Genomic DNA, 43,971 nt, shown 5'->3' with positions numbered 1-43,971 from the left:
TTATCCGAAGAGCCACCTGCTTGCAGCGAGCGGTATAGCCGCACTGCTTAGCCTGGCTCTCCTCGTATTCCCATCCAGCGACGTCGAAGCCAAACGAACAAACCTTGCTCTTGAACTGGACACACCCTCTGATCAGATCGAGCAAGAACAAGACGCTCAAGAACAGACTCAAGCCACAGAGGCGCCCGTAGATTCTCCTTTCGCCCAGATCGAAGGTGATGTGGCTGAGCCAGTTGAAACGGCGAAGACCGTCAACGACACCAAGCCACCGTCGAAAGAGGTTGCCACTGCCAAAGGCCCAACGCACCGGGAAATAGTCGTGTCGAAAGGCGATACGCTGTCGACGTTGTTCGAAAAAGTAGGGTTGCCTGCCACGGCAGTGCACGACGTTATCGCCAGCGACAAACAAGCCAAGCAGTTCAGCCAGTTGAAAAACGGCCAGGTTCTGCAGTTCGAGCTGTCGCCTGAAGGCAACCTCAAGCAGCTGCACAGCAAGCTTAGCGAGACAGAAAGTATCAGCCTGTCCCGGACAGACAAGGGCTACACGTTTACCCGTGACGTGAGCAAACCTAATGTTCGCACTGCCTATGTGCATGGCATGATCAACAACTCGCTGTCGCAATCCGCCCAGCGTGCAGGTCTTAGCCATACCATGACCATGGAGATGGCAAACATCTTCGGCTACGACGTCGACTTCACCCAGGATATTCGCAAGGGCGACGAATTCGATGTGATTTACGAGCAGAAGGTCGTCAACGGCAAGACGGTCAGTACCGGCAATATTCTTTCTGCGCGCTTCGTAAACCGCGGCAAGACTTACACCGCAGTGCGTTACACGAACAAGCAGGGCAACACCAACTATTACACCGCAGACGGCAACAGCATGCGTAAGGCATTCATCCGTACGCCGGTCGAATTCGCACGCATAAGCTCGCTGTTCTCATCCGGTCGCAAGCACCCGATCCTGAACAAGATTCGCGCCCATCAAGGCATCGACTACGCTGCACCTCGTGGCACGCCAATCAAGGCAACCGGTGATGGCAAAGTTATTCTTGCCGGTCGGCGCGGCGGTTACGGCAATACCGTGATCATTCAGCACGGCGAAACCTACCGGACGCTGTACGGCCACATGCAAGGGTTTGCCAAGGGCATTCAGTCCGGATCCAGCGTCAAGCAAGGTCAAGTCATTGGCTATATTGGAACCACTGGCCTGTCCACGGGTCCTCATGTTCATTACGAGTTCCAGGTAAATGGCGTTCATGTCGACCCGTTGGGGCAGAAGCTGCCGATGGCTGATCCGATCGCCAAGTCCGAAAAACAGCGGTTCATGCAGGAGAGCCAACCTTTGATGGCTCGCATGGACCAGGAAAAGGCCACCATGCTGGCCTCGAGTAAGCGCTGACCCATGACTTTATATGTAGGTGTAATGTCCGGAAGCAGTCTGGATGGACTCGACTTCGCGCTGGTAGAACAGGATGACCGACCACGTTTGCTCGGCACCTACTACATTCCCATGCCCGACGATCTTCGCGCCGAACTGCTGGGGCTCTGCGCCAGCGGCCCGGATGAGCTGGCACGTGCCGGCATCGCCGAGCAGAAATGGGTTCACCTCGCGGCTCAAGGCGTACTGGCCTTGCTGGATCAGCAGAAAGTCTCTGCCGGTGAAATCCGCGCAATCGGCAGTCATGGCCAGACAATCCGTCATGAACCGGCCCGAGGCTTTACCATTCAGATTGGCAACCCTGCCCTGCTCGCCGAGCTGACGGGCATCACCGTGGTCAGCGACTTCCGCAAGCGCGATATTGCTGCAGGTGGCCAGGGCGCACCGCTGGTTCCGGCATTTCACGAAGCGTTGTTCGACGATAACAAGGACTACCGCGCCGTGCTCAACGTCGGTGGTTTCAGCAACCTCAGCCTGATCGAGATCGACAAACCGGTTTCCGGCTTTGACTCGGGTCCAGGCAATGTACTGCTCGACGCCTGGATTCAGGCACAGCGCGGCGTGAGCTATGACCGCGATGGCGCATGGGGCGCGAGCGGAACAGTCAATGATGCGCTGCTCAAGTCAATGCTCAGTGATCAGTTCTTTCAGACAAAGGGTCCCAAGAGTACCGGCCGTGAGGTGTTCAACCTTGGCTGGGTTCACCACCATTTGTTCCAGATGCCAACGCTGAGGCCCGAAGATGTGCAGGCGACACTGCTGGAAGTCACCGCGCTGAGCATTACCGAGTCGCTGCAATCGGCACAGGCGCAGACCAAAGAACTGCTGGTCTGCGGCGGCGGCGCTCACAACAAGGCGTTAATGGATCGACTGGCGGCGCTGCTGCCGGCAACAAAGGTCACGAGCACGGCGGAATTCGGCGTTGATCCTGATTGGGTCGAAGCAATGGCGTTCGCCTGGCTTGCGCACTGTGCGCTGGAAAGCGTGCCCGCCAACCGTCCGAGCGTGACTGGGGCCAGAGGCTTGCGAGTTCTGGGCGCAATCTACCCGGCCTGATCGCAACGCTCGCCATGCAAAACGCCGCGCAAATGCGCGGCGTTTTTGTGTGTAGCGTTGGATCAGATCGAGAAGGAAGAGCCGCAGCCACAGGTAGTCGAGGCGTTAGGATTCTTGATCACGAAGCGAGAGCCTTCCAGACCCTCCTGATAATCCACTTCGGCACCTGCCAGGTATTGGAAGCTCATGGGGTCAACCACCAGGCTGACGCCCTCGCGCTCGACGATGGTGTCATCTTCGGCGACGTCTTCATCAAAGGTGAAGCCGTACTGGAAACCGGAACAACCGCCCCCGGTCACGAAGACGCGGAGCTTCAGGCGATCATTGCCCTCTTCATCGACCAGAGTTTTCACCTTGTGCGCGGCACCGTGGGTGAATTCCAAAGCCACAGGGGTAAAGGATTCAACGCTCATGCTCAAAATCTCCCGGCGCTAAGCCGTCATAATGCGTAATGACGCGCATTATCCGCTTCTCCTAGAAAAATGGTCAACTATTCTCACGCCAGCCAGAAGTCGCAGCGACAAGCTGCAAGAAACAGCCCGCTATCAGCAATCGAGTCACGACTTGCAGCTTGAAGCTTGAAGCTGCTGCTACGGCAACATCCCCGCATGGGACAGGCCCAGTCGTTCATCGAGGCCAAACATGATGTTCATGTTCTGGACAGCCTGGCCCGAAGCGCCTTTGACCAGGTTGTCGATGACCGATAGCACCACCACCAGATCGCCATCCTGCGGACGATGCACCGCCATGCGGCATACGTTAGCTCCGCGCACGCTGCGTGTTTCCGGATGGCTGCCTGCGGGCATTACGTCGACGAAAGGCTCGTTGGCATAGCGTTTCTCGAACAACGCCTGCAAATCCACCGACCTGTCGACGACGGTTGCGTACAACGTGGCGTGAATGCCACGAATCATCGGTGTCAGGTGCGGCACGAACGTCAGCCCGACATCGCCGCCTGCAGCACGACGCAGCCCTTGGCTGATTTCGGGAAGATGGCGATGCCCTTTCACGGCGTAGGCCTTGAAGCTCTCGCTGGTTTCGGAATACAGCGAGCCCACACTGGCGCCGCGACCTGCACCACTGACACCCGATTTGCAGTCGGCGATCAGGCGCGAGGAGTCAGCCAGGCCCGCTTCGAGCAGCGGAAGAAAACCCAACTGGGTCGCGGTTGGATAGCAACCCGGCACCGCAATCAGGCGTGCGCCCTTGATGTGCTCGCGATTGACTTCCGGCAGGCCGTAGACCGCTTCGTCGAGCAATTCCGGCGCGCCGTGGGGCTGGTTGTACCACTTTGCCCACTCAACCGGGTCTTGCAGACGGAAGTCAGCGGAGAGGTCGATAACCTTGGTGCCCGCGGCGAGTAACTCGCCCGCCAGCGCATGTGCAACACCGTGAGGCGTGGCGAAGAACACCACATCGCAGGCGCCGAGCACTTTGACGTCCGGCACGCTGAACGCCAGGCCGTCATAGTGACCGCGCAGGTTTGGATACATGTCAGCGACAGGCAGACCTGCCTCGGAGCGCGAGGTGATCGCAACCACTTCAGCCTCCGGGTGTTGCGCCAGCAGACGCAGCAACTCGACGCCGGTGTAACCCGTGCCGCCGACGATACCGACCTTGACCATAACCTGCCCCTTAACGAAACCAGTGGAAAGCCGCTGATCATATGGGTCGATTGCGTGAGGGACAACCGCGAACGTGACGTACGGGCGCCGAAGCCACTACTATTTGGCACCGTGTTCCTGGAAATAAACCAAAATGCTCTATCTCTGGATTAAAGCGCTGCATATCGTTGCGATGGTGTGCTGGTTCGCTGCCCTGTTCTATTTGCCGCGATTGTTCGTTTACCACGCCATGAGCGAAGACGCCGTAAGCCGCGAGCGTTTCTGCACCATGGAGCGCAAGTTGTACCGGGGCATCATGGTGCCCGCGATGATCGCCACACTGGTATTCGGTATCTGGCTGATCGTCCTCGCACCGGGCTTCCTGCAGCAAGGCTGGTTGCACGCCAAGCTCACATTGGTCGTATTGCTGATTGGTTACCATCATGTGTGCGGCGCGCAGGTCAAACGCTTCGCGCGGGGAGAACCAGGCCGCAGCCATGTGTTCTATCGCTGGTTCAACGAGGTACCCGTGTTGATCTTGCTGGCCGTGGTCATTCTGGTCGTCGTCAAACCGTTCTGACGCGCATTGCTCACATCGTATGAATTCAAGACAAGGAAGCCAACATGGCGGAGCACTTCAAGATCGTTTTCGAGGGACAGTTGCGAACAGGCGTAGCGCTGGAAACAGCACGCCTGAACCTGGCACAGCTGTTCAAGACCGACGTGTCCGGCGTTGACCGTCTCTTCACCGGTAACCCCGTGACCATCAAGCGCAGCCTGACGCGGGACGACGCGCAGCGTTATCTCGCGGCGTTGAACGAGGCAGGCGTCGAAGGCCGCATCGAGCCTGAAGAGCCAGTGTCACTGAGCCTTGATGAAGTGGTTGAGGTGGCTCCCCAGCGTCCGGTTTTCGATCCTGCGACATCCCCTTACGCACCTCCGCGAACGCCCGTCGCACACGACTGGCCAGCCGTCGGCGAGTTGAAGGTGTTTTCCATCCAGGGCCGGATTGGCCGTCTGCGCTATCTGGCGTGGAGCCTGGCGCTGGTGGGAGTCGCGATGCTGGTCGCCGTGCTGTGTGTCGGCATTCTCAGCGTTTCGCTAGTGGCGGGCGGACTGTTAGGGACCGTCGCGTTCGTCGCGTTTGTCGTCGTCAGTGTCCAGATCGGCGCCCAGCGCCTGCATGACGCCGGCATGTCTGCCTGGTTGCTGCTGCTGAATCTGGTGCCAGTGGTGGGCAGTTTCTTTCCGATCGTGATGATGGCCGTCCCCGGCAGCACGGGTCCTAACGAGTATGGTCCGCCGCCGCCCAGCAACACGCCGCGCGTCAAAGTCCTCGCGGTGACCTGGCTTGTCGTACTTGTGCTGGCGTTAGTGGCTGGGGTGATGGGTGGACTGAAAACCATCCAGGAAGAAGTTGAAGCCACCACCAGCGCATACGAGCAAGCGCTGCCTTACGACGATGACTCCAGTGACACGGAACAACCGACCGTTCCCGTTGATCCTGTCGATATTGGTGACTCGTCGGACAGCCGCGACGACCAATAACTATCTGGCAGCAAGGACGCTGTCTCAATACAAGCTGCAAACACCGGAGAATTGCATGACCCGTTACGCCATGGTCACAGGTGCATCCAGCGGTATTGGCCTGGCGATGGCAGAAGCCCTCGCCCGCAGGGGTCGCAACCTTATTCTGGTGGCCAGGCACCGGGAGATGCTCGAAAGCATCGCAATCGAGTTCACCCGACGCTTCGGTGTCGAGGTGCTGTTCCGCGCCTGCGATCTGGGTGAACCGCTGCGCCTCTCGGGCTTTCTGCTCGAACTCGAAGAAGGCTCGCGAAGCATCGATTTACTGGTCAACTGCGCCGGCATCGGCAACAGCGGGCCGTTTCTCGCTCAAGAGTGGGCGCAAGAGCAGGACCTGCTCGACCTTAATGTGCTCGCGTTGACGCGCCTCTGTCACACGGTTGGCAACCTGATGGCGGTGCAAGGCGGCGGCCAGATCCTCAACGTTGCGTCGATCATGGGCTTTCAGCCCGGTCCATGGATGAGCACCTACGCCGCGAGCAAAGCGTACGTACTGCAATTTTCCGAAGGGCTGCGCGAGGAGCTGCACAAAACCGGCGTGAAGATTTCGGTGTTGTGCCCCGGGCCGACGCGCACAGCGTTTTTCCGCACCGCACAGCTGGACGTCGGCAAGTTCACCCACGACAACCACATGACCGCCGAAGAGGTCGCGCTGTACACGGTTCGCGCGCTGGAAAAGAACCGTGCGGTGATCATCCCGGGTTGGCGTAACAGGCTACTGACGCGCCTGCCGCGCTTTGCCAGTCGCTGGATGACCCGAAAGCTCTGGGGCTCGATTCTCAAATCTCGTACGTCAGCCTGACGCGGCGCATCGCAACAAACGTCTGGGCGTGACCCAGGACGCTTAGTACACTGCCTTCATCCCCCTCGAAACGGAGCAAGAAGGCTGTGGATACTTTGTTCACCAAGATCATCAACCGGGAAATCCCGGCGAAGATCATCTACGAAGATGATCAAGTGCTGGCCTTTCACGACATCGCCCCACAGGCGCCTGTGCATTTTCTGGTTATCCCGAAGAAGCCGATCGCCACCCTTAACGACGTGACTGAAGACGATAAGGGCCTGCTGGGCCATATCCTGTTCACGGCTCAGCGGCTGGCGAAAGAGCTGGGTTGCGAGGACGGCTTCCGCGTGGTCATGAACACCAACGAGAAAGGCGGACAGACCGTCTATCACATCCACATGCACGTGCTGGGTCAACGCCAGATGAACTGGCCGCCGGGCTGAGTCAGCCCTGTAAAGCATGGTCTACCCGCCGGTCGTGCGCCTTTCGCCTCGGCGGGCTGACGCCGGACAAGCCCGGTTACACCGTTTGGGGTAGACTGACCGCCGTGGATTTACCCGGAGGCGCCCATGGCTACCGAACGTCACTACTCCCCTATCGACCGTTTTCTGCTTCAGGCCGACGCTGCGATGAAGACGCTGCTGCCCGTCAGCGCGCACGCACACCGTCCCTCGCCTGCCATTGTTCAACCCGATATCAAGATGAACGAGTCCGACACCCGACACGTCGCTGGTCTCATGCGCATCAACCACACTGGCGAAGTCTGCGCTCAGGCGTTGTATCAGGGACAGGCGCTCACCGCGAAACTGCCTCAGGTGCGCAAAGCAATGGAACATGCTGCCGAAGAAGAAATCGACCACTTGGTATGGTGCGAGCAACGCATTCATCAGTTGGGCAGCCACACGAGCGTGCTCAACCCGCTGTTCTACGGTGCTTCATTTGGTATCGGCGCAGTGGCTGGCTTAATCAGCGATCGAATCAGCCTGGGCTTCGTTGCCGCGACGGAAGATCAGGTGTGCAAACACTTGAATGAGCATCTGGAGCAATTGCCGGTCGAGGACGAGAAATCCCGGGCGATTCTCAAACAGATGTGCGCCGACGAGGAGCATCACGCAGAAAGCGCGCTCGAGGCAGGCGGATTCCGCTTCCCTGCACCGGTGAAATTCGGCATGAGCCTGATCGCCAAAGTCATGACCAAGACCGCCTACAGGATCTGATCGGATCTGCGGTCGGCCGGCTTCCATCAAGGAGCAGGGCTGCCACTAAAGGCTGGAAACAAAGAAGGCGCCTGAAGAGGCGCCTTTTTTTGTACGGCTGAAACCTTAGACCGGCATGTTGCGGCCGTAGAAGATTTCGAGCATTTCGTGCTTAACGCGGCCAGTGACCTGCTGGCGCTGCTCAGCGGAGAGATTGCTGGTGGCGTCGCCGAACAGGTAGTTGTCCAGCTCGAACTGCTTGAGCAGCATTTTGGTGTGGAACAGGTTTTCCTGATACACGTTCACGTCAGTCATCTGGTAGCTGTCGCGGGTGTCGTCGGAAAGGTAGTTCTGGATCGAGTTGATTTCGTGGTCGATGAAGTGCTTCTTGCCTTCGACGTCACGGGTGAAGCCGCGAACGCGATAGTCGACCGTCACGATGTCGGACTCGAACTTGTGGATCAGGTAATTCAGCGCTTTCAACGGTGAGATCACGCCGCAGGTCGACACGTCGATGTCCACACGGAAGGTGGCGATGCCGTCAACGGGGTGAATTTCAGGGTAGGTGTGAACCGTGATGTGGCTCTTGTCCAGGTGCGCGAGGATGGTTTCCGGCAGCGGACCCGGCGATTCTTCGATCTGGCTGTCGGTCGGCGTGACCGGCTGCTCCGAGATCAGAATGGTCACGCTGGCGCCTTGTGGATCGTAGTCCTGACGCGCGATGTTCAGGATGTTCGCGCCAATGATATCGACGACATCGGTGAGAATCCGCGTCAGGCGTTCGGCGTCGTACACACTGTTGATGTACTCGACGTAGGCCTGCTGGTCCTGCGGGGTTTCCGCATAGCAGATGTCATAGATGTTGAAGCTCAAGGTCTTGGTCAGGTTATTGAACCCGTGGAGCTTGAGTTTGCTTTTCACCGTTAAAAACTCTCTATATGGGTGCGGCGCTGGCCGCGTGATCAAGCATGCCCGTCAACTGAGCCCGGCTCAGCTGCGTAGGACGGTTAACACCTCTTCGCGTTGGCGATTTTGGTTGTCTGGTCGGAGGCGAGCCGGCTATCCGGCGGTCGCGCCCTGAAAAAGGGGCGCATTATGCAGACGTCAGAAGTCGCATGCCATAGCCTGCACCGCTTTTGTGAAAATTGAGCGTTGCTCAGCCCAGTTCGATGATCTCGTAATCGTGGGTGATTTCGACGCCCGCATTACCCAGCATAATCGACGCCGAGCAGTACTTCTCGGCCGACAGCTCGATCGCACGTTTGACCTGGGTCTCTTTCAGACCGCGTCCTTTGACCACGAAGTGCAGGTGGATCTTGGTGAACACCTTGGGGTCTTCGTTGGCGCGCTCGGCTTCCAGAAACGCCTCGCAGCTTTCGATAGGCTGACGGGCTTTCTTGAGGATGCTGACCACGTCGTAGTTGCTGCAGCCACCCAGGCCGATCAGCACCATTTCCATCGGGCGAACACCCAGGTTGCGACCGCCGCTTTCGGGCGGGCCATCCATCACGACCACATGGCCGCTGCCGGACTCACCGAGGAACATCGCCTCACCCGCCCATTGAATACGCGCCTTCATCACCGACTCCAATGCTTGAAAAATGGCAGCCAGCTTAGCACAGGGCCCTGGCGTCGCTGAGTGGACTGGACATGCCCGAAAACGACCGAAATGTAGGAAGTGTCTGAAAAAATGGCTAAATGCCCCTGTTGAACTGCGTCAAATCGGAAATACTGCCGATACCTCTAGGAATGCCTCAGGGCGCAGTTTTTTACGGGATATAGCCATGCTCGCGGTGCCGCCTCCGAACAAGATGAAAATCGCCGACAAACTGCTTCCCCATGCACAACGACGACGATGCCCGGCGAAGAGCAACATCCTCTGCGCAGGCGAAGAGTCGGACTCGCTGTACCTGATCATCAAGGGCTCGGTGACGATCCTGATCGAAGACAACGAAGGCCGCGAGATGATCGTGGCCTACCTCAATACCGGGGATTTCTTTGGCGAACTGGGGCTTTTTCAGCAGACGGCCGCCGGTTCCCAGCGCAGCGCCTGGGTGCGCGCCAAAACCGAATGTGAAGTGGCCGAGATCAGTTACGCCAAGTTCCGCGAACTCAGTCAGCATGATCCCGAGTTGATGTACGCCATCGGCGCGCAGATCGCCGAGCGGCTGCGCAATACCACGCGCAAAGTCGGCGATCTGGCCTTTCTGGACGTCACTGGCCGCGTGGCTCGCAGCCTGCTCGATCTGTGCAAGCAGCCTGACGCGATGACCCACCCCGACGGCATGCAGATCAAGATCACCCGCCAGGAGATTGGCCGTATCGTGGGGTGTTCGCGGGAGATGGTCGGGCGCGTGCTCAAGGCGCTGGAAGAGCAGAACCTGGTGCATGTCCGAGGCAAAACCATGGTTGTGTTCGGCACCCGGTAACGGCGTGACCAATGCCCGTAGCTGAATCAGATCCGGGCGAGCAGCCGTGTGTAGCGTTCGCTCAAGCGGCCCAGGAAATCCGGCGCCTCAAATAACTCATGCAAAGCGATGTGGCTCTCTGCTTTGCAGCGTTGATCCAGTTCGCATGTCTCATTGAAGCGATTGACCGCATTCACCATTTCGACGCGCTCGTCCTCCAGCAGCATCGCGGCATGGGCCAACACCACCGGCCGCTTGCCACCCTGACTCTGCCGCCAGCGCTGCGCGGTACCGACCATCTTGCGCCCGTTGAGGTTGACGTTGAAGCGGCCATCGCAGAAGGCACCTTCGACTTCTCCCAGGGATACAGCGCCGCCCAGCTCACCCAGCGCATCGAGAATCGGCTGACACAGGCGCATGTAAGCGTTTTCGATACGGTCGCGATCCAGATCGGTGTCCGGCTGGACATACACAAGCGCCACATTGACCGTCGAGGGCGATTGCGGCACGGGCTCGCCGCCACTTTCGCGCAGCAGCACAGGCCAGCCGCTGTCGGCGAGCGTCTCACTGGCTTCAGTGAAGCCGGAAAGACGGCTCAACCGGCGCGGCATGACCAACGCGCGATCGGTAGGCCGCCAGATCAGCAAGCCGCTGTCGGCGTGACCATCACACACCGACGTCAGCAGGTCTTGCTCGGCCTTCAGGCCGGCTTCAACGCAGGTTTCCAAGAGCTGAAGGGTCATACTGCCTCCTGACGCGAATGGCGATGGCTTTCTGGCCTACAACGGTAGATCAGTCCAAGCCGCCGGATTTGATCGCGGTGCCTTTCTCCGGGAAGAACAGTCGCTGCAATTCCACGCCCGGCTTCTCGGCGCGCATGAACGCCTCGCCTACCAGGAAGGAATAGACGTCGCTGATTTCCATGAGCTCAACGTCGGCACGGTGGAAAATGCCGCTTTCGGTGATAACCAGCCGATCACGCGGAATACGTGGCAGTAAGTCGAGGGTGGTTTCCAGGCTGACGTCAAACGTGTGCAGGTTGCGGTTGTTGACGCCCACCAGCGGAGTGTCGAGGGTCTTCAATGCCCGCTCCAGCTCGTCGCCATCGTGGACTTCAACCAGCACGTCGAGGCCGACTCCTTTAGCGACCGAAGCCAGCTCGGCCATCTTCACGTCGTCCAGCGCCGACACGATCAGCAGAATGCAATCGGCGCCCAATGCCCGCGCTTCGACAATCTGATACGGGTCGATCATGAAGTCTTTGCGGATCACTGGCAGCGAGCATGCGGCCCGGGCTTGCTTCAAGTACTCGTCAGCGCCTTGAAAGAAATCGACGTCGGTCAGCACAGAAAGACAGGTCGCCCCGCCCGTTTCGTAGCTCTTGGCGATGTCCGCCGGGTGGAAGTTTTCGCGGATCACGCCTTTGCTCGGCGAAGCCTTTTTGATTTCTGCAATGACGGCCGGCTGCTTGCGCTTGGCCTGGGCAATCATCGCTTTGGCGAACCCGCGCGGCGCATCGGCTGCTGCAGCCAGAGTCTCCAGTTCGGCCAGGCTGATACTGGCTCGACGCGCAGCAACTTCCTCAACCTTTCGGGCCAGAATCTTTTCCAAAACCGTCGGCACGCTCATTCTTCATTCTCCTGCTTGAATACCGCGGTAAAGGCACCCAGTTCTTCCAGCTTTTCGCGGGCCAGGCCCGTGTGCAGTGCATCGTGAGCCAAGTCCACACCTTCTTTCAATGATGAAGCATGGTCAGCCGCGTACAGCGCGGCGCCTGCGTTGAGGACGATCATTTCGGCGGCTTTCTGGCCGTGCTCGGATTTGCGCCGACCCAGCGCATCACGAATCAATTCCAGCGACTGCGCCGGACTGTCAACCACCAGTCCAAACAGGCTTTGGCTTTTCATGCCCAGATCTTCCGGTTGCACCCAGTATTCGGTCACTTCGCCGTTCTTGAGTTCCGCGACAAACGTCGGCGCGGCGATGCTGAATTCGTCCAGGCCATCCTGGGAGTGCACCACCAGCACGTGTTTGCTGCCCATGCGCAGCAGCACCTCGGCCAATGGCCGGCACAGCGCCTGGCTGAACACACCGACCACTTGATGCTTGACGCCCGCCGGGTTAGTCAGTGGGCCGAGCATGTTGAACAGGGTCCGCAGCCCCAGCTCCTTGCGTGGCCCGGCGGCGTGTTTCATCGCGCCATGATGGGTCTGCGCGAACATGAAGCCGATGCCGACGCTGTCAATGCAGCGCGCCACTTGCACCGGGGTCAGGCTCAGGTAAACCCCTGCCGCTTCCAGCAAATCGGCACTGCCACTCTTGCCGGAGACCGCGCGATTGCCGTGCTTGGCGACCGTGCACCCGGCCGCCGCAATCACGAAGGAGGCGGCAGTCGAGACGTTGAAGATGTTCGCGCCATCGCCACCGGTGCCGACGATGTCGACCACGCCGTCGAGGGTTTTGAGTTGGACCTGATCCGCCAGCTCGCGCATGACCGACACCGCGCCGACGATTTCGTCGATGCTTTCGCTCTTCATGCGCATGCCCATCAGGAAGGCGCCGATCTGCGCCTCCGTGCATTGGCCGGTCATGACCTCGCGCATGACGTCGCGCATTTCGTCGGTGCTCAGGTCCAGTTGGTTAACAACCCGGCCCAGCGCGGTTTTGATATCCATTGCCATGTTGAAGTGCCCTTAACCCTGACGGGTGCCGCCGGTCTGCTTGAGGAAGTTGGCGAACAGCTCGTGCCCCTGCTCGGAAAGAATCGACTCAGGGTGAAACTGCACACCTTCGACGTTCAGGGTCTTGTGGCGCAGGCCCATGATTTCATCGACCGCGCCGTCTTCGCTTTGGGTCCAGGCGGTCATTTCCAGGCAGTCCGGAAGTGTCTCGCGCTTGACCACCAGCGAGTGATAGCGGGTCACGGTCAGCGGATGCTTGAGGCCTTCGAACACGCCTTTGTCTTCGTGAATCAGCTCGCTGGTCTTGCCGTGCATGACCTGGCGCGCGCGCACCACATCACCGCCGAACGCCTGGCCAATCGACTGATGGCCCAGGCAGACGCCGAGCACGGGTAGCTTGCCGGCAAAATGCTTGATCACGTCAATGGACACGCCCGCTTCGTTCGGCGTGCAGGGGCCTGGGGAAACGACGATGCGCTCGGGGTTCAGGGCTTCGATTTCGGCGACGGTCATTTCGTCGTTGCGAATCACTTTGACGTCGGCACCCAGCTCGCCCAGGTACTGCACGACGTTGTAGGTGAAGGAGTCGTAGTTATCGATCATCAGCAGCATGGTGCTTAACCTTTTGAATTACTGACTTCTATGGTGGCCTTCCGTTTTCTGACCTCAGTTCCACGCAGAGGGGTCGCAGGAGGGTGTCCGGCGAGGCGCTGCAAAACCGAGGCATCAGAAGGCATATCAATAAAGATCCGGCGGGGCCGGCGGGGGATATAGTCAGGCGCGCCAACGCCAGCGGGCGTGGCCCTTGATAACGCGCATCAAGAAGCTGCTGACAATCGACACAGGAAAGGTCTCGTTCATACGTTGCCGCACAGTAGCGTACCGCCGCAGGGCGCGCAATATCGCAGTGCCCGGATGGCGCGGGCCAGCGGCCGATAGGCAGGATTTGAACCCGCAAGGTGCAGATCGCAGCAGGGAAGCCGGTACAGAATATTTGCCGTGAATGCCACAGCATCGTGGGTGATTTGTGTCGCGGCTGCTACCTTCTCGTACAGCACTGAAAACAATAAGGGATGCCCCCATGCTCAAAGCCACACTGCGCTGGCCGTTCGCGGCCTGCCTGCTCTCACTCGCCTGTTCCTCGGCCCTGGCCGCCTCTTTCCCCTATTCAACGATGATCGTGTTCGGCGACAGCCTCGCCGACGCCGGGCAGTTTCCCGATGCGGGTGGACCTCCAGGCGCCACCTTGCGCTTCACCAACCGCACCGGCCCGACGTACCTGAACGGCAACGGAGAGGCATTCGGCCTGAACTCGTCGACCTTGCTGGGCGGAAAGCTGGGCGTGGCGCCCGGGGATTTGCAGGCATCGACCTCCCCCGTTCGCGCCGCGCAAGGGTTGGCAGACGGCAACAATTGGGCCGTAGGCGGCGACCGGACAGATCAGATCCTCGCGGCGATCACCACCCAATCACAGATTGCCAACACCGACGCGTCGACGGGCGTCACGACGGTGTTCCGGACGCGGCCGGGCTATCTCGTTGAAAACAGCTCGCGGGCTGACCCGAACGCCCTTTACTACCTGACCGGGGGCGGCAATGACTTCCTTCAGGGCCGGGTGCTGAGTGCGGGACAGGCCGTCAACGCAGCGAACAACCTGGCCAACGGCGCACAAATCCTGTCCCAGGCCGGGGCGCGTTACATCATGGTCTGGCTGCTGCCGGACATCGGCAGCACACCTGCTGTATTCGGCACGCCATTGCAGGTGCCTTCGACGTTGCTGAGCGGGGTGTTCAACCAGCAGCTGGTCAATCGCCTGGGGCAAATCGATGCCGAGGTCATTCCGCTCAATGTGCCGGGACTCATACGTGACGTCCTGACCGATCCGGCGCGCTACGGGCTGGCGGCCGATCAAAACCTGGTCGGCACCTGTTTCAACGGCAACAACTGCACCGCCAACAGTGTTTACGGGATTGGCGGCCTGACGCCTGATCCGACCAAACTGCTGTTCAACGACGGCGTGCACCCGACCGTTGCGGGTCAGCGATTGATCGCCGATTACGGGTATTCGATTCTGTCCGCACCATGGGAAATTACCCTGCTGCCGGAAATGGCCAACGGTACTTTGCGCGCGCAGCAGGATGAACTGCGCAGTCAGTGGCTGGCGGACTGGGGCAACTGGCAGAACGTCGGTGAATGGCGCGCCATCGTCGCCGGTGGCGGTCAGAAAATGGATTTCGACGCGCAAAGCAATTCCGCCAGCGGCGACGGTCACGGCTACAACCTTACGGTGGGCGGCAGCTATCGCTTTGCTGAAGACTGGAGAGCCGGCCTGGTTGCGGGCGCTTACCGGCAAACCCTCGAAGCCGGGGCCAAGGATTCGGACTACACGCTCAACAGCTATATCGCCACCGCGTTCGTTCAATATCAGGCGCAACACTGGTGGGCAGACTTGGCAGCCTCGGGCGGAAAACTCGACTACGACAACCTCAAGCGCAAGTTCGCGCTGGGCATCAGCGAAGGCGCGGAGAAAGGCGACACTAACGGCGATCTGTGGGCGATCAGTGGCCGCGTGGGCTTCGATCTGGCCGAACAGAGCAGTCGCTGGCACTTCTCGCCGTTCATCAGCGCCGACTATTCTCACGTCAACGTCGATGGCTATTCGGAGGACAGTGCTCGCGCGACCGCGCTCGATTACGACGACCAGACGCGCAAGTCGAAGCGGTTAGGCGCGGGGCTGCAAGGCAAGTTCGACGTCACGCCGCAGACCCAGCTGTTTGGCGAAGTGGCCCATGAGCGTGAGTTCGATACCGATCAGCAGGATGTGACCATTGCGCTGAACAGTGTGCCAGGGGTGGACTTTGATCTGAAAGGCTATGACCCGCAGCGCAGTTTGAATCGCGCCAGTGTGGGCCTGAGCCAGAAGCTGGCGCCCGACATGACACTCCGTGCCGGCTATAACTGGCGCAAGAATGATGACGTGACGCAGCAAGGGGTGAATCTGGCGGTGAGTCTGGATTTCTGACGCGATAACCCAGTGGGATTTGTGGTCAGCATAAAAAACGGCGCCTAAGGCGCCGTTTTCATGTGCAGACCAACCATCAAGCCTCGGGTGTCTGCTGCGCCAGCGCCACGGCGCGGAACATCGCGCGGCGCTTGTTGAGGGTTTCTTCCCACTCCAGCGCTGGCACAGAATCCGCGACAATGCCGCCACCGGCCTGAACGTGCAGCTCGCCGTTTTTGATCACGGCGGTGCGGATGGCGATCGCGGTGTCCATGTTGCCGTTCCAGGCAAAATAGCCCACTGCGCCGCCGTACACACCACGCTTGACCGGCTCCAGTTCGTCGATGATTTCCATCGCACGAATCTTCGGCGCGCCCGACAACGTGCCCGCCGGCAAGATGGCCCGCAGCGCATCCATCGCCGTCAGGCCACTTTTCAGCTGGCCGGTGACGTTGGACACAATGTGCATGACGTTCGAATAACGCTCGATGACCATCTTCTCGGTCAGTTTCACCGAACCGATTTCCGAGACACGCCCGGTGTCATTGCGCCCCAGATCGATGAGCATCAGGTGCTCGGCAATCTCTTTGTCGTCTGACAGCAGGTCGACTTCCAGCGCGTAATCTTCTTCTTCGGTGGCGCCACGGGGACGCGTACCGGCAATCGGGCGCACGGTGATCAAGTTGTCTTCGACCCGCACCAGCACTTCCGGCGAACTGCCGACGACGTGGAAGTCGCCGAAGTTGAAGAAGTACATGTAAGGCGTCGGGTTGAAGCACCGCAGCGCGCGATACAGGTCGATCGGCGCGGCCTTGAAGTCGATGGACATGCGCTGGGACGGCACGACCTGCATGCAGTCGCCCGCCAGGATGTATTCCTTGATCGTGTCGACGGCTTTTTCATAATCCGCTTGGGTGAAGCTCGAACGGAACACCGGGTCCGCCGCCTGCGGACGGGTCAGGTCCAGACCACGACGCGGCGTGATCGGCTGACGCAGTTTCTCCATCAGCGCTTCGAGTCGCGCCAGGCCTCCTTCATAGGCTTCAGGCTGAGCCGGATCGACCAGCACGATCGCGTGCATCTTGCCGGCAAGGTTATCGAATACCACGACGGCATCGGACACCATCAGCAGAATGTCCGGCACGCCGAGCGGGTCAGGATTCGGGCATGCACCCAGACGCTGTTCGACGTAACGCACGCAGTCGTAACCGAAGTAGCCCACCAGGCCGCCGTTGAAGCGTGGCAGACCGGCGATGGTCGGAACGTTATAGCGGGCCTTGAAGGTCTCGACGAAATCCAGCGGGTCTTCCGCTTCCAGGCGTTCGATCTCGACACCGTCGTGGGTCACGCTGACGGTATGGTCATGGACGCGCATAACGGTGCGGCATGGCAGACCAATGATCGAATAACGCCCCCACTTCTCCCCGCCTTGAACCGACTCGAGCAGATAGGAATTGGGCTCGTCAGCGAGCTTCAGATAGATCGACAGCGGCGTATCGAAGTCGGCCAGGGTTTCGTAGGCAAGGGGAATGCGGTTGTAGCCTTCAGCGGCCAAACGCAGGAATTCTTCGCGGGTCATGATCAGCCTCGTGGTCTGAGGGAAAACGGTCAGGGATGCAAACGCGCCGGGGCTCCGGCCAGATTCAAGTCAGGCGCGCCAACGCCAGCGGGCCAGGGCCTTGATGACTTTCATCCAGAGTTTGCGAGTGACCACCACGATGGATTCTCTAAAGGAGGGGGACTTGATGTCGGGCAACGTTATCTCAGCGCCCTGCGCTAAGCAACCGGCAGAACTGCCCGGAATCAGCATACGCAAATCGTCGATGACCAATGCCGGTGACTCTTCCGCAATCGGGCGTCCGTGGTTATAGCCGTAACTCAATGCCACACAGGCGATACCCGCCGCCTTCGCTGCCAGCACGTCGTTGCGCGAGTCACCCACGAACAGCGACTGCGAACCCGGTACGCCGGCCATTTTCATCACAAAAAACAACGCCGCCGGGTCGGGTTTCTGCTGGGGCAGCGTGTCGCCACCCACGATCCAGCGGAAGAAACGGCCGAGCTTCAGGTCATCCAGCAACGGCGCAACGAAGCGCTCCGGCTTGTTGGTGATCAGCGCCATCTCAACGCCCATCTTCTGCAGCCATTTCAGGGTTTCGCGCACACCGGGGTAGACCTTGGTCAGCGCGTGGCTGCCGCTGTAGGCCTCCATGAAAATAGCCAGCGCAGCCTCCGTGGATTCTTCATCCACGGCGGTGTGGTCCATGCCGTTCGCCAGCGCGCGGCGCACCAGCACCCGGACGCCGTTGCCTATCCAGTCACGCACCCGCTCGATTCCCGCCGGCGGGCGGCCGAGCTGGATCAGGGTTTTGTCCACCGCAGCTGCCAGGTCCGGCACCGAGTCGACCAGTGTGCCGTCGAGGTCGAACATGATCAGCTTGGGCAGGCAGCCCGGAAACAGATGCTCGAAACCGCTCATCAGCGGGCCAACGCCAGTTCTGCGTGCATCTTCGCAATGACTTCCTGGTAATCAGGCGCATTGAAAATAGCCGAGCCCGCGACGAAGGTGTCGGCGCCGGCTGCCGCGATCTCACGGATGTTATTGACGTTGACGCCGCCATCTATTTCCAGACGGATTTCGCGACCGGACGCGTCAATGAGCGCACGGGCCTCACGCAGTTTGTTGATCGTGCCGGGGATGAATTTCTGACCGCCGAAGCCCGGGTTGACGCTCATGAGCAGGATCATGTCGACCTTGTCCATGACGTATTCGAGCAGGTTCAGCGGGGTCGCCGGGTTGAACACCAGACCCGCCTTGCAGCCGCCTTCGCGGATCAGTTGCAGGGAGCGGTCGATGTGCTGGGTCGCTTCCGGGTGGAAGGTGATGTAGGTGGCGCCGGCTTCGATGAAGTCGCCGATGATGCGATCCACCGGGCTGACCATCAGGTGAACATCGATGGGCGCGGTGATGCCGTATTTGCGCAATGCCGCGCAGACCATCGGTCCGATCGTCAGGTTGGGGACGTAGTGATTGTCCATGACGTCGAAGTGGACAATGTCAGCGCCAGCGGCCAGGACGTTGTCGACTTCCTGTCCCAGACGGGCGAAATCGGCGGACAGAATCGAAGGAGCAATAGCGAAGGGCTGCATGACGCACCTTTTATGAGCGAAATCACGGTGGCGCGCATTGTACTCCAAGAGTTGAAACGTGCGTTGGGTCGCACGTAAGACAGCCCAGAGGTTTGATTCAGGCGGCGTGAACGGCGCCGTTAAAGGCATAAGGCCCGGTGACACACAATTGCGCACCGGGCCCAGCCTGGATTCAGCGATACAGAATCGCTAACACCCACCCATTGCTGAAACCCTTACACAGTCTCGACCAGCAGACGAGGACGCGAGCTCAGGGCATAACGGGCCAGACCAAAGCTCAATGCTGCGCCGATGATCAGCATGAAAAACGTGCCCCACGCCGCCTTGGCGACTTGCCTGGCCGCGACATCCGCCGCTTCTCGGGCCTGTTGCTCAGCTTGCTGCTTGAGCTCGGCCACTTTGGCCGCGGCTTGCTGGTACGCCTGCGCATAGTTATCGACGATTTGCTGCGCCTCAGCTTTGCTTTTGCCGGTGCGGGCCGCCACGATGTTGACCAGCGCGTCTTTGTCGGCAGCGTTCAGGGCCGGTTCGCCCGCTTTCTGGATGCGATCAAACCATTGCTTCAACTGATCGCCCGCCTGGGCGGGATCGGTAGACGCCTGCTCTGCTGTCTGCTTGGCATCGGCGCCCGCCACGTCGGCCTTCTGATCCAGCTTCGAAGGATCCAGCTCTGGCTTGCCAGACTGTTTCAGGGTGGTGTCCAGTTGCGATTTCAGACTATCCCAATCCAGGCTGATGCCGTTTTTATCCAGCTGTTGCTTGATGCTCTGGCCCACACCCGGTGCGGCAGCAGCGACGCCGTCGGCCGCCAGGGAAATGCCCTTGCCGGCGATGTTGCCGGCAGTGCCAACCAGCGAGCCGGCCAGCGATGCGATGAGCCAGGTGGTCAGCAACGTGCTCACCGTCCAGCTCAGCAAACCATGCAGACCGCCACGGTCAGGCGCGGTGCGTCCCGATACCCAGGCGCCGGCGGCAATGGCCACCAGCGTGCTGATGAACAACCAGGCGCCGGCGCCCTTGCCGAAACCGCTCAGCGGGTTGCCTTGGGCCATCGGGTCCAGCGCGCCAGCGCCGATCGCCGTGCCAAGCACGCTCAGCACCAGGTACGTCACCAGCGTGATTGCCGCACCGGCAAACACCGATCCCCATGACACGCGGAACGGCGAAGCGCCGCCCAGAACAGCAGATGTTGCGTAGGTCGAAGCCATGAAAATTTCCTCTGGTGCAGGGGGTGCACATCAAGCGTGCAGCCAAGGTGTCAGTGCAAATGCACCCCCTGCGTTGATAAGGGTGAGCCTGCGGGGGCGGACTCACCGCGTCTTAAGCGACGTGAAACCATTTTGATCAGCCCGTGAGGGCCTGTGATGGCGCATTTGCACCGCTTCGTCTGGTGCATTCGCACCGACCCTCGCGAGCACGGCTGCACTAAGCTGCAGCACTAAGCTTTTGCCAGCCGGTCGGATAGCGTGGAGCGCCCGGCTGACCGAAGCCCGACCGCATTGAGACGTCAGGAGAGCAAGCATGTCAGAGGCCATCCTCGCCAGAGAAACCAACCGCCGCCAGTTGCAGCAGATCATCTCGGGTCTGTCGGACGGGGTGATGCTGGTGGAGGTCGATCAGACCATCATCTGGGCCAACGAAGCGGCGCTGCTGATGCACGGGGTCGAAGCAATCAGCGAACTGGGCGCCAACGGCGAGGCCTATCGCGAGAGGTTCTCCCTGCGCTATCGCAACAACCATCCGCTGGACGTCGATCAATATCCGATCAGCCGCGTGGCGGCAGGCGAGGTGTTCACCGACGTGCTCATCGAGGTCAGCAAGATCGGTGAAGGTGAAGAAGACGAGCGCAGTTGGGTCCATCGCGTGCGCAGCATGGTGCTGGAAGACAGCACCGGCTCCCCGGAATCATTGGTGCTGATACTCGCCGACGCAACGGAGTGGGCCGGCGCCGAGCAGCGCTTCGAAAAGACCTTCAACGCCAACCCCGCCCCGGCCGTGATCTGCCGCCTGAGCGATCTGCGCTTCATCAAGGTCAATCAGGGCTTTCTGGAAATGACCGGGCACTCGAGGGAGGACGTCATTGGCCGCTCGGTGTACGAGGTGGACGTGCTGGAGAACGCCGAGCGCAAGGACCTCGCCATTGAGCGCCTGAATCAGGGTGCGACCATTCCGCAGATGCAGGCCGAACTGAAGTTGCCGGAGGGTGGCACCAAGCTGGTCATCGTCGCCGGGCAACCGCTGGACATGAACGAAGAAGATTGCATGCTGTTTTCGTTCACCGACCTTGAGCCCAGACGCAAGGCCGAGACCGCCCTGCGCCAGAGCGAGGAACGCTTCGCCAAGGCGTTCAAGCTGACACCGGTGCCCACGCTGGTGTGCACGGCGGATCGGCAACAGATCGTCGAAGCCAACGAGGCGTTTTTCAGCACCCTGGGCTACACGCCGCAGGAGCTGATTGGCCGGACCGTCGCGGAGCTGGGCTTCATCGAAGATGGCGCGGTGATGGACGGGCTGTTCAACGTTCTGGAAACCACCGGCCGCGTCGACGGGCTCGATCTGAAAGTCCGCAAGAAAGGCAGCGAGTCGATGGATTGCGTGCTGGCCGCTGACACGGTGACGATTCAGGACAGCGCCTGCTACCTCTTCGTGCTGATGGACATCACCGAGCGCAAGCGATCCGAGCTTGAGCTGGTCGAGGCCATCGAAACGGTGATGCAGGACGCCTCGTGGTTCAGCCAGACGCTGATCGAAAAGCTGGCCAATGCCAAGCGGGTCAACACCCGGCATCTGCCGAGTGCCTCGTTCACCGACCTGACCGCCCGCGAGCGAGATGTACTGGGGCTGATCTGTGAGGGGCTGGCGGACAAGGAGATCGCGGCGCGGTTGAACCTGGCGCTCAACACCATTCGCAACCACGTCGCGACGGTGTATTCCAAGCTGGACGTGCACAGCCGGGCGGAAGCCATTGTCTGGGCGAGGGAGCGAAACCTGTTCGCCAACCCGGGCAAAAGCAAACGCTGAGTGATGCAAATGCGTCAGTGCCTCTGGTGCAAAGTCACCTTCATGGGATGAAGGCAGGCCTCTACGCTAATGACGTGGCTGACCCGTTTGGTTCAGCGACATATTCAGCACTGATACTCATCTCTGGGGGCAAGACATGAAAAGCGAACAAGTGAAAGGCGTACTGGAGCAGGCAGCCGGCAAGGCGCAAGACGTCTTCGGCAACCTGACCGGTGACGAGCGCACGCAAATGGAAGGCAAGGCGCGCCAGGTGGCCGGTGAGTTGCAGGAACGTTATGGCGATCTGCTGGACGAAGTCGCGACCTTCACCCAGCAACGGCCACGCACCACATTGATGGTACTGGCCGGCCTGACGCTGACCGTGGGCTGGTTGCTGGCCCGTCGTCGCGGTTGAAGCATGCCGTGCGGATCTGGCCGAGATGATCAGCGCTTAAGCCAACGCCATCGCGGGCAAGCGCGCTCCTACCGTTTCGGGGTGATCCGACCATCAATGGACAGCTGTGATCACGTGTAGGAGCGCGCTTGCCCGCGAACAGGCCCGTCCAGATCAAACACTCTGCGCGCCGACCTGACGAAATCAATACGCCGCGCGGTAGATTTTCTCGATGTCGGCGGCGGTCAGTTTCCGCGGGTTGTTGCGCATGAGGCGCTCGATCTTGCTGGCCTCCTCGGCCATCGCGGGAATGGCGTCTTCGGGCACATTGAAGCTGCGCAGTCCGGACGGGATTTCCACCGCTGAGCACAAGTCGGCCATGGCTTTGACTGCCAGGTCGGCGGCGTCCCTGTCGCTCAGGTGCGCGACGCGGACGCCCATCGCGTCGGCGATGTCGCGCATCCGTTCGACGCACGCCAGCTTGTTCCACTCCATCACGTACGGCAGCAACAGCGCGTTGCTGACACCGTGAGCAATATTGAAACGCCCTCCTAGTGGATAGGCCAGCGCATGCACTGCGCCGACCCCGGCATTGCCGAACGCCATGCCCGCCATAAGGCTGGCGGTGGCCATGTCTTCTCGCGCTTGCAGGTTCGACGGATTGGCGTAGGCCTTGGGCAGCGCCTTGACGATCAGCTTGATGGCGCCCAAGGCGATGGCGTCGGTGATCGGCGAGGCATTGACTGAAAGGTAGGCTTCGATGGCGTGGACCAGAGCGTCGACGCCGCTGGCTGCCGTGACACTGCGCGGACAGGTCAGGGTCATCATGGGGCTGACCAGCGCGACGTCTGGCAACAGGTAATCGCTGACGATGCCTTTTTTCAGCTGCGCCTGTTTATCTGAAAAGATCGCCACGTTGGTGACTTCAGAACCGGTGCCGGCGGTGGTCGGGATGGCGATCAGCGGCGGGCCTTTGCGCTTGACCAGATCAACCCCGAACAACTCCACCAGCGCGCCTTCGTGATGGGCAAACGCGGCGACGCCCTTGGCAATGTCGATGGCACTGCCGCCGCCCACGCCGATCAGGCCATCGTGACCGCCCTCTCGGTAGGCCCGGGTGCAGTCCTCGACGATAGAGATTTCTGGCTCGGGTTTGACCTGATCAAACACGCCATAACGAAGACCGCCCAATTGCGCCAGTGCGAGGTCGACCGTTCCGGATTTGACCAGTATCGCGTCGGTGACGATCAGCGGGTATTGAACGTTGAGCCGAGTCAGTTCGGCCGATAACTGCTCAATCGAGGCAGGGCCGGTGATCAGTTTGTTCGCGATCTTGAAAGCAGAAACACTCATCGGGCTCGTCCTTTACGTTGTTGTTGGAGACGGGGCTCTTTTACAAGGCAGGGTGGCATGCGCTGAGTGAAACATAGACCGGATCGTGCCGGGCGTCAGTTATGTGATGTGGCGGAAGAAGAATGTGGGGTTCGCCCATGACTACGGACCGTATGAAGAGCCCCTTGGAGCCGGCTTGCTGGCGAACGCGGTGCACCAGTGCCGAACAAGTCGCCTGACCCATTGTGTTCGCCAGCAAGCCGGCTCCTACGGATGCTGCATTCGCCGATCTTTACCAGTGTTACCGAGATCCACTTTCACCGGTGATCACTCCACCGCCGTGCGCAGTTTCTCGCTGCGGCCGCGCAACCATTCCAGCACCAGCAACAGCACCACCGAGAAACCGATGAGCAAGGTGGCGGCGGCGGCAATCGTCGGGCTGAGGTTTTCGCGGATGCCGCTGAACATCTGCCGGGGCAACGTTGCCTGACCGGGACCTGCGAGGAACAGCGTGACCACTACTTCATCGAACGAGGTGGCGAAAGCAAACAACGCCCCCGAGATCACCCCCGGCGCAATCAGCGGCAAGGTCACACGCCGAAAGGCGGTCGTCGGCGAAGCACCCAGGCTGGCCGCTGCACGCACCAGGTTGTAATTGAAGCCCTGCAAGGTGGCCGACACGGTGATGATCACGAACGGCACACCCAACACGGCGTGCACCAGTATCAGCGAGATATAGCTGTTGCCCAGACCCAGCGGCGCAAAAAACAGGTAGCTCGCCACCCCGACAATCACCACCGGCACCACCATCGGCGAAATCACCAGCGCCATCACCAGCGCCTTGCCAGGGAAGTTGCTGCGGGTCAGCCCGATGGCCGCCAACGTCCCGAACCCCATCGCCAGCACCGTGGCAGCCGGCGCGACGATCAGGCTGTTTTTCAGCGCGCGCATCCACTCGGCCGAGCCGAAAAAGTCCTGATACCAGTGCAGTGAAAAGCCCTGCAGCGGGTAGACCAGAAAACTCCCGGAGTTGAACGACAGCGGCACGATCACCAGCACCGGCAGCACCAGGAACAACAGAATCAACCCGCACAGCGTGCGCAGCGTGTAATGCCAGACCCGCTCGATGGGCGAGGAATAAGGGCTCAACATGGTCGTTCTCCTCAGCTCAGACGCAGGCGGCTGGCGCCGACCAGCCAGTTATAGATCAGGTACAGCACGACGGTCGCCAGCAGCAGCAGCCCGCCCAGCGCCGTCGCCATGCCCCAGTTGATGCTGGTGTTGGTGTAGAACGCCACGAAATAACTGACCATCTGATCGTTCGGGCTGCCGAGCAGCGCCGGGGTGATGTAGTAGCCGATGGCAAGGATGAACACCAACAGACAGCCCGCGCCCACACCGGCGTAGGTCTGCGGGAAGTACACGCGCCAGAAACTGGCGAACGGGTTGCAGCCCAGGGAGATCGCCGCGCGCATGTAGGTCGGCGAGATGCCTTTCATCACGCTGTAGATGGGCAGAATCATGAACGGCAACATGATGTGCACCATCGAGATGTAAACGCCGACCCGGTTGAACACCAGTTCCAGCGGTTTATCGATGATGCCCATGGCCATCAGCGCGCCATTGATCAGGCCGCTCGATTGCAGCAACACGATCCAGGCGGCGACGCGCACCAGGATCGACGTCCAGAACGGCAGCAAGACCAGAATCATCAGCAGGTTGCTCTGCCGCGCGGGCAGGTTGGCCAACAGGTACGCCAGCGGGTAGGCCAGCAGCAGACAGATCACGGTGATCACCAGGCCCATCCAGAAGGTGCGGGCGAAGATGTCGATGTAAATCGCTTGATCAGGTGTCGCCGGCGCCACTTCACCGAGGTCATCGATGCGGTGGTCGACAGCGGCCAGCAGGTAATAGGGGGTGAAACTTGAGGTATTGCGACGGATCGCCTGCCAATACGCGGGATCGCCCCAGCGCTCATCGATGGCTTCCAGCGCTTCTTTATAAGAAGCCGGTTCTTCCTTGAATGGCATGGCGCGGGCGGTTTTCGCCAACAGGCTGCGGTAGCCCGCCAACTCCTGGTTCAAGCGCTTGGACAGATCGCCCAGCGTCTGATTCTTGCGCGCTTCGGCCAGGTCCTGGCTCGCGGCTTTGTACACCGCGTCAGGCGGCAGCCCCTTGCCGTCCCATTTCGCCACTTCCACCACAGTGAGCGGCATGCCACCGACCACTTCCGGGTTGCTGACGCTTTTGTAAAGCAGCGCCGCAATGGGCACAAGAAACACTAGCAGCAAGAAGATCACCAATGGCGCGATCAACGCCTGAGCCTTCCAGCGATTGACGCGCTCGGCACGGGCCAGGCGTTGCTTCAGGGTCGGGCTGGCGCCTTCAGTCAGGGGCACGGCGGTGGCCATAGTGAACTCCGAAATCTCTCAACAAAGAGCGCGTCCCCTGCCCTGCTTTCAGACAGTTCAGACGACGCACCCGGATCTAACTCACAACAAAGCGCTTACAGGGCTGCGATCTTATTTAGCCGCCCAGGAGTTGAAGCGCTGTTCCAGCGACTCACCGAAGTCAGCCCAGAATTTCACGTCGATCTGCACCTGATCCTTGATGTTCTCAGGGGTGGTCGGCATGTTTTTCAGAGTGTCAGCGCTCAGCAACGGGACCGCGCCCGTGTTGGCCGGGCCGTAAGCGATGTTTTCGGAATAGGTCTTTTGCTGCTCTGGCTTGAGGGAGTAAGCGATGAACTTCTTCGCTTCTTCGGCGTTTTTCGCGCCCTTCGGAATGGCCCACGCGTCGAAGTCATACACGCCGCCGGTCCAGACCACTTTCAGGTTGCTCTCTTTCTGAACGGCAGCGATACGACCGTTGTAGGCCGAGCTCATCACGACGTCGCCCGATTGCAGGTACTGCGGCGGCTGTGCGCCCGCTTCCCACCACTGAATGCTTGGCTTGAGCTTGTCGAGCATCTTGAAGGCGCGGTCCTGGCCTTCCTTGGTCGCCAGCACTTTGTAGACGTCTTTCGGCGCAACGCCGTCAGCCATCAGCGCGAATTCCAGGGTGTATTTGGCGCCCTTGCGCAGGCCACGCTTGCCCGGGAATTTCTCGGTGTCCCAGAAATCAGCCCAACCGGTCGGTGCGGATTTCAACTTGTCGGCGTTGTAGGCCAGCACGGTGGACCAGACGAAGAAGCCTACGCCGCACTCAGAAATCGCGCCCTTGACGTAGTTGTCCTTGTTGCCGAGATCGACCGACGCCAGCGACTCGAACATGTCTTCGTCACAGCCGCGGGACAGCTCTGGCGATTCCACTTCCACCAGATCCCAGGTCACGCTCTTGGTGTCGACCATGGCTTTAACCTTGGCCATCTCACCGTTGTATTCGCCGGCGATGATCTTGCCGTTGCCGGCTTTTTCCCACGGCGCATAGAAGGCCTTTTCCTGGGCCGCCTTGTTCGCGCCACCGAAGGAAATGACCGTCAGGTCCGCTGCCATGGCTTGCGCCGCGCACATCATGCCGACCGATAAGGCGGTGAGCTTCAATGTCTTGAGCATCAGTTTTTCTCTCCACGAACAATGTTGGTTAAGCGATGGGGGCGATTTGGCTCGCCTCTGGGTTCTTCGGTTGACGCGTCACGCGGGTGTATCAATGTGCATCCAGCAACGGGTCCAGCGCGCGCGCGTGCTCGACCTGCCACCCAATGGGCACGACATCGCCAACGCTCAGCGCCGGATCCAGCTCGGCAATGGGCTGTTTGACGAAGAAATCGGTTTTACCGGCCACTTCCAGACGCACCCGTACGTGGTCGCCCAGGTAGATGAATTCGGCGACACGGCCGGAGAAGCGATTGACGCAACTCTCGCTGCGGCCGTTGAGGTTCACGCGTTCGGGACGAATCGACAGCGTGACCGGGCTGCCGGTGGCACCGACGTTGATCGCCAGCGCTTCGACTTTTTCGCCGCGCGCCAGGCCGACCACGCAGCGGTCACCGGTCTGGCTGAGTAAGGTGCCGTTGATGCGGTTGTTCTCGCCGATGAAGTTGGCAACGAAGGTGTTTTTCGGCTCTTCATAAAGGGTGCGCGGTGGGGCGATCTGCTGGATCTCGCCCTGATGGAACACCGCGACGCGGTCGGACATGGTCAGCGCTTCGCCCTGATCGTGGGTGACGTAGACGACAGTCACGCCCAGGCGCTGGTGCAGGTGTTTGATTTCCATCTGCATGTGTTCGCGAAGTTGTTTGTCGAGCGCACCGAGGGGTTCGTCCATCAGCACCAGCTGCGGCTCGAACACCAGCGCCCGGGCCAGGGCGACACGTTGTTGCTGACCACCCGACAACTGCGCGGGGTAGCGATGGGCGAAGGTGCCGAGCTGCACCATGTCGAGGGCGCGTTTGACCTTTTCGGCCACGTCGGTTTTGCTCATGCCGCGCACCGACAGCGGAAACGCAAGGTTTTCAGCAACGGTCATGTGCGGGAACAGCGCGTAGTTCTGGAACACCATGCCGATGTCGCGCTTGTGCGGCGGTACGTTGTTGATCGAACGGCCCGCCAGCAGGATCTCCCCAGCCGTGGGCGTTTCGAAACCGGCGAGCATCATCAGGCTGGTGGTTTTGCCGGAGCCGGACGGCCCGAGCAGGGTGAGGAATTCGCCTTTGCAAATATCCAGGTTGAGGTCTTTGACGATCAGGGCTTCGCCGTCGTAGCTCTTTTGCACACCGCGAAAGCTGACCAGAACATCACTCGCCCCAGCGCTTGAATCGACGTTGCTCATTGCCCACACCTTTGTTTGATCCACCGTAGGGATCAAGCCTAGATGAGCCTGAAGGCCCCGCAAATCGGGGCGTGAGAGAGAATGGCCTAGGCGGGATGGAAGGTTCCGGGTAGGGATTGCCCTACAGGGATGGCGGGGATAGGTATGACTTATCCGAGGGATTTATTGCCGTTACCGACGCTTTCGCGGGCAAACGCGCTCCTACAGGGGATTGCGGTCAGTCTGTAGGCGCTGGTGTGCCCGCGAAGACGTCAGCACAAGCGCCGGAGCAGGTCGTTTTCAGACCTCTGATCTCAAACCAGCTTGTGCTCCATCGCATACTTCACCAGCTCGGCCAGCGAATTGATTTTCAGCTTCTGCATCAGGCGTGCCTTGTGGGTACTGATGGTCTTGCTGCTCAGCGCCAGTTGCTGGGCGATGTCGTTGACGTTGGCGCCCTGGGCGAGGCGCTCGAACACTGAAAATTCGCGTTCGGACAACAGCGAATGCAAGGGCCGGTTGTCCGTCAGCCCGACTTCAAACACCATGCGATCGGCCAGGTCCGGGTCGATGTAGCGCCCGCCTGCGGCCACGCGCCGAATCGCCGTCAGCAACAAGGCGGGGTCGCTGTCTTTGGTTGCGTAACCGGCGGCGCCGACCTTCAACGCCCGCGCGGCCATTTGCGCCTCATCGTGCATCGACAGCACCAGAATCGCAGGCGGATTGTTCAGCGCGCGAATTCGCGGGATCGCCTCCAGGCCGTTCACGCCCGGCATGGAAATATCCAGCAGCACGACCTCGCACGGGATGTGGCGCAAAGCCTCCAGCAACTGCTCGCCATTGCCGGCCTCTCCCACCACTTGCAGATCCTTCGCCAGACCGATCAGTTGTTTGATGCCCTCGCGGACAATCGTGTGGTCTTCGGCAACCAATACGCGAATCAATGCACGTGCTCCTCAGCGACCGGGTCCAGCGGAATGTGGATGCGCAAGGTTGTGCCTTCTCCGGGCAAGGTGTCCAGATGCAATTGCCCGCCCATGATCAGAACCCGCTCGCGCATGCCCACCAGCCCGAACGACGCTGGACGTTCCGCGCGCAGATCGAAGCCCTTGCCGTCATCGGCGATGCGCATGCACAGCACGCCATCCCTCAGCGTCAGGCTTAGCTCCACGGTGTGCGCTTCGGCATGGCGCATGACGTTGGTCAGTGACTCCTGAAGGATGCGAAACAGCCCGATCGCCGTTGCGTCCGGCAGGCTGGGCAAGTTGTCCGGCACCTGCACCAGGCAGGGGATCTGGGTGCGCGCTTCGAAGCGCCGGGCCTGCCACTCAATGGCCGAGGCGATCCCTGCGTCGAGAATAGGTGGCCGCAGGGCGGTCGCCACGTCCCGCACCAGCTGGAATAGCTGCGCGATCAGGCGCTTCATGCTGTTCAACCGATCGCGCAGGCCAGGGTCGAGATCGGCGTAAGCCAGTTCACACATGGACGTTTCCAGCTTGAGCACGGTCAGCATCTGACCCAGTTCATCGTGAACTTCCCGGGCGATCCGGGCCTTTTCTTCTTCGCGCACGGTTTCAAGGTGAGCCGAAAGGTCGCGCAACTGCTCGGCGAGAACCTGCAGGCGCGCTTCACTTTCTTGCAGCGCGGCGAGGGATCGACGCCGTTCGGTCACGTCGGTGATGAACACCACCAGATACTCGGCATCACGAAAGCGCAGGAAGCTCAGCGACACATCGGCAGGGAGAATGCTGCCATCGGCACGCATGCAATTACTTTCATAGTTCTGCGGCCCCTCCTCGCTGGAGCGCGCGGTTTTCCACAGATTGAGCCAGCGATCCATATTCAGCCCCGGCTCGAACTCAATCAGCGGCCGGTCCACCACGCCACCGGGCGCATAACCCAGCATGGTCTCGGCGGCCTGATTGGCGTAGCGCACATGGCTGTCCCAATTGACCCAGAGAATGCCAACGGTGCTCTGATCAATGGAGAACTGCGCCAGCCGCAATGCCTCCTCGCCTGCCAGGCGCCTGGCGATGTCATCCCGCGCGGCAAGGAGTTGTTTCTCCAGTTGCTGCTGTTGTTTGCGCTGCCAGTAAACAATCGCCGCAGCCGCCATGAAAAGGACCAACAACAGCAGCGCGATGTTCTTCCACAAGCCGGGGGATTCGCTGACCTGTGGGTATTTGGGCTGCAGCCATTGCGTGTGCAGCTGTTCGAGATCCCGGGCCGGGATGGCGCTCAATGCCTGGCTGATAATCTCGGCGAGCTGCGGCGTATCGCGCCGGGAAGCCACGCGAAGTAACTGCGGAAAGCCGATGTCGCCGACCACGGCGAGCCCGGCAAACTCGGCCTCGCGGGACAAGCGACCCAGCTGCGCCTCATCGATCACGGCGTATCGCGCCTGCTGACTGAGCAAGAGCTGCAAAGCCTGACGCTCGAGCGGCACGCCTTGCAGATTGAGGTGGGTGTAATTGCTGCGCAGGTAGTCAGCGGTGACGCTGGGCATGCGCACGGCGACGCGCACCTGGCTGTCGAGCTTTTCCAGATCCACCGCGCCGGCGCCATCACGTTCGCCGACAATCAGTTGTGGCACGCGCATGTACGGATCGGAATACAGCCACAGGCGCAAGCCGGCGGGCGTCTGGGTCAGGCCCGGCGCGAAGTCGATCTGGCCGTCGGCAAGGGCTTTTTCGAGCTCGGCCTGATCGGCATAACTGCGCCACAGCAGCTCAACCTGAAGCGTCTTTGCCATGAGATTGATGAGGTCGACGTTCGCGCCGGACAATTGCTGCGCGCGACGATCGAGCTGGGCGTACGGTGCTTGAAGTACGAGTCCGACGCGCAATTGCCCGCGTTGGGTCAGCCATTCCCGCTGCTCGCGGCTCAACGAGTCGGCCTGCGGGGGCAAGGCGGCGGCATAGTCCGACATCGGCAGCACGATCAGCATCAGGCCAATCAAGAGCGCGCGGGTATCGCCGATAACCCGTAGGCACAGCGCACGGATTCTCACACTGTCGTCTCCATTTCCCTGAATCCCATGCCGATCATGCTCTGTGCCTGTCGCTCGCTGAGGCGCGGCGATTGCCTGGCCTGACAAACCGCCGTCAACCCATTAGTCTGCCGGAATTGTTTCCGGCCTTTGGAATATTCGATGTCCTACACCCTTCGCGCACTATTTCCTGCGCTGTGCCTGACGCTGATACTACCTTGCTCGCCGCTCGTCATGGGTGCTGACCCGGCGCCCAACAAAGACGCCAAGCCCGCTGAAGCGCCTGTCGAGCGGGCGGCACTGCCGACGCGCACGGAAGAGGACACCTTGGCGCTAGAGCGCCAGGTGCCGCAAGCGGAGCAACAGCAGTTGCAGGCGGGCGACGAGACCTTTCTGGCGTTGTGGAAACCGGCCAACGTCGACGCGCCCAAAGGCGCGGTGATCATCGTGCCCGGCGCCGATGAATCAGCGGACTGGCCAACTGCGGTAGCACCGCTGCGCCGCAAGTTGCCGGACGTCGGGTGGTCCAGCCTCAGTCTGAGCATGCCGGACGCTCACATTGACGGTGTTTTCGCCCGCGCGGTGGATGCCCCAGCGGCGGCGAGTGCCAGCGATAAAGCCAAGGACGCAGCGGTAAAAGCGCCTGATCCGGCGGCCACCGCTGAAGCGGAAGCTGCGGCGGCCGCCGAACAGGCAGCTGCTCAGGCGGAGATGGCCAAGGCCAATGCCGAGAAAATCTTCGCCCGGATCGACAGCGCCGTGGCCTTCGCCCAGCAGAACAAGGCCCGCAGCATTGTCCTCCTCGGCCACGGCAGCGGCGCGTATTGGGCAGCGCGCTACATGAGCGAGCGGCCGTCGCCGGCCATTCAACGGCTGGTGATGGTCACGGCGGTGGACACCGGCAAGGAAACGCCGTCGCTGATGGAGCTGCTGCCGACGCTGAAGGTCCCGACGGCAGACTTCGTCAACAGGGACCGTTCGGTGCCGCGTCAGCAGGCACAAGATCGCATGGACGCCAGCAAACGAAATAAAAACGCTCGATTTACCCAAGTGGCGTTGAGTGCGATTCCGGGCAATCCGGCGATGGAGCAGGATCAACTGTTTCGTCGCGTTCGGGGTTGGTTGGAGGGGGACGCAGCGAAGTAACCGTTACCGCCTTTGACGCTGCCCGCACTCCGGGCAGCCTCCAAAACCAGGGCGTCAGCGAAAACCGCGCCGATCGCGAATCACGGCGTAGGCGTGGTGCAGCTCGCGGGTTTTCTCGGTGGCATCACGAACCTGCATCTGATTGGCGCCACTGCCGGCGATTTTGTCCGGGTGGTGACGACTCAGCAATCGACGGTAGGCGCGCTTGATCTGTGCAGGTTCAGAATCGGCTTTCACGCCCAGCAAACGCAGTGCGTCCTGAAACTCGCCGCCACTGCTGGCGGGAGCGCCCCGCGAACGTTGTTCGTCTTCGGTCGATGACAACCCTTCGACTTTACCCGCCGGCCAACCCAGCCATTTGCCCCACAGCACAATCAATTCACGTTCGGTGCGCGACGCCCTGCCATCCGCCCACGCCATGCGCCAGCAGGCACGCAACAAACCCTCCGCCGCGTGGGGCTGGCTTTTCAGGCGCGTCAGGTGGACGCGTAGATTGTCGCGCCCGTCCTTGCCCCGATTGAACGCCTGAATCGCCCGACGCTGCGCCGGCTCGCTGAGGTCCAGCCGGCGCATTTCAACGCGCGCCTGCTGAATATGCCCATCGACCACGCGGCCATCGCTCTTCGCCAGACGGCCCAGCAGCATGAAAATAAGCTCGTCATCGCGCGGCACGGCGCGGCCGTTGGCACGCTCGCGCATCTCCGCCCAGCTCCGGAAATGCAGGCGCCGATCAAGCGCCTGCCCCAGAAGAGCGCCGAGCATGGCGCCTGGAATGCTGGCAATCAGATACCCGACGCCGCCGCCGACCACCGTGAATGGCCACAGCATCTAAGGCTTCACCGCAAGCATCTGCTCGACTTCGGCCAGTCGCTCATGGGTACCGACATCCACCCAACGCCCGGCAAAACGTTCGCCGGTCACCAGGCCTTTCGCCATGGCATCACGCAACAAGGGCGCCAGCTTGAACGCGCCTTCGGTGCAGCCCGCGAAGAGTTGCGGGTGCAGCACCGCAATGCCGCTGTAGGTCAGGCACGGCAACGCCGCGTCGTCATGCACCTGTCCGTCGACCAGCGCAAAATCGCCGCTGGGGTGATGCGGCGGGTTATCCACGAGCACCAGATGGGCAAGCCCCTTGAGGGGTTTCATCAGTGAGCTGAAATCGAAGTCGACCCAGATATCACCGTTGACCACCAGAAAGGGCTCGTCGCCCAGCAGCGGCAGCGCACGAAAGATCCCGCCGCCCGTCTCCAGCGGCTCGCCCTCAGGCGAGTAGCGGATATTCAGACCCCACGGGCGACCGTCGCCCAGATACTCTTCGATCCGCTGGCCCAACCACGCATGGTTGATCACAACGTCTTCAAGGCCGGCAGACTTGATCGCGCGCAGGTGATATTCAATCAGTGGAACACCGCCGGCTCGCACCAGCGGTTTGGGAGTGTGCAGGGTCAACGGGCGCAGGCGCTCGCCTTTACCCGCTGCCAGAATCATCGCTTTCATGCGGCCCTCATCAAGACAATCTTCACGTGCAGTCCCTCTTCAAGTGCAGTCCATTCCATTACACAGCAGATGCCGGTTTTGCCTGTGTCGGTTTTGTATGGCCAAGGCTGGTCAACAGATTACTCAACTCCACCAGCTCCGGGCGTCGCGCCAACACCGCTTCTATATAGGAGAAAAAGCGCGGAACGTCAGCGACGTAGCGTGGCTTGCCGTCACGGTGGCAGATGCGGGCGAAAATACCGATCACCTTCAAATGCCGCTGTACGCCCATCAAATCACTGGCACGACGGAATTCATCGAATTCGCCCTGCACCGGGATGCCCGCCGCAGCGGCCTTGTTCCAATACAGCTCGAGCCAGCCCGCTACGCGTTCCTCCGGCCAACTCAGGAATGCATCCTTGAACAGGCACGTGACGTCGTAGGTGACCGGGCCGTACACCGCGTCCTGAAAATCCAGCACGCCAGGGTTCGGTTCGCTGAGCATCAGATTGCGCGGCATGTAATCACGGTGCACCAGCACCTTCGGCTGGGCCAGCGCGCTCTCGATCAGCAGATCACTGACGGCCTGCCAACTGGCCTGCTGCGCCTGATCGAACTCAACGCCCAGATGACGTTTCACGTACCACTCGGGAAACAGCTCGAGTTCGCGGCGCAGCAGTGCCACGTCGTAACTGGGCAACGGCGCCTCCATCGGCAGCTGCTGGTAGGCGAGCAAGGCGTCGATTGCGTCAATGAACAGCTGATCGGCGTTTTGCTCGTCGATGACATCCAGGTAGGTCTGACGACCCAGGTCATTCAACAACAGGAAGCCCTGATTGAGGTCTTCGGCATAAATTTTCGGAACATTAATGCCCGACCCGCTCAATAAATGAGCGATATCCACGAAGGGTTTGCAGTTTTCCTGTGGGGGCGGCGCGTCCATGACAATAAAAGTGCGGCCCTCCCCCTCCCAGCGGAAGTAGCGTCGAAAACTGGCATCGCTGCTGGCGGCAGTCAACGTGGCCGGGGGTATCGGGCCCCAGCCCTGGGCCTCAAATAAACGCGGGAGCTGCTCATCGAGCCAAACTTTCAGGTGTTGAAGGCGTACATCTTGATCTGGCATTGCAAGGGTCTCCGACGGCGCTAGCCGTCAAGCGGGTCATGCTTTATTATCCGACATCTTTTTCAGCCCATCGAGAGGCGTGCGGCCCCCCCGCGGGCAGATGGCGCGCAGGAAGCCCGGACTAATAAGATGGCATTGAAATCCCCCGCGTTTCGTAAAAATTTTCCGTTGCTCGTAACCGGCAGTCTGCTGGCGATGCAACCCCTGGCCGTCCCGTACGTGGTAGCCGCCGAACAGTATGACTGCTCGGTGTCTGCAACAGGTGCATGGGATTGTTCTCCGAAAACCAACGCAGCCCAGTTGCCTCCGCGCCCCGTGCACGACGCCAACAGTGTTTCGTCCAACAGCAGCACGGCAGATGGCGTTCAGACGACCACCACCTCCGATGGCGAAGTCGTGCCCAAAACGATGCTGGTCACCGAGGCCAAGGGCCGTGGCCTGAAATCGCGCAGCGCCGACTACAGCCACCTGGACTGGGTTCCGCGCGAGAAGCTGACCGCAGCCCAACTGGCTGAGACCGGTCCGTACTGCTCGGGTGCCTACATCGAACCGATCCGCCCGGGCATGGACGACAAGACGCCGAAGAGCGACGCACCGACTTTCATCGGCGCCAAGGCTTCGCGTTATCAGCAGGAAGAACAGGTGGCGACCCTGGCCGGTGACGTCGTCCTGCGTCAGGGCAGCATGCAGGTCGAGGCTGACGAAGCCAGCCTCCATCAGGCCGAGAACCGTGGCGAGCTGAACGGCGATGTCCGTTTGCGCGACAACGGCGCCCTGATCGTCGGCGACCACGCTGAAGTCCAGCTCGATACCGGCGAAGCCAAAGTCGACAACGCCGAGTACGTGCTGCACAAAAACAACGTTCGCGGTAACGCCCTGTACGCGCGCCGTGCCGAGAACGCGATCATCCGCTTGAAGGACGGCACGTACACCACGTGCGAACCGAACAGCAACGCGTGGACCGTTAAGGGCAACAACATTACCCTGAACCCGGCCACCGGTTTCGGTACTGCCACCAACGCCACTCTGCGCGTTCATGACATTCCGATCCTGTACACGCCTTACATCTATTTCCCGATCGACGACCGTCGCCAGTCCGGTTTCCTGCCACCGACCATCGGCACGAACACCGACACGGGCTTCTCGTTGCTCACCCCGTACTACTTCAACCTGGCGCCGAACTACGACGCCACGTTGTACCCGACCTACATGGCCAAGCGTGGCATGTTGCTGGAAGGCGAGTTCCGTTACCTGACCAAGACCAGCGAAGGTCAGTTCGGTGCGGCTTACCTGAACGACGAAAACGACGATCGCAAGCTGCAGTCGGACTACAAAGACACCCGCTGGTTGATGAACTGGCAGGATCGCAGCGGGCTGGATTCGCGTCTGACCAGCAAGATCGACTACACCAAGGTAAGCGATCCTTATTACTTCAAAGACCTGAAAAGCGGTCAGGAAGGCGTGACCAATCACGACTACCTTAATCAGCAAGGTGCGCTCTACTACCGTGGCGACAGCTACACCGCCACGCTGAATGCCCAGCAGTATCAGCTGACCACCGTGACCCAGATCACGCCTTATGCCCGTCTGCCTCAGCTCACGCTGAACGGTACGCTGCCGTATCACCCTGAAGGCTTCAAGTTCGATTACGAGACTGAGCTGGTTCGCTTTGATCGTGATCTGCGCACTGGCCAATACAGCGATGAAGACGGCATCCTCAGCAATCGACTGGATACAAACGTCTCAGGGCTGGCTCGCGCAAACGGCGACCGCTTGAACCTCGCGCCGTCGATCAGCCTGCCGCTGACCGCCAGCTACGGTTTTGTGATGCCAAAGCTGAAATACGTTTACACCCAATACGATCTGGATCTGGACTCGCAGGGCAAGAGTACGTTGCTGGCGGATCAGACTTATCACAGCAGCGAAAACCGTAGCGTACCGATCTTCAGCGTTGACAGCGGCTTGTACTTCGATCGCAACACCAACTGGTTCGGTAAAAACTACCGCCAGACTCTAGAGCCTCGTGCTTACTACCTCTATGTTCCAGAGAAAGATCAGAGCGACATCCCGATCTTCGACAGTGGCGAAACCACGTTTAACTACAGCTCGCTGTTCCGTGACAACCGTTTCGTCGGCTCCGACCGCATCGGCGACGAAAACAAACTGTCGTTGGGCGTGACCAACCGCTGGATCGAAGACAACGGTTTCGAACGTCAGCGCTTGAGCATCGGTCAGGCGGTGTATTTCGCCGACCGCAAGGTGCAACTGCCAGGAATCTCTTTCGAAGACCGCAAGGACGCCCAGTCCGCAGTGTCGCCGTATGCGCTCGAATACGAATACCGCTACAACCGCGACTGGCGTGCCACGTCGGACTTCAACTGGGACCCGGACAGCCGCAGCACTCGCTCCGGCAGTGCAATGCTCCACTACCAGCCTGAAGACGAGCCGGGCAAAATCATCAACGCCGGTTATCGCTATCGCAATGACCAGGTCCGTTACGACCAGACGACCGGTAAATGGAGCGTTGGGGGCGGTGACTACGGTACACCGGGCACGCCTGGCTACATCAAGGACTACTACAAGATTCAACAACATGACTTCTCGGTCATCTGGCCTGTTGTTCCGCAGTGGAACGCCATCGCTCGCTGGCAGTACGACTACAACCGCGACCGCACCCTCGAAGCCTTTGGTGGTTTTGAATATGACAACTGCTGCTGGAAGCTGCGTCTGATCAACCGGTACTGGGTCGACTATGACGAGTCCACTCAAGAGATACCGCAGAACGAAAAAGGCGACCACGGCGTCTTCCTACAAATCGTGTTGAAGGGACTTGGCGGCGTCGTTGGCCAAAAAGTTGAAAGCTTCCTCGACAAAGGCATCCAAGGTTATCGTGAACGTGAAGACCAAGCTTTCTGATTGTCTGCGCCCGCTGATGCTGGGCGCGCTGCTTATCGGTACTGTTGCGCACGCTGAAGTGCGCACCATCGACAAGGTAGTTGCCATCGTCGACAACGACGTGGTCATGCAAAGCCAGCTCGACCAGCGCACCCGTGAGGTTCAGCAAACCATCGCCAAGCGCGGGCAGGGTGTTCCGCCTGCCAGCGCACTGGAGTCTCAGGTCCTGGATCGTCTGATCCTGGAAAACCTGCAGATCCAGATCGGCGAACGCTCCGGCATTCGCATCAGCGATGAAGAGCTGAACCAGGCCGTTGCCACCATCGCTCAGCGCAACAACATGAGTGTTGACCAGTTCAAGGCTGCACTGACCCACGACGGGCTGTCCTACACCAGCGCACGTGAGCAGATCCGCCGGGAGATGATCATCAGCCGTGTGCGTCAGCGCCGCGTTGCCGAGCGCATTCAGGTCTCGGAGCAGGAGGTGAAAAACTTCCTTGCTTCCGATCTGGGTAAAGCTCAGTTCTCAGAAGAATTCCACCTGGCCAACATTCTGATTCCAACGCCGGACAGCGCGACGTCGGATCAGATTCAGGCCGCTGCAGCCAAAGCCAAGGACCTCTACGGCAAGCTGCAACAGGGTGCGAACTTCGAGCAGATGGCGATCGCGTCGTCGGCCAGCGAAAGCGCACTGGACGGTGGCGACATGGGCTGGCGTAAAGCTGCTCAGCTGCCGCCTCCGTTCGGCGACATGCTTTCGTCGATGCGTCCGGGTGAGGTCACCCCCCCGGCACGCACACCTGGTGGCTTCATCATTCTCAAGCTGGTGGAAAAACGCGGCGGCGAGACTCAGACCCAGATGCGCGACGAGGTTCACGTCCGTCACATCCTGATCAAGCCAAGCGAAATCCGCAGTGCAGCCGAGACCAAGCTGCTGGCTCAACGGATTTACGACCGCATCCAGAATGGCGAAGACTTCGGCGACCTCGCGAAGGCCTTCTCCGAAGACCCGGGTTCGGCACTTAACGGCGGCGACATGAACTGGGTGGACCCGCGCTCGCTGGTTCCGGAGTTCCGCGACGTGATGAACGAGACACCTCAGGGTGTAGTGTCCAAGCCGTTCGAGACTCAATTTGGCTGGCACGTTCTGGAAGTCCTCGGCCGTCGCTCGACTGACAGCACCAGTCAGGCCCGTGAGCAACAGGCGATGACCGTACTGCGTAACCGCAAGTACGACGAAGAACTGCAAACCTGGCTGCGTCAGATCCGTGATGAAGCCTACGTCGAGATCAAGCTCCCCGGAGCTGATCAGGCGGCCAAGTGAAACCCCAGCGTTTCGCCCTGACACCCGGCGAGCCGGCCGGCATTGGTCCTGACCTTTGCCTGCTGCTCGCCGCACAGTCCCAGCCCCATCCCCTGATTGCCATTACCAGCTGCGACCTGCTCACCAAGCGGGCCGCACAGTTGGGCGTGGCTGTCAGTCTGATCCCCGTCACACCCGCCGCATGGCCTGATGTCCCCGCTCCCGCTGGCAGTCTGTATGTCTGGGACACGCCGGTTCAGGCGCCGGTCATTGCCGGGCAACTGAACAAAGCCAACGGCGGTTTCGTGCTCGAAACCCTGACCCGAGCGGGCCAGGGCTGCATGGACGGCCACTTTGCCGGCATGATCACGGCACCCGTGCACAAGGGCGTGATCAACGACAGCGGCATCGCGTTCTCCGGCCACACTGAATTCCTTGCCGAGCTGACCCACACCGAACAAGTGGTGATGATGCTGGCAACCGGTGATCTGCGCGTAGCGCTGGTGACCACTCACCTGCCCCTGCGTGACGTCGCCGATGCGATCACTGCTGAACGGCTGGAGCGCGTGACACGCATTCTGCACGCGGATCTCGTCAACAAGTTCGGCATCGCCCGCCCGCGGATTCTGGTCTGTGGCCTGAACCCGCATGCCGGCGAGAGCGGCCACCTGGGCCGCGAAGAAATCGACATCATTGAACCTACTCTGGCGCGTCTGCGCAGCGAGGGCCTGGATTTATATGGCCCGCTGCCTGCGGACACGCTCTTCACCCCCAAATATCTGGAGCACTGCGATGCAGTGCTGGCGATGTACCACGACCAGGGCCTGCCCGTGCTGAAGTACAAAGGCTTCGGCGCCGCCGTCAACATCACGCTGGGCCTGCCGATCATTCGCACCTCCGTGGATCACGGCACGGCGCTGGATCTGGCGGGCACCGGCAAGATCGACACAGGCAGCCTCAGGGTCGCTCTGGAAACCGCCTATCAGATGGCCGAGACCCATTCATGAACGAGCAATACCAACACAAGGCACGTAAGCGCTTTGGTCAGAACTTCCTGCATGACGCCGGCGTAATCGACAAGATCCTGCGCTCCATTCGCGCCAAGGCTGAAGACCGCCTGCTGGAAATCGGGCCGGGGCAAGGCGCCCTGACCGGGGGCCTGCTGAACAGCGGTGCACAACTGGACGTCGTTGAGCTCGACAAAGACCTCGTGCCGATCCTCATGCATCAATTCGGCAGCAAGCCGAATTTCAATTTGCATCAAGGCGACGCGCTGAAGTTCGACTTCACCAGCCTGAATGCCGCACCCAACAGCCTGCGTGTCGTCGGCAACCTGCCGTACAACATCTCGACGCCCTTGATCTTCCACCTGCTGCAAAACGCCTACCTGATTCGCGACATGCATTTCATGCTGCAGAAAGAAGTGGTAGAGCGTCTGGCGGCAGGTCCTGGCGGCGGGGATTGGGGTCGCCTGTCGATCATGGTTCAGTACCACTGCCGCGTGGAGCATCTGTTCAACGTCGGCCCCGGCGCGTTCAATCCGCCGCCGAAAGTGGATTCGGCCATCGTTCGTCTGGTGCCGCACGAAACCCTCCCGCACCCGGCCAAGGATCACCGCGTGCTTGAGCGCGTCGTCCGTGAAGCGTTCAACCAGCGCCGCAAGACCCTGCGCAATACGCTGAAGGCGCTACTGACCAGCGAAGAAATCACCGAAGCCGGTGTCGATGGCAGCCTGCGTCCGGAGCAGCTGGACCTCGCTGCATTTGTCCGTCTGGCCGACATGCTCAGCGAAAAGCCTGTCGTCGCCTGACCTTCTGGGGACATGTCCGGTCCAAGCGTCAGTGCTTGCTTATCCGTGGCATGTCCTAGACTGACTTTCAACCGGGTCACTTCCGGCTTTCTCCGCTTTCGCTTTTAAGGCCTCTTGCATGTCTGATTCTCGTTACCAGGTCGACGTCAGCGTCGAGACCCGTTTCCTAGCAGAACAATCGCAGCCTGAGCACAACCGCTTCGCCTTCGCCTACACCATCACCGTGCATAACAACGGCGAGCTGCCAGCCAAGTTGCTGTCACGCCATTGGGTGATCACCGACGGCGACGGTCAGGTTGAAGAGGTTCGCGGCGACGGCGTCGTAGGCCAGCAACCGCTGATCCAGCCGGGGCAAAGCCACACCTACACCAGCGGCACTGTAATGACCACCAAGGTGGGCAACATGCAGGGCACTTATCAAATGCTCGCAGAAGACGGCAAACGCTTCGACGCTGTCATCGCTCCGTTCCGTCTGGCCGTCCCGGGGGCGCTTCACTGATGGCGGTCTACGCAGTCGGTGACCTGCAGGGCTGCCTTGAACCGCTGAAGTGCCTGCTCGAGCGCGTTGCATTCGAGCCGGGCAAAGACACGCTCTGGTTGGTCGGCGACCTCGTCAACCGAGGCCCGCAGTCGCTGGAAACCCTGCGTTATCTCTACACCATGCGCGACTCGCTCGTTTGCGTGCTGGGCAACCACGACCTGCACCTGCTGGCGGCCGGCCGCAATATCGAGCGCCTGAAGAAAGGCGACACGCTGCGGGAAATTCTGGAAGCGCCGGACGCCGTCGAGCTGCTCGACTGGCTGCGCCAACAGAAGCTGATGCATTACGACGCCGAACGCGACATCGCACTGGTGCATGCCGGGATACCGCCGCAATGGACGCTGAAAAAGGCCCTGCGCTGCGCCGAAGAAGTGGAACAGGCGTTGCGCGATGACAATCGCTTCGAACCCTTTCTCGACGGCATGTACGGCAATGAGCCTGCCAAGTGGGACAAGGATTTGCAGGGCGTCACCCGGCTGCGCGTCATCACCAACTACTTCACGCGCATGCGCTTTTGCACCAGCGACGGCAAGCTTGATCTCAAGAGCAAGGAAGGCCTCGACAGTGCACCGGCCGGTTACGCCCCCTGGTTCAAGCACAAAGAGCGCAAGACCAAAGGGACGAGTATCATTTTCGGCCACTGGGCTGCGCTCGAAGGTCGATGCGACGAGCCTGGCGTGTACGCGCTGGACACGGGCTGTGTCTGGGGCGGCGCAATGACGCTGCTCAACGTCGACACCCGCGCGCTGATTCGCTGCGAATGCGACGAGCGTGGCAACGCGAAAGCACCCGCCCCTCCGGCATCCCCTGTCAGCGAGCCCACTCCGCTGCAGCAGTAAATTCTCCCTACGTCCTCGACCGTTCGAGGACCCGACGGCCCAGGAGCCCGAGCCATGACTGACTTCAAACGCATCTCACCCGAACAAGTCCATGCCCTGCGCGAACAAGGCGCTGTGCTGGTGGACGTGCGTGACGCGCAGACCTACGCGACCCAGCACATCCCGGATTCCCATCACCTCGACAACCACTCCATCGCCGACTTCATTCGCCAGGCCGATCTGGACAAACCGTTGGTCGTCCTCTGCTATCACGGCAACTCCAGCCAGAGCGCAGCAGCCTATCTTGTAGGTCAGGGCTTCTCAGAGGTCTACAGCATGGATGGCGGTTTCGAGTTGTGGAAATCCCAATTCCCGGCTGAAACCACGCAAGGCTGATCGAAAAATATTTTTGCTGCCCGCTATCCCGCGTCCTACGCGGGCTCGCGCCCTCATCTGACGAACGGGTATGCCCTCTTCATCCCCATTGCTTCTTTCTGTGCCCGAATCCGAACTACTCTTAGCCTCAGGCCATCCGAATCAGGGGAGAGCCGGTACACCGGCGCGTGGGTCATCGGTAGCTACTTTTATGGTGTTTGGGGGGTAATGGCAGCCGCGTGATCGGCTTCCATCCAGCATCAACTGACGATCCGCCGCCGGCTCCACGTATCGAGCGAGGTGACGTCATGAGTATTTTTAGCCACTTCCAACAACGCTTTGAGTCGACACGGCAGGAAGAGCTCTCGCTACAGGAGTATCTCGAGCTCTGCAAAACCGATCGCAGCGCATACGCTTCCGCCGCTGAACGTTTGCTGATGGCCATCGGTGAGCCTGAGCTGTTCGACACGTCGACCAATTCCAGGCTGTCCAGAATCTTCTCCAACAAGGTCATTCGGCGCTATCCGGCGTTCGAAGAATTCCACGGCATGGAAGACTGCATCGAGCAAATCGTCTCGTACTTCCGCCACGCCGCCCAGGGCCTCGAAGAGAAGAAACAGATCCTTTACCTGCTCGGCCCGGTTGGCGGTGGTAAATCGTCCCTGGCTGAAAAACTCAAATCGCTGGTTGAAAAAGTACCCTTCTACGCCATCAAAGGGTCGCCGGTTTTCGAATCCCCTTTGGGCCTGTTCAAACCCACCGAAGACGGGACGATCCTCGAAGAGGACTACGGCATCCCGCGCCGGTACCTGAACACCATCATGTCGCCATGGGCAACCAAACGACTGGCCGAGTTCGGCGGCGACATCAGTCAATTCAAGGTGGTGAAGCTCTACCCTTCCATCCTCAACCAGATCGCCGTTGCCAAAACCGAGCCCGGCGACGAGAACAACCAGGACATTTCGGCGCTGGTGGGTAAGGTCGATATTCGCAAGCTCGAGGAATACCCACAGAACGACGCCGACGCTTACAGCTATTCGGGCGCGCTGTGCCGGGCCAACCAGGGCCTGATGGAATTCGTCGAAATGTTCAAGGCGCCGATCAAGGTGCTC

The 43,971-nt window shown here is 60.4% G+C and carries 41 protein-coding genes and 2 pseudogenes (2 of these 43 cut by a window edge); 21 read left to right on the top strand and 22 right to left on the bottom strand.

Features of this window, described 5'->3' with window-relative positions; genetic code table 11:
• The 3 genes and pseudogenes from OKW98_RS27415 to OKW98_RS04190 form a co-directional block, all read left to right on the top strand.
• Positions 1-215, top strand: a pseudogene (locus tag OKW98_RS27415) (peptidase M23) (its annotated part extends 32 nt beyond the left edge of the window); the annotation flags it as partial.
• Between the two features lie 74 nt (positions 216-289).
• Positions 290-1,402 (top strand): annotated as a pseudogene (locus OKW98_RS04195) (peptidoglycan DD-metalloendopeptidase family protein); the annotation flags it as partial.
• Between the two features lie 3 nt (positions 1,403-1,405).
• A complete protein-coding gene (locus tag OKW98_RS04190) occupies positions 1,406-2,497 on the top strand; it encodes an anhydro-N-acetylmuramic acid kinase (protein ID WP_265388098.1) in 1,092 nt (363 codons plus the stop codon).
• Positions 2,498-2,559: 62 nt separating this feature from the next.
• Here the strand turns inward: OKW98_RS04190 and erpA are convergent, their stop codons facing one another.
• Together erpA and argC are read right to left on the bottom strand one after the other, a co-directional pair.
• Positions 2,560-2,910 (bottom strand): iron-sulfur cluster insertion protein ErpA, encoded by a 351-nt coding sequence (erpA, locus tag OKW98_RS04185; protein WP_265388097.1) that lies wholly within the window; start codon positions 2,908-2,910, stop codon positions 2,560-2,562.
• A gap of 177 nt (positions 2,911-3,087) precedes the next feature.
• Entirely contained in the window at positions 3,088-4,122 is a 1,035-nt protein-coding gene (argC, locus tag OKW98_RS04180; RefSeq protein WP_265388096.1) for an N-acetyl-gamma-glutamyl-phosphate reductase, read from the bottom strand.
• Positions 4,123-4,255: 133 nt separating this feature from the next.
• Here argC and hemJ point away from each other — a divergent pair, with 133 nt between their 5' ends.
• From hemJ to coq7, 5 genes are all read left to right on the top strand, one after another.
• Positions 4,256-4,681 carry a protoporphyrinogen oxidase HemJ gene (hemJ, locus tag OKW98_RS04175; RefSeq protein WP_265388095.1) on the top strand — a complete coding sequence of 142 codons (426 nt, stop codon included), beginning with the start codon at positions 4,256-4,258 and terminating at the stop codon, positions 4,679-4,681.
• Positions 4,682-4,725: 44 nt separating this feature from the next.
• Positions 4,726-5,649 carry a DUF805 domain-containing protein gene (locus OKW98_RS04170; RefSeq protein ID WP_265388094.1) on the top strand — a complete coding sequence of 308 codons (924 nt, stop codon included), beginning with the start codon at positions 4,726-4,728 and terminating at the stop codon, positions 5,647-5,649.
• A gap of 55 nt (positions 5,650-5,704) precedes the next feature.
• Complete coding sequence (locus OKW98_RS04165) at positions 5,705-6,490, top strand: SDR family NAD(P)-dependent oxidoreductase (protein ID WP_265388093.1); 786 nt, start codon at positions 5,705-5,707, stop codon at positions 6,488-6,490.
• Between the two features lie 86 nt (positions 6,491-6,576).
• Positions 6,577-6,915 carry a histidine triad nucleotide-binding protein gene (locus OKW98_RS04160; protein ID WP_065991361.1) on the top strand — a complete coding sequence of 113 codons (339 nt, stop codon included), beginning with the start codon at positions 6,577-6,579 and terminating at the stop codon, positions 6,913-6,915.
• Between the two features lie 126 nt (positions 6,916-7,041).
• Positions 7,042-7,689, top strand: coding sequence for a 2-polyprenyl-3-methyl-6-methoxy-1,4-benzoquinone monooxygenase (coq7, locus tag OKW98_RS04155; RefSeq protein WP_265388092.1), 648 nt, complete (start codon positions 7,042-7,044; stop codon positions 7,687-7,689).
• Between the two features lie 105 nt (positions 7,690-7,794).
• Here coq7 and speD read toward each other — a convergent pair whose 3' ends face one another.
• Both speD and OKW98_RS04145 read right to left on the bottom strand, forming a co-directional pair.
• Positions 7,795-8,589, bottom strand: coding sequence for an adenosylmethionine decarboxylase (speD, locus tag OKW98_RS04150; RefSeq protein WP_265388091.1), 795 nt, complete (start codon positions 8,587-8,589; stop codon positions 7,795-7,797).
• A gap of 235 nt (positions 8,590-8,824) precedes the next feature.
• On the bottom strand, positions 8,825-9,247 hold the full coding sequence (locus OKW98_RS04145; RefSeq protein ID WP_037019202.1) for an OsmC family protein: 423 nt from the start codon (positions 9,245-9,247) through the stop codon (positions 8,825-8,827).
• A 205-nt stretch (positions 9,248-9,452) separates the two neighbouring features.
• Between OKW98_RS04145 and crp the strand changes: the two genes are divergently transcribed.
• Positions 9,453-10,097, top strand: coding sequence for a cAMP-activated global transcriptional regulator CRP (gene crp / locus OKW98_RS04140; protein ID WP_265388090.1), 645 nt, complete (start codon positions 9,453-9,455; stop codon positions 10,095-10,097).
• A 26-nt stretch (positions 10,098-10,123) separates the two neighbouring features.
• Here the strand turns inward: crp and OKW98_RS04135 are convergent, their stop codons facing one another.
• Genes OKW98_RS04135 through OKW98_RS04120 form a run of 4 tightly spaced genes read right to left on the bottom strand, consistent with a single transcriptional unit; the run spans position 10,124 to position 13,369 of the window.
• Entirely contained in the window at positions 10,124-10,819 is a 696-nt protein-coding gene (locus OKW98_RS04135; protein ID WP_265388089.1) for a lipoate--protein ligase family protein, read from the bottom strand.
• A 49-nt stretch (positions 10,820-10,868) separates the two neighbouring features.
• Positions 10,869-11,705, bottom strand: a complete 837-nt coding sequence (trpC, locus tag OKW98_RS04130; protein WP_265388088.1) for an indole-3-glycerol phosphate synthase TrpC — start codon at positions 11,703-11,705, stop codon at positions 10,869-10,871.
• Positions 11,702-12,751 carry an anthranilate phosphoribosyltransferase gene (gene trpD / locus OKW98_RS04125; RefSeq protein ID WP_265389644.1) on the bottom strand — a complete coding sequence of 350 codons (1,050 nt, stop codon included), beginning with the start codon at positions 12,749-12,751 and terminating at the stop codon, positions 11,702-11,704. Before trpD ends, trpC begins: the two co-directional genes overlap by 4 nt.
• 18 nt (positions 12,752-12,769) lie before the next feature.
• The gene (locus OKW98_RS04120) at positions 12,770-13,369 is read right to left on the bottom strand and encodes an aminodeoxychorismate/anthranilate synthase component II (protein ID WP_265388087.1); all 600 of its coding nucleotides are present in this window, start codon (positions 13,367-13,369) and stop codon (positions 12,770-12,772) included.
• 469 nt (positions 13,370-13,838) lie between these two features.
• On the opposite strand from OKW98_RS04120, the gene estP reads away from it, so the two are divergent.
• Positions 13,839-15,779: an esterase EstP gene (estP, locus tag OKW98_RS04115; RefSeq protein WP_265388086.1), complete on the top strand. Its 1,941-nt coding sequence runs from the start codon at positions 13,839-13,841 to the stop codon at positions 15,777-15,779.
• A gap of 76 nt (positions 15,780-15,855) precedes the next feature.
• Here the strand turns inward: estP and trpE are convergent, their stop codons facing one another.
• From trpE to OKW98_RS04095, 4 genes are all read right to left on the bottom strand, one after another.
• Positions 15,856-17,337, bottom strand: a complete 1,482-nt coding sequence (trpE, locus tag OKW98_RS04110; protein WP_265388085.1) for an anthranilate synthase component I — start codon at positions 17,335-17,337, stop codon at positions 15,856-15,858.
• 69 nt (positions 17,338-17,406) lie between these two features.
• Positions 17,407-18,237, bottom strand: coding sequence for a phosphoglycolate phosphatase (locus OKW98_RS04105; RefSeq protein WP_265388084.1), 831 nt, complete (start codon positions 18,235-18,237; stop codon positions 17,407-17,409).
• Positions 18,237-18,908 (bottom strand): ribulose-phosphate 3-epimerase, encoded by a 672-nt coding sequence (gene rpe, locus OKW98_RS04100; RefSeq protein ID WP_265388083.1) that lies wholly within the window; start codon positions 18,906-18,908, stop codon positions 18,237-18,239. Before rpe ends, OKW98_RS04105 begins: the two co-directional genes overlap by 1 nt.
• 215 nt (positions 18,909-19,123) lie before the next feature.
• A complete protein-coding gene (locus tag OKW98_RS04095) occupies positions 19,124-20,116 on the bottom strand; it encodes a hypothetical protein (protein ID WP_265388082.1) in 993 nt (330 codons plus the stop codon).
• A gap of 313 nt (positions 20,117-20,429) precedes the next feature.
• On the opposite strand from OKW98_RS04095, the gene OKW98_RS04090 reads away from it, so the two are divergent.
• Together OKW98_RS04090 and OKW98_RS04085 are read left to right on the top strand one after the other, a co-directional pair.
• Complete coding sequence (locus tag OKW98_RS04090; protein WP_265388081.1) at positions 20,430-21,929, top strand: helix-turn-helix transcriptional regulator; 1,500 nt, start codon at positions 20,430-20,432, stop codon at positions 21,927-21,929.
• A 136-nt stretch (positions 21,930-22,065) separates the two neighbouring features.
• Entirely contained in the window at positions 22,066-22,323 is a 258-nt protein-coding gene (locus tag OKW98_RS04085) for a CsbD family protein (RefSeq protein WP_265388080.1), read from the top strand.
• Between the two features lie 183 nt (positions 22,324-22,506).
• Here OKW98_RS04085 and OKW98_RS04080 read toward each other — a convergent pair whose 3' ends face one another.
• The 7 genes from OKW98_RS04080 to OKW98_RS04050 all read right to left on the bottom strand — a co-directional run bounded on the left by OKW98_RS04080 (position 22,507) and on the right by OKW98_RS04050 (position 31,312).
• Complete coding sequence (locus tag OKW98_RS04080; protein WP_265388079.1) at positions 22,507-23,655, bottom strand: iron-containing alcohol dehydrogenase; 1,149 nt, start codon at positions 23,653-23,655, stop codon at positions 22,507-22,509.
• Between the two features lie 306 nt (positions 23,656-23,961).
• Positions 23,962-24,786 carry an ABC transporter permease gene (locus tag OKW98_RS04075; RefSeq protein WP_065991348.1) on the bottom strand — a complete coding sequence of 275 codons (825 nt, stop codon included), beginning with the start codon at positions 24,784-24,786 and terminating at the stop codon, positions 23,962-23,964.
• Positions 24,787-24,797: 11 nt separating this feature from the next.
• The gene (locus tag OKW98_RS04070; RefSeq protein WP_074887014.1) at positions 24,798-26,045 is read right to left on the bottom strand and encodes an ABC transporter permease; all 1,248 of its coding nucleotides are present in this window, start codon (positions 26,043-26,045) and stop codon (positions 24,798-24,800) included.
• 111 nt (positions 26,046-26,156) lie between these two features.
• Positions 26,157-27,188, bottom strand: a complete 1,032-nt coding sequence (locus OKW98_RS04065; protein ID WP_108121131.1) for a polyamine ABC transporter substrate-binding protein — start codon at positions 27,186-27,188, stop codon at positions 26,157-26,159.
• A gap of 91 nt (positions 27,189-27,279) precedes the next feature.
• Positions 27,280-28,404 carry an ABC transporter ATP-binding protein gene (locus OKW98_RS04060; RefSeq protein WP_265388078.1) on the bottom strand — a complete coding sequence of 375 codons (1,125 nt, stop codon included), beginning with the start codon at positions 28,402-28,404 and terminating at the stop codon, positions 27,280-27,282.
• 293 nt (positions 28,405-28,697) lie between these two features.
• Positions 28,698-29,327, bottom strand: a complete 630-nt coding sequence (locus OKW98_RS04055) for a response regulator transcription factor (RefSeq protein WP_265388077.1) — start codon at positions 29,325-29,327, stop codon at positions 28,698-28,700.
• A complete protein-coding gene (locus tag OKW98_RS04050; protein ID WP_416148420.1) occupies positions 29,324-31,312 on the bottom strand; it encodes a histidine kinase in 1,989 nt (662 codons plus the stop codon). The genes OKW98_RS04055 and OKW98_RS04050 overlap by 4 nt, the downstream gene beginning before the upstream one ends.
• Positions 31,313-31,534: 222 nt before the next feature.
• On the opposite strand from OKW98_RS04050, the gene OKW98_RS04045 reads away from it, so the two are divergent.
• Entirely contained in the window at positions 31,535-32,518 is a 984-nt protein-coding gene (locus tag OKW98_RS04045) for an alpha/beta hydrolase family protein (protein ID WP_265388076.1), read from the top strand.
• Between the two features lie 54 nt (positions 32,519-32,572).
• On the opposite strand, the gene OKW98_RS04040 is transcribed toward OKW98_RS04045, so the two are convergent.
• The 3 genes from OKW98_RS04040 to OKW98_RS04030 are packed head-to-tail and all read right to left on the bottom strand — an operon-like array spanning position 32,573 to position 35,117.
• Positions 32,573-33,346 (bottom strand): DnaJ domain-containing protein, encoded by a 774-nt coding sequence (locus tag OKW98_RS04040; RefSeq protein ID WP_265388075.1) that lies wholly within the window; start codon positions 33,344-33,346, stop codon positions 32,573-32,575.
• Positions 33,347-34,015, bottom strand: a complete 669-nt coding sequence (murU, locus tag OKW98_RS04035) for an N-acetylmuramate alpha-1-phosphate uridylyltransferase MurU (RefSeq protein ID WP_265388074.1) — start codon at positions 34,013-34,015, stop codon at positions 33,347-33,349. It abuts the gene before it with no gap.
• Between the two features lie 58 nt (positions 34,016-34,073).
• Positions 34,074-35,117, bottom strand: a complete 1,044-nt coding sequence (locus OKW98_RS04030) for an aminoglycoside phosphotransferase family protein (protein WP_265388073.1) — start codon at positions 35,115-35,117, stop codon at positions 34,074-34,076.
• Between the two features lie 129 nt (positions 35,118-35,246).
• Between OKW98_RS04030 and OKW98_RS04025 the strand changes: the two genes are divergently transcribed.
• The 8 genes from OKW98_RS04025 to OKW98_RS03990 form a co-directional block, all read left to right on the top strand.
• The gene (locus OKW98_RS04025; protein ID WP_265388072.1) at positions 35,247-38,033 is read left to right on the top strand and encodes an LPS-assembly protein LptD; all 2,787 of its coding nucleotides are present in this window, start codon (positions 35,247-35,249) and stop codon (positions 38,031-38,033) included.
• Positions 38,014-39,336: a peptidylprolyl isomerase gene (locus OKW98_RS04020; RefSeq protein WP_265388071.1), complete on the top strand. Its 1,323-nt coding sequence runs from the start codon at positions 38,014-38,016 to the stop codon at positions 39,334-39,336. The genes OKW98_RS04025 and OKW98_RS04020 overlap by 20 nt, the downstream gene beginning before the upstream one ends.
• Positions 39,333-40,322, top strand: coding sequence for a 4-hydroxythreonine-4-phosphate dehydrogenase PdxA (gene pdxA, locus OKW98_RS04015; RefSeq protein ID WP_265388070.1), 990 nt, complete (start codon positions 39,333-39,335; stop codon positions 40,320-40,322). The genes OKW98_RS04020 and pdxA overlap by 4 nt, the downstream gene beginning before the upstream one ends.
• Positions 40,319-41,125 carry a 16S rRNA (adenine(1518)-N(6)/adenine(1519)-N(6))-dimethyltransferase RsmA gene (gene rsmA / locus OKW98_RS04010; RefSeq protein WP_265388069.1) on the top strand — a complete coding sequence of 269 codons (807 nt, stop codon included), beginning with the start codon at positions 40,319-40,321 and terminating at the stop codon, positions 41,123-41,125. The genes pdxA and rsmA overlap by 4 nt, the downstream gene beginning before the upstream one ends.
• 118 nt (positions 41,126-41,243) lie before the next feature.
• On the top strand, positions 41,244-41,624 hold the full coding sequence (gene apaG / locus OKW98_RS04005; protein WP_172609904.1) for a Co2+/Mg2+ efflux protein ApaG: 381 nt from the start codon (positions 41,244-41,246) through the stop codon (positions 41,622-41,624).
• Complete coding sequence (locus OKW98_RS04000) at positions 41,624-42,505, top strand: symmetrical bis(5'-nucleosyl)-tetraphosphatase (RefSeq protein WP_265388068.1); 882 nt, start codon at positions 41,624-41,626, stop codon at positions 42,503-42,505. The genes apaG and OKW98_RS04000 overlap by 1 nt, the downstream gene beginning before the upstream one ends.
• A gap of 54 nt (positions 42,506-42,559) precedes the next feature.
• Positions 42,560-42,880, top strand: a complete 321-nt coding sequence (gene glpE / locus OKW98_RS03995) for a thiosulfate sulfurtransferase GlpE (RefSeq protein ID WP_265388067.1) — start codon at positions 42,560-42,562, stop codon at positions 42,878-42,880.
• 287 nt (positions 42,881-43,167) lie between these two features.
• On the top strand, positions 43,168-43,971 hold the start of the coding sequence (locus OKW98_RS03990; RefSeq protein WP_065991332.1) for a PrkA family serine protein kinase. 1,119 nt of this gene lie beyond the right edge of the window; the window shows 804 of its 1,923 coding nt (coding positions 1-804); the start codon lies at positions 43,168-43,170; the stop codon falls past the right edge of the window.

The sequence above is a fragment of the Pseudomonas sp. KU26590 genome (genome assembly GCF_026153515.1).
Lineage (GTDB): Bacteria > Pseudomonadota > Gammaproteobacteria > Pseudomonadales > Pseudomonadaceae > Aquipseudomonas.
Note: the sequence above shows the minus strand (reverse complement) of the source record. Positions and strands in the feature narration are given on the sequence as shown.

Excerpts from the sequence above, each read along its gene's own strand:
- trpE (WP_265388085.1), bottom strand. The coding sequence starts at position 17,337 with ATGACCCGCGAAGAATTCCTGCGTTTGGCCGCTGAAGGCTACAACCGC.
- glpE (WP_265388067.1), top strand. The coding sequence starts at position 42,560 with ATGACTGACTTCAAACGCATCTCACCCGAACAAGTCCATGCCCTGCGC.
- OKW98_RS04105 (WP_265388084.1), bottom strand. The coding sequence starts at position 18,237 with ATGAGCGGTTTCGAGCATCTGTTTCCGGGCTGCCTGCCCAAGCTGATC.
- rpe (WP_265388083.1), bottom strand. The coding sequence starts at position 18,908 with ATGCAGCCCTTCGCTATTGCTCCTTCGATTCTGTCCGCCGATTTCGCC.
- OKW98_RS04030 (WP_265388073.1), bottom strand. The coding sequence starts at position 35,117 with ATGCCAGATCAAGATGTACGCCTTCAACACCTGAAAGTTTGGCTCGAT.
- OKW98_RS04120 (WP_265388087.1), bottom strand. The coding sequence starts at position 13,369 with ATGCTGCTGATGATCGATAACTACGACTCCTTCACCTACAACGTCGTG.
- OKW98_RS04000 (WP_265388068.1), top strand. The coding sequence starts at position 41,624 with ATGGCGGTCTACGCAGTCGGTGACCTGCAGGGCTGCCTTGAACCGCTG.
- OKW98_RS04045 (WP_265388076.1), top strand. The coding sequence starts at position 31,535 with ATGTCCTACACCCTTCGCGCACTATTTCCTGCGCTGTGCCTGACGCTG.
- trpD (WP_265389644.1), bottom strand. The coding sequence starts at position 12,751 with ATGGATATCAAAACCGCGCTGGGCCGGGTTGTTAACCAACTGGACCTG.
- murU (WP_265388074.1), bottom strand. The coding sequence starts at position 34,015 with ATGAAAGCGATGATTCTGGCAGCGGGTAAAGGCGAGCGCCTGCGCCCG.
- OKW98_RS04080 (WP_265388079.1), bottom strand. The coding sequence starts at position 23,655 with ATGAGTGTTTCTGCTTTCAAGATCGCGAACAAACTGATCACCGGCCCT.
- apaG (WP_172609904.1), top strand. The coding sequence starts at position 41,244 with ATGTCTGATTCTCGTTACCAGGTCGACGTCAGCGTCGAGACCCGTTTC.
- trpC (WP_265388088.1), bottom strand. The coding sequence starts at position 11,705 with ATGAGCGTGCCGACGGTTTTGGAAAAGATTCTGGCCCGAAAGGTTGAG.
- rsmA (WP_265388069.1), top strand. The coding sequence starts at position 40,319 with ATGAACGAGCAATACCAACACAAGGCACGTAAGCGCTTTGGTCAGAAC.
- OKW98_RS04165 (WP_265388093.1), top strand. The coding sequence starts at position 5,705 with ATGACCCGTTACGCCATGGTCACAGGTGCATCCAGCGGTATTGGCCTG.
- OKW98_RS04025 (WP_265388072.1), top strand. The coding sequence starts at position 35,247 with ATGGCATTGAAATCCCCCGCGTTTCGTAAAAATTTTCCGTTGCTCGTA.
- erpA (WP_265388097.1), bottom strand. The coding sequence starts at position 2,910 with ATGAGCGTTGAATCCTTTACCCCTGTGGCTTTGGAATTCACCCACGGT.
- OKW98_RS04085 (WP_265388080.1), top strand. The coding sequence starts at position 22,066 with ATGAAAAGCGAACAAGTGAAAGGCGTACTGGAGCAGGCAGCCGGCAAG.
- estP (WP_265388086.1), top strand. The coding sequence starts at position 13,839 with ATGCTCAAAGCCACACTGCGCTGGCCGTTCGCGGCCTGCCTGCTCTCA.
- OKW98_RS04145 (WP_037019202.1), bottom strand. The coding sequence starts at position 9,247 with ATGAAGGCGCGTATTCAATGGGCGGGTGAGGCGATGTTCCTCGGTGAG.
- OKW98_RS04060 (WP_265388078.1), bottom strand. The coding sequence starts at position 28,404 with ATGAGCAACGTCGATTCAAGCGCTGGGGCGAGTGATGTTCTGGTCAGC.
- OKW98_RS04065 (WP_108121131.1), bottom strand. The coding sequence starts at position 27,188 with ATGCTCAAGACATTGAAGCTCACCGCCTTATCGGTCGGCATGATGTGC.
- OKW98_RS04075 (WP_065991348.1), bottom strand. The coding sequence starts at position 24,786 with ATGTTGAGCCCTTATTCCTCGCCCATCGAGCGGGTCTGGCATTACACG.
- OKW98_RS04190 (WP_265388098.1), top strand. The coding sequence starts at position 1,406 with ATGACTTTATATGTAGGTGTAATGTCCGGAAGCAGTCTGGATGGACTC.
- OKW98_RS04070 (WP_074887014.1), bottom strand. The coding sequence starts at position 26,045 with ATGGCCACCGCCGTGCCCCTGACTGAAGGCGCCAGCCCGACCCTGAAG.
- OKW98_RS04135 (WP_265388089.1), bottom strand. The coding sequence starts at position 10,819 with ATGACCCTTCAGCTCTTGGAAACCTGCGTTGAAGCCGGCCTGAAGGCC.
- crp (WP_265388090.1), top strand. The coding sequence starts at position 9,453 with ATGCTCGCGGTGCCGCCTCCGAACAAGATGAAAATCGCCGACAAACTG.
- hemJ (WP_265388095.1), top strand. The coding sequence starts at position 4,256 with ATGCTCTATCTCTGGATTAAAGCGCTGCATATCGTTGCGATGGTGTGC.
- coq7 (WP_265388092.1), top strand. The coding sequence starts at position 7,042 with ATGGCTACCGAACGTCACTACTCCCCTATCGACCGTTTTCTGCTTCAG.
- OKW98_RS04090 (WP_265388081.1), top strand. The coding sequence starts at position 20,430 with ATGTCAGAGGCCATCCTCGCCAGAGAAACCAACCGCCGCCAGTTGCAG.
- OKW98_RS04050 (WP_416148420.1), bottom strand. The coding sequence starts at position 31,312 with ATGTCGGACTATGCCGCCGCCTTGCCCCCGCAGGCCGACTCGTTGAGC.
- OKW98_RS04170 (WP_265388094.1), top strand. The coding sequence starts at position 4,726 with ATGGCGGAGCACTTCAAGATCGTTTTCGAGGGACAGTTGCGAACAGGC.
- OKW98_RS04040 (WP_265388075.1), bottom strand. The coding sequence starts at position 33,346 with ATGCTGTGGCCATTCACGGTGGTCGGCGGCGGCGTCGGGTATCTGATT.
- OKW98_RS04095 (WP_265388082.1), bottom strand. The coding sequence starts at position 20,116 with ATGGCTTCGACCTACGCAACATCTGCTGTTCTGGGCGGCGCTTCGCCG.
- argC (WP_265388096.1), bottom strand. The coding sequence starts at position 4,122 with ATGGTCAAGGTCGGTATCGTCGGCGGCACGGGTTACACCGGCGTCGAG.